The organism is Streptomyces sp. WMMC500 (assembly GCF_027497195.1).
Classification (GTDB): Bacteria; Actinomycetota; Actinomycetes; order Streptomycetales; family Streptomycetaceae; genus Streptomyces.
Map to the genome: position 1 here is coordinate 4,335,611 of NZ_CP114905.1, position 55,163 is coordinate 4,390,773.

Here is a 55,163-nt window from a genome sequence, read left to right on the forward strand (position 1 = left end):
ACGCCGAGCCCAGGTAGTCGCGCCCCACGGAGACCGTGGCGCCCCACGAGGCCGTGTCGACCGGCACGCCGAGGCCGAGGAAGCTCAGCGACGCCTCCGCCACCATCACCAGGCCGACCTGCACCGTCGCCGCGACCAGCAGCGGCTGCCACAGCGACGGCAGCACGTGGCGGACCATGATGCGCACGTGTCCCGCGCCCAGCACCCGCGCCGAGTCGACGAAGCCGAGCCGGCGCGTGGCCATGGCCGAGGCACGCGCGACGCGGGCGAAGATGACCCACCGCGTGATCGCCAGCGTGATGACGATGTTGGTGACGCTCGGGCCGAGCACGCCGGCCAGCAGGATCGCCAGGAGGATGGAGGGGAAGGCGAGCTGGATGTCGCCGATGCGGGAGGCGATCGTGTCCGGCCAGCCGCCGAAGTAGCCGGAGACCAGCCCGACGACGAGGCCGACGGCCCCGCCGACCAGGATGGTCGCGCCGGCGACCAGCAGCGAGATCCGCGACCCGGCCAGCAGGTTGGCGAGCAGGTCGCGCCCCATCTGGTCGGTGCCCAGCCAGGCGATGCCGCCGGCGTCGGTGCGCTCCCCCGGTGCCAGCAGCCGGTTCGGCAGGTCGGTGGCGACCGGGTCGTACGGGCGCAGCAGCGGCCCGACGAGGGCGGCGAGGACGAAGAGCGCCAGCACGCCGGCGCCGATCCACACGCGCACCGGCACCCGCCGCGCGGCGTCGCCGCGGGACGTGGCGGTACGGGCCGGGGCGGCCGGGGTCTCGGCGGGGGCGGCCGCGGTCGTGCTGCTCATGCGTCCTCCGGGGTGAGGCGGGGGTCGATGACGAAGTAGACGACGTCCACGAGCAGGTTCAGGACGATGTACGCCAGCGTGATGGTGAGGATCGCGGCCTCGACGACCGCGTAGTCGCGGTTGGTGATCGCGTCGACCATCAGCGAGCCGATGCCGGGCCAGGAGAAGACGACCTCGATGATGACCGCGTTGGCGATGAAGTTGCCCATCAGCAGGCCGAGTACGGTCACGACCGGGATAGCGATGTTGCGGCCCACGTGCACGTACTGGATCGTCCCCTCGCCCACGCCCTTCGCGCGGGCCGTACGGGCGTAGTCCTTGCCGCCCTCCTCCAGCGCGCTGCTGCGCACCAGCCGCGCCAGCCAGCCGACGAACGGCAGGGAGAGCGTGACGGCCGGCAGCAGCACGGCGGCGGTCGAGCCGTCGGCGGTCGCGGGCAGCCAGTCCAGTCGGCGGGCGAAGAGGAGGATCAGGACGATGCCGAGCCAGAACGAGGGGATGGCCTGACCGGCGAGCGAGCCGGTGGAGACGATCAGGTCGAGCAGCTTCCCGGGGCGGCGGGCGCAGAGCATGCCCAGCGGGATCCCGACGGCGACGGTCAGCAGGAGCGCCGCGAGCGACAGCGTCAGGGTGGCCGGGAAGCGGTCGAGGGTGTTGCCGAGGGCGGAGCCGCCGAGGCGCCAGGAGTCGCCGAGATCGCCGCGTACGACGCCGGCGAGGTGGTCGGCGTACTGCCGCCACAGCGGGTCGTCGAGGCCGAAGTCGGCCCGTACGCTCTCCAGTTGGGCGGCGGAGGCGTCGGGGCCCACGATCAGCTTGGCGGGGTCGCCCGGCACGACGCGCACGATGAGGAACACCAGCGTCAGCGCGCCGAAGGCGACGACGACGGCCTGCGCGAGGCGTTTGGCGAGGAACGCGCCCATCAATGCTCACCTCTTCTTCGCAGTGGTCCGGCCGAGGCGCGTACGACGAGTTCGGGGGCCAGGAGCGTACGGATCGGATCGGCGCTCCCCGCGACGGAATCCGGGCCGTCCCCCGGCTCCGTGCCGGCGCGGACCCGCTCCAGCAGCCGGTCGACGCCCGCGCGGCCCACCTCGGGCGCGGGCAGCCGGACCGTGGTCAGCGCCGGGTCGAGGTACGCGGAGAACGGGTGGTCGCCGTGCCCGACGACGCCGATGTCCGTGCCGACCCGCAGCCCCCGCTCGCCGAACGCCCGGTACAGGCCCAGCGCGTGGTAGTCGTTGCCCGCCAGGACCACGGCGCCGGGCCCCGCCCTGCGGGCCAGGCCGGCGCCGACCGCGTACGCCACGCCGGGGTCGAAGGGACCCGAGACCGGCGCCCCCTCCGGGGCCCCCTCCGTCGCCGCCGGGTCCACGCGGACCACCGCGTCGTCCGGGGCCGCGATCCCGCGGGCCGCGAGCGTCTCGCGGAAGCCGCGGATACGTTCCGCGACCGGCGAGATGTCCAGGTCCTCCTCGACGAGGTACAGCTCGGTCGCCCCGCCGTCCAGCACGTGTTCCGTCGCCAGCCGGGCACCGGCGTAGTAGTCGACGCCGACGACGTCCGCGTCCAGCTCCGGCAGGTGCCGGTTGAGCAGCACCACGGGCGTACCGGACTTGCGCAGCCGGTGCCAGTGCTCCGCGCCGTGCTGGACGGGGATGGCCAGCACCCCGTCGACGCCCCAGCGCATCAGCTCCTCCGCCGCGCGGCGCTCGTTGTCGGCGGAGTCCTCGGTGACCATGAGCATCAGCGAGTAGCCGCGTTCGCGCCCGCGTTCCTCGATCGCGGAGATGAGGCGGGCGTAGAAGGGGTTGGCCGGGTTGGTGATGACGAGCCCGAGGGTCATGGCGTTCCGCAGCACGAGGGAGCGGGCCATGGTGTTGGGCACGTAACCGAGGCGTTCCGCCTCCTCCTTGACGCGCTCGCGGGTCTCGCGGCTGACCGCGTCCTTGTCGGCGAGCGCGCGGGAGACGGTGTTGACCGACAGGTCGAGCGACAGGGCGATGTCGCGCAGCGTGGGTCGGCGGCGTGGGCTCATGGGATCCTCCGGCGCGGTGTCATCGGCGCCCCACCACGGCGAGGTCGGGCTGGTTGTTCGCGGCAGGCGTGAAGCCCGTCAGCTCCTTCGCGCGCCCGTACCCGGTGACGAGGGTGACGGGGAAGAGACCGACGGCGTCCGACCATATGGTCCCGCAGGCGTCGCCGTAGAGTGCGTCCCGCCCCGGGCCTTCGGGCGCACCGGCGGCCCGGGTGAGGAGGGCGTCGAGTTCCTTGTTCGCGTAGCCGAGGCGTTTCGCCTCCGAGGTGTAGAGGCGGCCGATGGTGAACGCGGCGTCGCCGGTGGTCACGGTGTTCGTCTGGAGGTTCATGTCCCAGTCGAGGGTGTTCAGCCGCTCCAGCCACATCGCCTTCTCGATGCTCTGCGGCGCCACCGTGACGCCGACGTCGGCCCACGCCGAGATCAGCGCCTGCGCCAGCTCCCGCGCCAGCGGCCCGGTCGCGTCGAACCACATCATCGACGTGCTGAACCCCCGCCCGAGCCCGGCCCGCGCCAGCAGCCGGCGCGCGGCGTCCGGGTCGTACCGCCAGGGCTCCTGCGGCGCGAACCCGGCCACGGTCTCGGGTATCGGCGCGCGCATCTGCCTGCCGCCGCGCCCGAAGAGGGACTCCACGATCTGCGGCACGTTCACGGCCTGGCACAGCGCGCGGCGGACGTCGGGGTCGTCGAACGGCCTGCGGGAGCAGTTGAACCAGTTGAAGTAGTACGTCCAGGAGGGCACGGACTCGACCGTCACCCCGGACGCGCCGGTGACCTCGGGCAGTTGGTCCGGCGGGACCGGCCAGAGCAGGTCGACGTCGCCGCCCAGGAGGGCGGTGATCGCCGTCGAGGTCTCCGCGATGTACGGCATGGAGACCGCCGGCAGCTCCGCCGGGCCGCCCCAGTAGTCGTCGAACCGCGCCAGCTCGACGGAGGTCGACGGGGTGAAGCCGGTGACCCGGAACGGTCCCGAGCCCACGGGGCTCCGCTTCTGCTCCGGGTCGGCGACCAGCCGGGCCGGGGTGACGAACAGGAGGGTGAGGTTGACCGGGAGCGAGCCGAGGGGCCCGTCGGTGGTGAAGACCACCGTGTGGTCGTCGGGCGCCTCGACGCCGGTGACCGTCGCCCACAGCGGGGTCTGGGCGGAGGGGACCTGCTGCGTGTGCTTCAGACACGCGACGACGTCGCGGGCGGTGACCTCGCTGCCGTCGTGGTAGGCGACGCCGCGGCGCAGCGTGAAGACCCACCGGGTGTCGCCCTCGCGCCGCCAGCCGGTCGCGAGCCCGGGCACCAGCTCCTCGCCCTCGCGCCGTACGAGGGTGTCGAAGACGAGCCGCTTGACGATCAGCGACGCCTCGTCCACGGCGGTCGCGGCGTTGTACGGGTCCAGGTCGGTGACCGGCTGCCCGAACGCCGCGCGCAGGGCGCCGCGGGGCGCGGCGCTGCCGACGCCGCACCCGGACAGCAGCACCGCCGTGGCGCCCAGGCCGGCCATCGCGAGGAAGTCCCGCCGCCCCGGGCGGCCGTGGCCGCCCTCCGTTCTTCGCACCCCGGTCATGTCAGCACCTCCGGATCACGACTTGAGTGCCAGGTAGATCAGGACCTTGACGGACGCGGGCGCGTCGCCGGGGTCCGCGGTGTCTCCGGCGTCGGTTGCCGCCTCGGCTGCCGGGCCGCCGACCACGGTGCCGCGCAGCCGCAGCCAGCCGCCGAAGCCTTCCGCGGGCCAACTGTGCAGCGCCCCCTCGCGGGGGTCGACGGACTGCTCCGTACCGCCGTCGAGGTCGCACCAGTGCAGGCCGTCCGGCGATATCTGGGTGCGGACGCGCATCCGCGAGGCGTGCCCCGCGGCGTCGAGGACGCGGACGAACCAGCGGGCTTCGCGGGCCCAGGCGGCCTCGTACGGCTCGGTGGTGAACTCTCCCGTCAGCGTCGCGTTGCGCTCGATGACGGCGGTGAAGGACTGTCGCATGGTCATGCCGCCATCACCGGTTACTTCCGAGGAAGTCCCGGCCTTCAGGCGAGGAGGGAATCGGGCTTCTGCGGAGCAGGGCAGGACTAGCCGATTTACCCTCTGGGTGAACTCGGTGCACCATGTGCTCGACTTCATGCCAAAACACGACACGAACTCCTTTCTGTCTTGCGATCATTGGGGGTATGACGGTGATCGAGCACGCCCGGTACACGTACCGGCTGCGTGTGTCGTCTCGTGCTCGCGCCGGGCTGCTGGACGAGTGGGCGCGGTGCCGGTGGATCTGGAACGAGTGCTGTGCCCGGTCGAAGAGGGCCCACGCCGAACGCGAGAAGTGCGGCCCGGCGCGCTTGGACAAGATGCTGACCGGGGCCCGTGCCGCGAACGCGTGGCTGCGCGCGGGCGGTTCGGTACCGCAGCAGCAGACCATCCGCGACTTCGCCACGTCCCGCGCCAAGGCGCTCAAGGACATCAAGGCACGGCTGCCGATGCGGCAGCGCGCCGGGATGCCCCGCTACAAAAGGAAACGTGAGGCGCGGCCGTCTCTGAACTACACCAGGCACGGCTTCCGTCTCACAAATGGGCGTCTGCACCTGGCGGGCGGGATCACCGTGCGGCCGGTGTGGTCCCGCGAACTGCCCCCTGCCCCGTCCAGCGTGCGTGTATACCGGGACAGCCTGGGGCACTGGTACGCGAGCTTCGTCGTCGCCACGACGACCGAGGCCCTGCCGGAAACCGGGCGTGTGATCGGCATTGACTGGGGTGTGCAGCAGACCGCGACCACCACCAGCGACAGCCACGATCTCCCGCACGCCGGGCACGGCAAGCGTGCGGCGCAGCGCCTGGCCCGCTACCAGCGGCAGATGGCCCGGCGTCGCCAGCCCAGGGGCAGAGCCCAGACCAGGGGGTACCGCAAGGCGCAGGCGCAGGCGGCGAAGGTGCACAAGAAGATCGCCCGGCAGCGTCAGGACACCGCCCGCAAATGGGCCAAGGGTGTTGTGACCGACCACGATCATATTGCCGTGGAAGATTTCCGGCCGAAGTTCCTCGCGAAAACCACCATGGCCCGCAAAGCCGCGGACGCGGCGATCGCCGCTACGAAGACAGCGCTGCTGGATATGGCGCGCAAGCACGGCCGGACCGTGCACTTGGTCAACCCCGCGCACACCACCATGGACTGCGCGCAATGCGGAGCGAGAACCAAGCACGCATTACCCCTTTCCGAACGAACGTATGCCTGCACCGTGTGCGGAGCCGTATCTCCCAGGGACAAGAACTCCGCGCGCGTCATGCTGGTCCGGGCTGGTCTCAACCCGGCTGGTGCCGAGGGCGTAAGACCTGCGGGGGCGCTGCTCCCGCAGGCAGCCTGAGCCAGAAATCCCTGCCCTGGAGTGAGGGCGGGGAGGATGTCAACAGTCCACCGAGATCAGCACGGAGTCGAGGTACAGGAAGTTCCGCACGTCGGTGTGGGTGCGGACGGAGACGTAGAAGTTGAGCAGGTTCTGCAGCGACCCGTACTCCTCGTCGTACGGCGGGACGGGCACGTCCCGCATGTCGTGGACGACGTCGTTGACCTGGAGTTCGACGTTGCTGCGGGTGGCGGTGTCGATGACCCAGCGCAGGTAGTGCCAGTTGACCTTGGTGGGGACCTCGTTGAAGCAGAGGTCCTGCCGCTCGCCGAACTGCCGCCAGTCGGCGGGGTCGGGTGCGGTGAAGTCCGCGGTGCGCGGGAGCCTGACCTTGCCCTCGAAGTGTTCGCGGGGGGTCGGCTCGGGGACCGTGGGATACATCCAGCGGTGCCGCACGGTGTGGTCCAGATCGGTGTTCTGGTACCGGATGACGTTGTGGTAGCGCACGCCGTCGCAGATGTCGGTCGCGACGGTGAGCGCGCCGAACTGCTGCTCCGACGGGTGGTTGTTGGCGTCCCACGTGCCGCCGCCGGCGGCGGTGGCGGCGCCGTTCTCCGCCGACGCGGCCTCCGCCTTGTACGCGAAGTACGTCTCGAACTGCACCCGGCCGCGGCCGGACATCGTCAGCCGCCGGATGGCCACGCCGGTGTGCCCGGTGACCGGCCGGGTGGCGACCTTCAGGGCGTACGTGCCGGACATGGCCCCGTGCGTGCCGACGTCGAAGAAGGTGCACGAGCTGAGCTGCGGCGGCCGGAAGTCGGACATGTGCACGTCGACGGTGTCGAGGTCACCGTGCTGGTCGTGGTTGCCGATCAGCTCGATCCACCCGTGCGTCCCGGTGTTGAAGTCGTCGTGGACGAGGATGCGGCGCAGCGGGTCGAACTTCGCCAGCTTCGGGTCGAGCAGGCGCGGATCGGGGTGTGGTGCGGTCGTCACCGGTTTCCTTTCATGAGGCGGACGGTGGCGTAGGAGAGGTTGTGGTCGGAGCGCAGCAGCTCGGCCTGCGGCCCTTCGGTCGCGGTCGTCTGCGGGATCTGCACCCACTCGCGGACCTGCGTCCCCTTGCGTACGAAGAGGTGGTCGATCTTCTCGCCGAGGGGCAGCGGGATCTTGCCGCCGTTGTACGAGGCGTACGCGTCGCCGGTGACGCGGTCGGCGACCGCGTGGGCGTCGGCGAAGCCGAGGTCGGCGAAGGCGTCGACGGCGCTGGCGCCCTCGGCCGAGCCGCTGGAGTTCATGTCGCCGGCGAAGACGACCGGCAGCTTGCGGGTGTGCTTGTTGCGGAGGGTCAGCTCCTCGGCGGTGCGCCGGGCGTCGGCGTAGCGGACCTCGTCCCAGTTCTTGGTCCAGCCGTTGGGGTCGGTGGCGCCGTTCTTGCGGTACTCCAGGTGCATGTCGACGACGACGAAGCGGGCGCCCGACCGCCGTTCGCGCAGGACGTTCCAGGTCATGGTCTTGCCGTAGATCTCGGTCGAGTCCGGCAGCCAGAGCAGGTCGTGGGGGAGCTCGCGCCCGCGCCGGTCGAGGTGGGAGTAGCGGGAGGCGTCGTAGTACGTGTAGCGGCCGGCGCCGGACTTGAGCGGGTAGCCCTTCTCGGGGTGGCGGGCGCCGGCGTAGTCGGCGGGCGCCTCGGCGTACCCGTGTTCCTTGAGCGCGGCGGTCAGGGGCGCGCGGAAGGACTCGACGTCGACGGCGGGCTGGGTGGGCGTCGCGTTGTTGCCGATCTCCTGGGTGGCGACGACCCCGAGCCCGGCGGCGTCGATGTCCGCGGCGACGTCCGCGGCCCGCCCTTCTGCCCACGGGCGCAGCTTGGTGGCGCAGTCGCGCCCGATGACCCGCTCGCACTCGGCCTTGGTCGGCAGGCACCCGTGTCCGCAGACGTTGTACGTCCCCACCCGGACCTCCACGGCCCGTGCGGAGGCTGCGTGTTGGCCGCCATGGGCCCGACCGCCGTGCCCCTGGCCGGCGGCCACGGCACCGGACCCGCCGAGCAGCGCGAGGGCCAGCGCGACACCCGGGACCACCGCGGGGGATATTGCACGCAATCTTGGACGCATCTCGGCTCCAGCCTCGACATGAACGTTAACGTGAGCGTTGCGACAGGCACGTTACGCATGCCGTGGCCGGAAGTAAACGGTCCGGACGCGACGACTTCGCGGAGTGATCGGGGCACGAGGGCGCCCCCGGCCCCGGGTTGCGGGGCGCGGGGGCGCGGGGGCGCGGGGGCGCGGGGGCGGGGCGGTCCGCCCGCGTCGCCGACTACCGGAGTTCGGCGAGGAGTTCGGGGGAGAAGTTGCTGCCGGTCACCACGGTGGCCAGGGTGCCGGGCGGGAAGCGGTGGTGGAGTGCGGCGGCGACGCCGAGGGCGGCGGAGGGTTCCAGGATCAGGCCCACGGTGTCCCGGAGCGCCCGCAGCGCCTCGCGGATCTGGTCGTCGTCCACGAGCACGACGTCGTCTACCAGGCCGCGCATCCTGTCTACCGCCGCCGACACGGGCACCCGGACCGCGACGCCGTCGGCGATGGTGCGGGCCTCCGGGGTGGTGAACGGCGCGTTCCGGCGCCAGCTTTCGGCCATCGACGGGGCGCCCGCCGCGCAGACCCCCACGACCCGGGTGCGCGGAGCCCGGGCCTTGGTCCAGCAGGCCGTGCCGCCGATCAGGGCGCCGTTGCCGAGAGGGACGAGGAGGGTGGCGGGCTTCAGCGGAGCGAGTTCCACGGCGATGGTGCCGGCGCCCTCGGAGATGCGCGCCTCGCGGCCGTCCTCCACGAAGAGGCGGCCGGGACCGCCGTCCGCGTACGCCCGGGCGGCGTCCTTCGCGGCGTCGAAGTCGTCGCCGGCCAGGACCACTTCGGCGTCGAGTCCGCGCATCCGGGCGACCTTGACGGGGTTCGCGCTCCGGGCGCAGAACACCGTGACCGCGATGCCGCGCGCGCGGCCGGCGTAGGCGATGGCCTGGCCGAAGTTGCCGGCCGAGGCGCAGACGACCCGCTGCCCCGCGGCCACCTCGCGCATGAAGTAGTCGGCGCCGCGGCCCTTGAAGGAGCGGATCGGGTTGAACGTCTCCAGTTTCAGCCCCAGGTCCCGGCCCACCCGGCGGGCCAGGGCGGTGTCCTCGACGTACGGCGTGTTCCGGAAGACGGGATCGATGAGGCCGGCGGCTTCCTCGATGTTCTGCACCTGCAAGGGCTGGATCATCTGCGTATCGTATACGATAGGCGAATGGCCGTACGATCGACGCTCCAACTCGGCGACCCCGCACTGCGCGTGCCCGCCGCCGACGTCCCGGACCCCGGCTCCCCGCAGACCGCCGGGACCGCCGCCGACCTCGCGGACACGCTCGCCGACTGGGTGGCGCGCACCGGGTACGGCCGCGGCATCGCCGCGCCGCAGATCGGCGTCCCCCGCCGCGTCGTCCACCTGCACCTGGACCGGCCGTGGACGCTCGTCAACCCGAGGATCGTCGCCCGGTCGGAGGAGACCTGGGAGCCGTGGGACGCCTGCCTGAGCTTCTCCGTGCAGTTCTTCTGCCGGGTCACCAGGTCGGCCTGGGTGGACGTGGTCTACCGGTCCCCGGACGGCGAGCGGCACGAGCTGCGCGCGGACGGCGAGCTCGGCGAACTGCTCCAGCACGAGATCGACCACCTGGACGGCATCATGGCCGTCGACCGGATGACCTCGGCGGCCACCCTGTGCATGCGCGCCGAGTTCGAGCGCCGCCACCGCGACGAAAGCCCCTACCGCCGATGACCCCGCACGCCGCCGGAGCCCAGGAGCCCCTCGCCCGGGCAGAACCGCTCCGCGAAGCCGTCTACCTCCGCGTCGTCGACCTCATCTGCTCGGGTGCGTACGCCCCCGGCGCCCCCCTCACCGAGGCGGGGCTCAGCCGCGCGCTCCAGGTCTCCCGCACCCCCGTGCGCGAAGCGCTCCTGCGCCTCCAGGCCGAGGGCGTCCTGCAGTCCGCCCTCGCCCGCGGCTTCACCGTCCGCCCCCTCGTCCGCCGCGACGCCGCCGAGCTGTACCCCGTCCTGGCGGCCCTCGAAGGACTCGCCGCCCGCTCGATCACGTCGCTCGACGCCGCCACGACGAAGCGGCTCCACACGACACTCGCCGCACTCGCCGCGTGCACCGATCCGGTACGCCGCTGGCGGCTCGACACCGAGTGGCACACGACGATCGCCGCCGCCGCGGGCAACGGCCACCTCCTCGGGCTGATCACCCAAATGCGGACCAACCTGTCCCGCTACGAACTCGCCTACATGCGCGAGGTGAAGCACCGCGCCGAGGTCGACCGGGAGCACCGGGACATCCTGGCGGCCCTCGGCCGGGGCGACGCCGCCCGCGCGGGCGACCTGCTGGAGAGCCACTGGCACGCGGGCATGCGCACCATCCTCGACTGGCTGGGCGAGCCGGAATAAATCACCGGGTCATTGACGCCGCCCGGCGCGCGTTCGCATGGTGCGGGAGAGCACACCTCCTGCTCCTGTCACCTGCCCCGCGTGGAAAGGAACGGACGCCGTGACCTGCCCGACCGCGCCCAACATCGTGTTCGTGATGGCCGACCAGTTCCGCGCCGACTTCACCGCGGGTGAGGGGTTCGCGCTGGACACCATGCCCTTCCTCGACTCCCTCGCCGCCGGCGGCATGCGCTTCCGCCGCGCGTACACCACCGCGCCCGCCTGCGTCCCCGCGCGCACCAGCATCCTCACCGGGCGCTGGCCCAGCGCCCACCGCGTACGGCAGAACTCCACGCCGCAGGCGGTGGTGCGGGGCGGGGACCTGCTCGACGTGCTCGGCGGGGCCGGATACCAGCTCTTCTACGCCGGGAAGACGCACATGTACCGGGGCCGGCCGGAGTTCTTCGACGCGTTCTCCGGCCCGTACGGGCACGAGAGCGGACCCGACGAGACGGCGGAGCAGCAGGACTTCGCGCGCTGGATGCGGTCCATCGACCACGGGCCGACGACGGAGCCGACGCCGTTTCCGCTGGAGTTGCAGTTCGCCCACCGGATCGTCTCCGACACCATCGGGCAGATCAGCGCCCGCGACCCCGCCCGGCCGTTCTTCTCCTGGGTGTCGATGCCCGAGCCGCACAACCCGTACCAGGCGCCGGAGCCGTACTTCTCGCTGTTCGGCGAGGACGAGGTGCCGGCACGGACCTGCGGGCCCGAGGCCGCGGAGCGCAAGGGCGGCACGTACAAGTGGCTGCGGGAGCTGGTGGAGGAGAAGCGGCCCGGGTACGACCGGCTCTGGCGCCGCTACCGCGCCACGTACTGCGGGATGCTCCGCCTCATCGACGACCAGCTCCGCCGCCTCGTCGACCACCTGAAGGCCGAGGACGTCTGGCGCGACACCCTGCTGGTGTTCCTCGCCGACCACGGCGACTACGTCGGCGACTACGGCCTGCAGCGCAAGGGCGCCGGGATGCCGGAGGTGCTGGCGCGGATCCCCCTGGTCGTGCACGGCTGCGGGGTCAAGGCCCGCGACAACCGGCGGGACTTCGTCTCCCTCGCCGACCTCCTCCCCACCGTCTGCGAGGCGGTCGGGCGGCCCATCCCCCTCGGCGTGCAGGGCCGCAGCATGTGGCAGATGCTCACCGGCGCCGACTACCCGGCCGGCGAGTTCGCCGACATCGTCACCGAGCGCGGCTACGGCGGGCTGCCGTACCCCGACGACGCGCGGCCGGAGCTGCACTTCCCGTACGAGGGGACCAGGTACGACGAGCTGAACACCGTGACGCAGAGCGGGTCGTCGCGGATGCTGCGGCACGACCGCTACAAGATCTACCAGCACGTGGACGGAACGGCCGAGCTGTACGACGTCGTCGCCGACCCCATGGAACTGGACGACCGCTGGAACGACCCCCCGCTGCGCCACGTACGGGCGGACCTGACGCAGCGCCTGCACCGCTGGTCGCTCCGGCTCACCGACGACCTGCCCGACGGCACCTACGACCCCCTGCTCCCCCCGCACAACTGGCACCGCCCGGACGGCGGTTAGCCGCGGGGGCGGTGCGGTTGCTGCGTCAGCCGAAGTCGCCGGGGACGATGCGGAGTTTCTCCGCGATGCGGACGAGGGCCTTCTGGTCGGTCGTGTTGAGCGCATCGAGGACGACGCGGCGTACGGAGCGCAGGTGCGTGGGCGCCGCCCGGTGCACGACGTCGAAGCCGGCGTCGGTGAGCCGGGCGAGCGTGTAGCGGCCGTCGGCCGGGTCGGGGGTGCGTTCGACCCAGCCGCGCTGTTCGCAGCGCTTGACGACGTTGGACAGGCGGGAGAGCGAGCCGCTGGCGAGGAAGGCGAGCTCTCCCATCCGCAGCCTGCGCTCCGGGGCCTCGGAGAGGTGGCTGAGCACGAGGTACTCGAACAGGGTGAGGCCGTGCTCCTGCCGCAGCGGTGACTCCAGCTTGCCGGGCAGCAGCAGGACCAGGGAGATCAGCCCCGTCCACGCCGCCTTCTCCTGCTCGTCGAGCCAGCGCGGCTCCTCGTCGTCCCCGTGTCCGCCCGTGTCGCTCATCAGCCCTCCGGCCATCACTTTGCGCTTGAAGTCATCGCTTGCTAGAATCACTTTATGCGTGAACTCATCCCAGAGGAAGCGCACCCCCTGAACAGGAGCGAGGAAGCACCATGAGCACCGTCACCTTCGGCAACACCCCGGGCTACGGCGAGAAGCTGAACGAGGCCCTCGGCTACAGCCAGGCCGTCCGCGTCGGCGACCGGGTCGAGATCTCCGGCCAGGGCGGGGTGGACGACGACCTGGTCATCCCCGACTCGCTGGAGGACGAGATCATCCTCGCCTTCGACAACGTGGAGCGCACGCTCGCCACGGTCGGCGCGACCTGGAAGGACGTCATCCACGTCAACTCGTACCACAAGGTCGCGCCGGGAGAGGACGTCATCGGCGAGGACCACAACGCGGTCATGGCCGAGCAGTTCCGCCGCCGCCTCGACGGCCGCGAGCCGATCTGGACCGAGACCGGCGTCACGGTCCTCGGCCTCGCCGACATGCGCGTGGAGATCCGCGTGACCGCCATCGTCGGCTCCGGCAACTGACCCCCGGGGTCCCGGCCCGGCACGAGCGGCGGGGGCCGGGCCCGTATGCCTCGTGCGCTGGGCGTTTTGGCCGTCCGATGCTCCGCATGTAACGTGTGCGCCTCCTCCGGCCCGGGTGTCAGACCAACTCGCCGGAGAGGCCCAGCAGTCGAGAGCGATCGAAGGTCGAGATGAAGCACGTCATACGGGGGCGCCGGGCCGCCGTCGCGGCGGCCGGGGCGGCGGCGCTGCTCGCGCTGACCGCCTGCGGCGGCGACGACGAGGGCGACGGCGGCGAGGCGAGCGGGGGGCCCGCGCAGGCGGACGCCGTGAAGGCGATGCGTACGGTCACGTCCGTACACGCCGCCGGCGAGATGATCCTCGTCGCGGACCCCGTCACGATCGACGTGCAGGTGGACGACAAGGGCAACTGCGTCGGCAGCGCCAGCGGCGACGAGGGTGCCGTCGAGTTCGTCATGCAGGGCGACACCGCGTGGGTGAAGCCGGACGCCGCCTACCTGGAGTCCGAGTACATGTACGACGACGCGGTGATCGCCGAGGTCGAGGGCTCGTACCTGGAGGAGGCCAAGGCCGACGCCCAGTCCGCCCTCGTGGACCTCTGCAAGCTGGACACGTACGTCGAACAGACGAACAGCGTCGTGTCGTTCAGCCCCGGCATGACGCAGAAGGAGCAGACGAAGCACGAGGGCGTGGCGGTCGTGCCCTACGTGAACGAGGACCCCTCGACCAGCGACGGCGCCAGCATGAAGATCGCCGCCGACGGCAAGCCGTACCCCGTGACGATCACGGACCCGGAGGGCGCCGAGGTCGACCTGGCGTTCTCGGCGTTCGGGAAGCCGGTCAAGGCGGAGGCGCCGGCCGCGGACTCGGTGCTCACCGAGGAGCAGCTTTCGGACATCCGGCTGGAGGCCATGTAGCGGGTGGTGACGCCCGTTTTCGGGACGGCGGCGGTACGGGTCGGGGGGCTCGTACGGCCGCCGTCGGCCGTTTGCGGCGGAGGGCGGGGGCCTGCGGGCGCGGTACGGACCGGGGCACGCCGGCTCGTACGGAGGTCTCCGCCCGCCACCGGGGGTCGGAATGCGGCCCACCGCCCGGCGGACGGGCGGGGATCACTGCCTACGATGGAGGCATGGCTGGGGCGAGCGGCCTGCTGATCGCGGGCCGGTACCGGTTGGGCAAGCCGGTGGGGCAGGGCGGCATGGGCCGGGTCTGGAGCGCGCGCGACGAGCTGCTGGAGAGACAGGTCGCGGTCAAGGAGATCCTCTTCGACGCCGACGTCGAGGACAGGCAGCGCGAGAAGCAGCTACGGCGCATGATCGTCGAGGCCCGCGCGGCGGCCCGCCTCAACCACCCGGGCATCACGACGGTGCACGACGTCGTCGTCCACGACGGCGCCCCGGTGATCGTGATGGAGTTCGTCGCCGGCCGCTCCCTGGCCGCCGTACTGCGGGAGCAGACGCGGCTGCCGGTGCCGCGGGTGGCGGCGCTCGGGGTCCAGGTCCTCGACGCGCTGGCCGAGGCGCACGCCGCGGGCGTCGTGCACCGCGACCTGAAGCCGGACAACATCCTGATCACCGACCGGCGCCCGGTCATCACCGACTTCGGCATCGCCGCCATCGCCGACGCCGCCGCCGGCCCCGAGGGGTCGGCGGGCCTGACGACCACCGGCGGCATGCTGGGCACGCCCGCGTACGCCTCCCCCGAGCAGTTGAGCGGCGAGCGTGCGACGGCCGCGACCGACATCTGGTCCTTCGGCGCCACCCTGTACGCGGCCGTCGAGGGCCGCCTGCCCTTCCACGGCGCGAACCTGTGGACCCTGCGTGAGGCCATCTGCGAATCCGCCCCCGCGCCCTTCCACCACGCCGGCGCCCTGGCCCCGATCCTCACCGCGCTCCTGGCCAAGATCCCCGCCGACCGCCCGACCCTCGCCGCGGCAGCGGCCGAACTGAGCCGCCACACGGGCCGTACGCCCCCGGACACCCCCGGCGCCCCGGCCCCGCCCGCCCGCCGGCCCCGCCGCCTCGGCTGGAAACTCCTCCCCGGCCGCCGCACCCCCTCAGCCCCGGCCTACGCCCCGCCCTCCCTCCCGGCCCCGCACGCCCCGCCGCCGCTGCCGACCCGGGTGATGCGGACGGACCCCGTGGAGGAGCTGGAACGCGGCGCGCGGGAACGGCTGCACAGCCAGGTCCAGATGCACCTCGGCCTCCTGGACGTCATCGCCGCGGCCCCGCCCTCGGACGCGGACCTGCTGACGGGCCTGAAGAACCTCAAGGACACGCACACCCACAGGGTGGGCCGCATCCTGGAGGACGAGGCACAGAAGCTGCTCCTGTTACGCGACGGGCTGGACGAGGAGTCGTGGCGGGCGGTGGAGCCTTACGCCGCCCACCACGGCGAATGGCTCGACGGCCACCGCCGCGCGCTCGCGGCACTCGACGAGACCCTGGGGCTGTCGACGGCGCTTCTCACGGGCGACAGCCCGCGGCAGGCGCTGCTGGCCGCGGTGGACGCGTTCCGCAGCCACATGCTGGAACTGCGGTCGGACTGAGCGCGCGTGGGCGTTCCGCGCCTTCAGGAGTTCGGCGACGCCGCGGCGCCGCGAGTTCGCCCCACTGCCGTGGAGAGGAACTCCCGAACTCCGCGCAGTCGCCATCGCCGGTGATCAGCGACGTTCGCACGATGAGAGCGGCGGGAGCCACGAGGCGCACCGCGGACTCGCCCGCGGCTTTCGCGGCGCCGTACGGCGTGGCCGGATCCGGTGTCGCCGTTTCGTCGTAGGTGGTCCGTACGCCGGAGAAGACCGCGTCGCCTGTCAGATCGTGGTCGGCAGTGCGTTTTCCAGGAGGATCTCCGCCGCTGTCCGCGCGTGCCGGCCGTAGTTCGACTCGCCCAGCACCATGGCGCGGCTGGCGGCGCCGTCCGCGAGGGTCACGAGTTGCTCGGCGAGGACGGCGGGCTCGCGGCAGCCCAGTTCCGCTACCAGGTCGGTCACCAGCCGCACCATCAGCAGTTTCTGTTCGCGGGCGTAGGAGTGGACCGCGTTCTGCGGGTCGGGGAACTCCACGGCGGCGTCGATGAACGGGCATCCGCGCACGGGATCCGTCCCGGCCGGGGGCGGGTCGAACAGTGCGAGGATTCGCTCCTTGGCGGGGATGTCCTCGCGGGTCAGCGCGCCCTCCAGGGTGCGCCCCGTCGAGGAGAGGTCCTTGAGGTGGGCGAGGACCAGCTCGTCTTTGGTCCTGAAGTGCGCGTAGAGGGTGCGCTTGGACACCGGCGCCCGCTGCGCGATCTGCTCCATGCCGGTCGCGTTGATCCCCTGGGCCGCGAACAGTCCGGCCGCGGCGGCCAGGATGCGCTCCCGCCCTCCGCGCCCCTGCCGTCGGGACGCCGTCGTCGTCGTGGTCATGACGTAAGTATACGTTCTCGTTTACTTCGGCGGGGGTGGCTGGCTATAGTGCGACTTCAGGTAAACGCTTCTGTTTACTTCAGGGATCCTGAGGAGAGTTCCATGAGCGGACCGGTCTTCACCCGGACACGCACGAGCGAGGCGCCCACCGGCGCGACACAGACGGGCGGGACACGAACGTCGGAGTACACCGAGCATCTGATCCGCGGGCGCCGCGCGATCCGCGCATTCCGTCCCGACCCGGTACCCGAGGACACTCTGCGCGGGGTCTTCTCCCTGGCCGGCGCCGCGCCGTCCAATTCCAACGCGCAGCCGTGGCGGATCGAGGTGGTCGGTGGCGCACGGCGAGACCGTCTGGCCGACGCCCTGCGAACGGCCCACGCCGAGCAACGCGTCACGGCCGACTACCCGTACTCCGAGGACATGTACGCCCCCGTCCACCAGGAACGGCGGGCCGCCTTCGGCGCCGGTGTGTACGGAGCGCTGGGCATCGACCCCGACGACCACCCGGCACGCGCGGCCTACGACGTGGAGAGCCTGGGCTTCTACGGGGCGCCCCATGCCGCGTTCCTGTTCGTCACCGGCGACGGCGGGCCGCGACTGGCCGCCGACGCCGGCGCCTACCTGCAGACGCTGTTGCTGGCCATGACCGGCTACGGCGTGGCCAGTTGCCCGCAGGGCCTGCTCAGCTTCTACGCCGACACCGTCCGCGACCAACTTGGAGTGGACGAGGGGAAGCTGCTCGTGGGTGTCTCCTTCGGCTACGCCGTCGAGAACGCGCCGGTGAACCGGGTCGCGACCGGCCGGGCGGCCCTGGAGGCAACCACCACATTCCACACCTAGAGTCGGTCCCGAAAACGCCGGTCACAGCTACTCGTTGAGGGCTGCGACCGATCGCCGAGGGGCCGGTGGGCGGGGGTCGGTGCGTCGAGGCGTGACTGCCCGGTCGGGGATGCCGTCGGGGCGGGGCTTGGTGCCGCGGGCTCCGGTTCGTCGAGGGGTGTGCGTCTCGATGGGCAAAAGTCGAGGCGCGTGGGCGTTTTGGGATGATTCAGCGGGTGGGTTACCGGGAGTTTGTCTCGGTGGCGTCCACTGGGCCGTCTCGGGTTGTTGCATGTGGGGGCGAGGGCTGGGTTTGGCGCACAACGATGCTGGCGACGTCGATTCCCGGAGCCGGCCCGCGTCCCCGGAGCCGGCCCCCCGGATCGCCGATCCGGGCGGTTCCGCCCACCCACCGGGGTTCGATCGAGGTCAGCCCTGGCTGAGCGAGTTGTTCACAGGTAGAGCTGCCGGTCGCAATCCCGGCAGTAGGTCTTGCCGTCGCGCTTTTCGGTACGCGGGTGTGTGCAGCCCTCTGTCCGGCTGCCCGGGTCGCGGCGGCGGGGTAACGCCTCGGCCGGGTCGCCCACTGCCGCAAGGTGGCGCCCGGTGGGCAGGGCGCGCGGCGGTGGCGCGTGGGGTGGCAGCGTGAGGGTGGCGTAGCGGGCGGCGCGGTGGCCGCGGCGGTCGTGGGCGTGGGCCTGGCGGCGGACCATGTGGTCCAGCTCGGCGATACAGGATCCGCAGGCGTACATCTCGCCGCCCGCCCCCGGCGTGATCACCGACCCGACCCACACCACGGCCACCCCCTCCCGCCGGCAGAACAGCCAACACACCCCCCGCACCCACGCGTTGCCGTCCCCGGCCCGCGCCACCGCCGGCCAGGCGTCACGCCACGGACGCTCCGCGGCGGGCAGGAACTCCTCGCCCGGCCCCGGCGGCTCGGGGCTCACCGGGCGGTTCCCCGCGGGCGGAGGGCGGCGGCGAGCGCGCGGGCGGTGGTGATGTTGCAGCGCCCGAGGTCGATCAGCCCGAGGGGGGCGGACCCCGTGCAGGAAACGGGATCGAGCCCCAGCGACGGCAGCACCACCCCCGCCGCCTTGAGCGCCTCCCGCAGTTCGTCACACGCCTGCCCGGCCTGTGTGACCCTGTCCGGCGTCTGGGACCTGCCCCTCGTCGCCATTTTCCGTCACTCCTGACTTTGCTTTCCTGCCGTCCCTCTTCCGGGGCGGGAAATTACGGTCTGTGCCCCAAGCATCGTCCTCCCGACGTACTCTCAACAGGCCAAACGGCTTTCCAAGGCACCTGGCAAGAAGGTGAATTGAACGAATGACCGAGCCATTATCCGAACTGAACGGTGAGCCCCGGAACGGTCTTGAGTGGTTCGGGCGCGAGGTGGCAGCGGCCCTGGCCCACAAGGGCGCCAACCAGCGCCAACTAGCGGATGCTACGGGCTACAAGGAGCCGTACGTGTCCAAGGTGAAGAACGGCAAGGCGCTGGCGTCGAGGCACTTCGCCGACGGCTGTGACCGGTACTTCGACACGTCCGGCTACTTCGTCCGTCTGCTGGTCCGGGTGAGCGAACGGGGGCATCCCGGCTGGTTCGTGCCGTACATCAACCTGGAAAAGCAGGCCGACCGGATCGAGAACTACTCCAACGCCCTGATCATGGGCATGTTGCAGACCGCGGACTACGCGGAGGCCACGTTTCGGGCCACGCACCCGCGGGAGACCGACGAGCAGATCAAGGCCCGGGTCGACGCCAGGCTGGCCCGTCGGGAGGTCATGGAGCGCGACAAGCCGCCGCTGCTCTGGGTGATCCTGCACGAATCGACGCTGCGGACCGAAGTGGGCGGCCGGGCCGTCATGGCCGACCAGCTCCGCCACCTTGCCTCGACCGCGGGAAATCCCCACGTCACGCTTCAAGTTCTGCGCTTCAAAGCGGGTGCCCCCGCGTCGTCCCTGCCGTTTATCCTGGTAACGCCAGGCGACGGGGCAACAGTCCTGTACTCGGAGAGCAGGGGACAGGGGCACGTGACGGACTCCGCCACGGCGGTGGACAGTGCACGCACGACGTACGAGCGGCTGCGGGCCTCCGCCCGTGACCCCGACGAGTCCCTGGCTCTGATTCGAGAAATCGCGGAGGAGTACGCCAGATGAGCAGCATGCACGGCACGCGGCCCCTGCAGTGGGTCAAGAGCACGTACAGCGGCGGCGAAGGCGGCGAGTGCATCGAGTGGGCGCCGGAGCACGCAGCCGCCACCGGTGAGTTCCTAGTCCGGGACAGCAAAGACCCCCACGGCCCCCACCTCACCCTGACCCGCGACGGGTTCGCCGCGCTCGTGGAGTTCGCCAAGCGGCACGGCTGAACCGCCCACCCCCGACCGACCGGTCCTCGCCCTGGGGCGGGGGCCGTCGTCACCCCCCGGCGCACTCCACGTGGCCCCAGCCCGCGTCGTTCTTCGCGATCGTCGTACCCGCGGCGTACGGCTTGCCGCAGCGGCAGCGGCCCGGGTACTTGGCCTTCAGGGTGCCGCCGCCCGGCTTGCCTCCCGCGCGGCGCTTCGGGGCCGGCGCCCGGGTCGGGGTGTCTTCCGCCGTCGGGAGCGGGGAGCCGTGGGCCGTGCCCGCGGGGTTCTGGGTGCGGGCCGCTTCGGCGGCTGCGGCGTCGGCGGCGGCGTTGTAGGGGTCGCCGCCGACCTGGTGCGCGCGGACGTGGACCAGCCGTACCTCGCGGCCCGCGAGGCGGTCGTCGATGCTGCGTACCAGCTCCTGGTTGGCCACCGGCTTGCCCGCGGCGTTCTTCCAGCCGCGCCGCCGCCAACCGGGCAGCCAGTCGGTGACGGCGCGCATCGCGTACGTGGAGTCCATCCGCACCTCCAGCGGTACGTCCGGGTCCGTGGCCTCCAGCAGCCGCAGCAGGGCGGTCAGCTCGGCGATGTTGTTGGTCGCCTTGCCGAGCGGGCCGGCCTCCCAGCGCGCGACCGCGCCGTCCGGGCCCGCCACCACCCACGCCCAGGCGGCAGGTCCCGGGTTCGGACTCGCGGCGCCGTCGCACGCGGCGATGATCACGTCAGCCATGCGGGCGATTCTTCCATCCCGGCGACCGGCGCCCGGCGGCTGCCCGGGTTCCGCGCGGTCCCGGCGGTCGGCGGTGCGGAGTTCAGGAGGGGCCCGCGGACTCCAGGTGCGTCAGCCGTTTCCGCCAGCGGGCCGCGTTCTCCTCCTGCCCGTACGTGGACTCGCAGGCGGCCTGGGCCCGGCAGGCGTACGCCGCCAGCTCGGGGAGGTGTACGCGGGCCACCTCGACGAGCGAGTCGACGGCGTCGTCCCACGCCGGGTTGACGATCTTGTCGACCAGCGCGGTCCCCATCTCCATGGCCAGCTCCGCCGGGCGGGCCGAACCGCTGACCAGGGCGTGCAGGAACGGTCCGCTGGTGTGCCCCTCGTCGGCCAGATCCGCCAGCCGGCGGGCGGTATCGGTGTTCCCGGCGCGGGCGTGCACGAAGGCCAGGTCCATCGCGAACTCGGCCATCCACATGCCCGCCAGGTCGCCGCCGAGACTTCCCCCCGATACCTCGTCGGCCCGGTCGTGGTCCCCTTCGTAGAGGGCGAGCGCGAAGGTGGCCACCTGGGCGGAGCCGTTGTCGTAGATCCTGCGCAGCTCCGCCGCCGCCCGTGACAGGTCGCCCGCCTGCGCCAGGCGGTGTCCGTACTCGGCCGGGCTCTCGATGCCCGCCCGTCGGCGTGCTTCGGCGATGACGGACGCTCCGCCGAGGAAGACCTCGCCTATGGAGAAGTCGCCGCGGAACACCGCCTCCGCATAGGCCGCCCGCGCTTCCTCCTCGTGCCCTTCCTCGTGCAGTCGTAGGGCCAGTTCGAGGAGCTCGGCCGCACCTCGGTCCTGTGCGGCGTACTTGTCCTGGCCGGCCAGGAGGGCGTCGAGCTCCAGGCGGGCCTTCACTTTGGCGTACGGGTCGCCGTGGGGGAGTGCGACGGCGTGCCGGAACGCGGCGGCGGCGCCGTCGGTGTCGTCGTCCCAGAGCTCCCATCCGAGACGTACCGCTGCTTCCGCTTCGGAAACCGGACCCCAGGCGCCGGTGCCCCAGCACTGGCCTGTTCTGAGGGTCTGCGTCCAGCGCGGGTCGGTGGGCCAGACGTCGTACTCGGCCTGGGCGAGGCGCTCCTCCACGGGGCCGTGCTCGCCGGGGCGGTAGCCGCCGTTGAACGTCCCCGCGTAGAAGAGGTGGTCGAGGGTGTCGTAGGCGTTGCGGTAGTACGCCGCCAGCGCGCCGTCGACGGGTTGATGGCGCACGGCCACCCGTTCGACGCGCTCGACGAAGCGGTGGGCGTGGGCGCGGAGGAACGCGGCGTCCAGGGTCTGCGCCTGGCCGACCTCGTCGGCCAACGGCCCGCGGGGGCGGCCCATCTCACCGTCCGCCGCTTCCCGCAGCACCTGGAGGAAGAACCCGGGGTCGGCCGGAAGCAGCGCGGCCTGGTCCCACCACGGCTCGTGGTGCACGAGCAGCACCCGCAGCCGTACCGGCCCTCCCGCGGAGTCCGCGTGCACGACGTGAATCCGGTAGATGTCGTCCATGCCGTCACCCTGGCAGGCGCCTAGGACATTCGGTGAGCCGTTTCCGCGTGGAGTCGCCCCCTGTGGTCCCTCCCCGGCAGGGCACGCGAAGGGGGCCTTCCGGCACCTGTACCACGCGCCGGAAGGCCCCCTTCAGCTTCGGGAGGGCGGTCAGCTCTTGCCGTTGCCCTCGCCCTTGACGTGCCGCTGGATGAAGTCGTGGGCCAGGTCGCCGAACTGCTCGCCGAAGGCCATGGACCGCTCGACCGTCTTCTTGAAGTGCACGCCGCCGTCGACCCGGCTGTAGGCGCACCTCTCGTTGAAGTCCGTCCACGTCGGGAACGACACCCGCACGTTCTGGGAGGGAGTGATCCCCGGCTCCACGATCGACTTGCCGACCTCGAAGTCGAACTCCCAGCCCAGCTCGTCCGTGCCGAAGAACCGCCGCGCCGTCTGCGACGCCGCCGAGCCCACCGTGGTCGAACCCGACGGGTACTCCGGGTGGTCACCGGTCGGCAGGTAGCTGGACCACTCGTCCGCCCGGATGTCGTTGACCGTGCCCATGCCGATGCCACCCCAGGCGGTCAGCTTTCGCCGCCCGTACACGTACGGAACGGCGGTGATCGGGCGCACCGCCTCGTACATGCGCTTGAAGCGCCAGGCGGCGATGAGGGCGTCGAAGGTCGCCAGGATGTGCTGGAGCAACCAGTGGGCCCAGCCGTGCACGCCCAGTTCGTTGTTCTCGTCGTGCTTCAGGGCGATCTCGATGGACGAGTGGCCGATGCCCCAGAGCTTGTTCTCCATGATCTCGGCGAGCGCCTTGTGCTCGTCGTCGAGCGCCGCGGACGCCTCGATGACCTCGTCGACCGAACGCTTGTAGGCGCGGCGGTCGGTGTGGTCGGTGAAGTCGGGCCGGGCGAGGCGGAACCGGGCCGGGTCCTTGTAGATGTGCGGCAGGGTCACCGCGATCTGCGGGGTCACCATGTGCTGGGTGACGTAGATGCCCAGGTCGCCCGGGCCGCCGCCGGCGCGCCGGCCGTTGTGCCGCTGGAGCTGCGGCTGCCACCGGGAGGGGTTGTTCAGGTCGAAGGCGGTGTTCACCGGCACGTATCCGGTGTAGTCCGCCCACGGCGTGGGGTTGTACTTACGGCCCCCCTCATAACCGAGGGCGTTCATGCCGTCGCTCTTCATCACGTTCCAGACGGCCTTGGCCGCGACGTTGCCGATGCCCACCGGGGTGGTCACGTCCTCCGACTCGTCGTCGGGGTCCAGACCGAGGGCGACCATCATCTCTCGCAGGGATTCCACGATGGGCGGCAGCAGCCGGCTCCAGATCGCGTTCTGGGCGTGGAGGCAGGCGATGTTCATGTTGCGGTTGGTGGCCGACTCACTGGAGGGGCGCTTCGGGATGTTGCTGTAAATCCCGACCGCGGTCTCGTGGTACGGGGCCAGCGCGTCGAACAGCGCCAGCATCGCCGCGCGGTTCATGAACAGGATGAGGGTGACGTCCATCGTGCCGATGAACGCGTCGCTGGCCGACTGACCTGTCCGCGGGCCGGTGGGCTGGGCCCACTTGATGTAGTTGTCCTTGTCCAGGTCGGGAAGCTCGGGCGGCTCGTCGCTGCCGGCGGCCAGGGCCGGGCGGGAGAGAGCCAGCGTGGAAAGGGCTGCCGTCGACCCGGCGCCGACCAGCAGCGACCTGCGGCCTATCGGCGAGCCTATGAGAGGGGTGCGTCCGGAACTCGTCATGATCCTCTTTCTTTTCATCGGCGGGGAGGGCCCAGAGACGAACGTGACATGCGGCCCTTCGAGGAAACGGGATCTCGATGGTGGTGCCGTGTGGTGCTCTCCGGGTTTTCGTGAGAGAGCGATGTGGGGGAGCGTGGGGCGGCGGGCGGGAAACCGCCGCCCGGGGGGGGGAGAAACGCTGCAGGATCCGGGACCACGCTCGTCGGCCGCGGCGCGAAAGCGATTTCCGGAGAATCCCCTTCGTGTCCCGTACGAGCATGGTGCAGATTCGTTACGCCTTTCCCGCCTACGCCACCGTCTCCTCGCTCGGTTCGCTCTTCCCGGTTTCGTGCGGCGGGGCCGGCACGTTCTTCGGGTGGAGGTTTCCAGCGGTGGCAGCGGGTCGGGAAGTACAGGTTATGGTGTTGTGTGGCGTGGCCGGTAGGTCGGCCGTGTGGTGTCACGTGAGAAAAGGCGCATCGACCAGTCGGGTCGATTCTCCGAGGGCCGGGCAAAGCCCTTCCGCACCTATACCTTCGGACACCCAGAACTCCAAGCAGTCGATGCCGATGACGTCCCCGTGGAACCTGCGGAGGGGACACTACCGACCGTCACTCAAGAGTCACTCGAAAGGGACTATGGCAGAGATCTTTCTTGACATGCCGAATCAGCCGTGACAAATTCACAGTGTGATGAAAATGGAGCGCCATCGTCACGTGTAAAGCACATGTCAGGGAATACCCGGATTGATCCGGAGCACACGACGGCATCGGCAGGGCAGGTCCTTACGCCGCCGGGCCTTTCCGGAATGCGGCCCGCCGCAGGGCGCGGTAGCCGGCGGTGAGCCTGGCCGCGGCCAGGGCGCAGCCGGTGAGGGCCGTGAGGGTGCGGAGCCGGGATCCGGCGGCGGATCTCCGAGAGAGTTGTCCACAGGCTGTGGGAACGGTTGCCGCTCGACGGCCGTCGGCGCGCGGTCACCTTGCCGCGGTCGCCGAGGAGTTGCTGCGGGGGCGCCTGGACGGCGTCTTCCCCGGGGAGTGCCGCCGGTACCGGCGGTGAGCACCCCCGGCGGGACGAGCCGGTGGCCGGGCGCGGGACACCCGGCCACCGGTCGCGCCTACCGCCGGTCCGTCACTCGAAGACGAACGGGCCCGGGTTCTGCGGGGTGGTGGCGTCACAGTTGGCCGTGATGCCGAGGACCTGGACCGTCAGGGACGTGGCCTCCAGCGAGTCGCCGGAGGCGACCGTGCCGGACAGCGGACCCGTGTCGGCCGGGCTGCCGGCCGGAATGGCCGGGTTGGAACTGCCGGAGAACTCGGCCGTGTCGGTGCCGTTCTTCGTGAGGGTGAGGGTGGAGGACGCGGAGTTCGCCGCGATGTCGATCGGCGCGGTGATGGCGTCGGTGGTGATGGTGATGGTCGCCGCGGTGCCGTCCTGCGTGGCTTCGAGCGTCGCCTCGCCGGAGCCCCAAGTGCCGCAGTCGAAGCCGATGGTGGCGGTCTGCGGCTCCACCGCGAGCGCGCTCGGCGCGGCCAGTAACAGCGCGCCGGCGACCGCGGCACCGACGCCCAGGGCGGTGCGTGCCTTCTTCATGGAGTGCCTCTTCCTTGTGGGGGGTCGGGGTGGATCACCCCGCATACGTAGGCATTGAGGCAGCTCGGCACCGGGAGGGCAAGACCGGTGAACCGACTTTGTTGTCATGGGCATCACTATTGCGCCAAGTTTGTTACCGGTGGGTCAACGGGCGAGTAGGGCCGCCCCCGACGACCGCGACGCCCCCGTCCCCCGGCGCCGCCCGCCCCGCCTCCCGCCGGGCGGCGAACCCCCCAGAGGGGTGATCCGCAGTGCCCTGGGCTTTCGCGCCGTCGTTACCAGCCAAACGGGCGCCTACGCACTCTGCCCCCGGGAAGGCGGCTTGTCCTCATGCAGCGCACCGACGCCGGCCCGGCGTGCTTTCCGCTCGCCGAGCTGCGTCACGCCGTGGACGCCGGCATCGCCGCCTGGCTGGACCGCGGCGGTCCCGGCGCCGGTGCTGCCGATGGCGATGGCGATGCCGACTACCTCGCCACCGCGCAGCGGTGGGCGCTCAGCCCGCCCGGCAAGCTCCTGCGGCCGATCACCCTCCTCGCCGCCGCCGGCGCCGTCGGCGGCTCGTACGACGCGGTGATGCCCGCCGCCGTGGGCATCGAACTCGCCCACGTCGCGACCCTCGTGCACGACGACATCATCGACGGCGACGAGCTGCGCCGCGGCAAGGCCGCGGCGCACCGCGAGTTCGGGCTCGCCCACGGGGTGCTGGCGGCCGACTCGTTGTTCTTCGCCCTCTTCCAGCAGCTCGGCGGCTGCCGGCGCACCGGCGTGCCGGAGAGCTGCGTCCTCGACGCCGTCGAGGCCCTCGGCGCCGCCGGGCAGCAGACCGCGCGGGGCGTCGCGCAGGAGGTCGCGCTCAGCGGCAGCCTGTGCGAGGTGACCGCCCCGGCGGACGGGGGCATCGCCGCGTACGTGGAGATGGTCCGGCTGAAAAGCGCGTCGCTGTTCCGCGCCGCGTGCCACGTGGGTGCGCTGCTCGGCGGCGGGAACCCGGAGCAGGCGGGGGTGCTGGCGGTGTACGGGGAGGCGATGGGGATCGCGTTCCAGATCCGGGACGACCTGCTGCCCTACACGTCCGTCGTCGGCGGCGGCGACAGCGCCGACAGCGGCGGCGAGTACGACCATGACGACGGCGACCGCGTCGACCTGCGCGCCGGCAAGCCCGTCTGCAGCGACCTCCGCAACCGCCGCCCCGCGCTGCCCGTACTCCTCGCCCACCGCCTCGGCGGCCACGCCGAGCGGGCGGCGCTCGCCGCACTCGTCGACGGCACGAGCGACGAACACGGCCGCCACCGGCAACTCTCACGTCTCGCCCGCGAGACCGGCGCGCTGCGCGCGGCGCAGAGCATGGCCCGCGCGTACGTCGACCGCTGCCACCGCGCGCTGGCGCCCGTGCCGCCGGGCGCGGACCGCGACCGGCTGGCGTGGCTCGCCGACGAGGTGGCGGGCCCGGCGTACGGCCAGGAGCACGGCGGCGTTCAGGAGCGCGGCTGCTCCCCCGCACACGGCAGCTCCCCCGCACACGGCCGCGCCACCGGCGGTGACCTGCCGTGAACACCCCGCCCCCCGACCCCGCCGCCCCCCTCGTCATGCCCCGCGGCGGCCCCGCCGCCGCCCGCTGGGACCGGCTCTACGAGACCGACAGAGAGGAGTACATCGACCGCCCCGACACCCCCGCCGCCGCCCGCCGCGTCCTGCGCGGCCTCGACCGGCTCCAGCGCCTCACCCTCGGCTACCGCACCTGCGGCCGGCTCACCGCGGCGGCCCTCGGCCCCGCGCCCCGCCCGCGGGTGCTGGAACTCGGCGCCGGCTGCGGGCGCCTGTCGTCCGACGTCCTCCGCCGCCACCCCACCGCCCGCGTCACCGCCAGCGACGTCAACCCGCGTGTCGTCGCGGAGCTGCGCGCCGGGCCGCTGGGCCGCCATCCGCGGGCCGAGTGCGCGGTGGTCGACGCCACCGCGATCGACGCCCCGGCGGGCGCGTACGACGTGGCGGTGATGACCACGTCCCTGCACCACCTGACGCCGGACGGGGTGGTGGCGCTGCTGGGGGAGGGCACCCGGGTGGCGCGGACCCTGCTGCTCGTGGACGGCTGGCGGAATCCGCTGTTCCTCGCCGCGGTACCGCTGATGTTCCTGACCGGGGGTGCGGCGCACGTGCACGACGGTGTCGTCAGCCTGCGCAAGATGTACAGCGGCGCCGCCGTCCGGGCCCTTGCGGGGATGTGCGGAGCGCCACTGCGGGTGCACACTCGGTTCGCACTGCCGGGGTATCTCGTCGTCACCGCCAGTCGGTCGGCGTACGCCCCGGCAACTGCCGTTCAGAACCGTCTCCGTACCCGAAAGTGAGCCGCAACGGTATGCCCACGAGGACCCAGCTCCTTCGCGCAGCCCACGACGACATCTTCGCCACCCCCGGCACCGACACCGCCCGGTCGGCCATCGCCCGCTTCCGCAGCCCGCTGACCCGCATGCTGCTCGGCAGCGACGGCCTGACGACCACGCTCCTGGAGTCGTGGGCGGGCTCCCCGCTGGAGGTCGGCGACGTGACGCTCCGCTTCGTCCGCGCCGAACGGGCCCCGCGCGGCGCCGCCGCCCTGCTCGGCACCGAAGGCGACGTGCTCGTGCGGCACTCGACGCTCACCGACGCCCGCGGCCGGATGTGGTCGTGGAACCAGGTCGTCGCGGGCCCGGCCGGCGAGCCCGCGCTGCGGCGCTGCCTCACCGACGCCTCGGCGCCGGTGGGCCCCGCGCTGCGGGCGGCGGGCGCCCGGCTGGGGCGGACGGTCGTACGCGCCGGGGTGACCCCGTGGCCGCCGGACCCGCGGGAGCAGGCGGCGTTCAGGACGTACCGGCTGTGGTGCGGGGACGACGTCCTGGCCGCCATCCACGAGGTGTTCAACCCCGCGCACGTACCGGCGGATCTGCGGGAGGCGGCATGACACGGGCACAGCGGCGGGTGCGTACGCAGGTCGCCGTCGTGGGCGCGGGACCGGCCGGCCTGGTCCTGGCGAACGTCCTTTTACGCGCCGGCGTCGGCGTCGCCGTCGTGGAGCGCCGCTCGCGCGCCGAGGTCGAACGGCGCGCGCGGGCGGGCCTGGTGGAGCACCGGATCGTCGAGTACCTGCGCGCGCACGGCCTGGCCGACCGGCTGCTGGCCGAGGGCACCCGGCACGGCTGGTGCGACTTCCTGTGCTCGGGCCGGCTGCTGCGCTTCGACTACGGCGCGCAGTCCGGGGGCGTACGGCACTGGGTGTACCCGCAGCAGCTCCTCGTGCGCGACCTCATCGCCGACCTCCACGAGGCGGGCCACACCCCGGAGTTCTCGCTCCCGGCGACCCGCGTGCACGTCGACGGCGCCGGGCCGGCGCGGGTGGAGTGCGCCGGGCTCGACATCGACTGCGACTACGTCGTCGGCTGCGACGGCCCGCACGGCGTCACCCCGCAGGCGCTCCCCCCGGAGGCCGCGCCGCACGACGGCCTCCCCGGGACCGGGCCTGCGCCGCCGGGCGGGCTGGACGAGCGGTACCCGTACGACTGGCTCACGCTCCTCGCCGAGGTCGACCGCGGCGTACCGGGTGTCGTCTACGCCGTGCACGAGGACGGCTTCGCCGGCGTCATGCCGCGTACGTCCCGCATCGCCCGGCTCTACCTGGAGATCCCCGCGGGCGACGCCACCGCCCGCTGGACCGCCCCCCGCGTGCACGAGCGGCTGCGCACCCGGCTGGTGGGCGCGGGCGCGGCGGTGCCGCGGCTGGGGCGCATCCTGGAGACGGGGGTGCTGCGGATGCGCAGCAGCGTGCGGCGGCGGTTCCAGCACGGGCGGCTCTTCCTTGCCGGGGACGCGGCGCACGTGCTGACGCCCTCGGGCGCGAAGGGCATGAACCTCGCCGTCGCGGACGCCGCCGACCTGGCCGACGCGCTGATCCGCCGCTACCGCTACGGCGACGAGGCACACCTGGACGGCTACACGTCCCGCAGACTCCCCGAGGTGCTGCGGACCCGCGACCTCGCGGCCGGGTTCCTGGACCTGCTCCATCCGCAGGGCCGGCACCCCGCGGACCGCCGGGCGGAACTGGCCCTGCGGCTGGAGCGGATGCGGGAGCTGGCGGAACCGGGCGCCGCGGGCGCCGCGTTCGCGCACTGGTACGTCGGCGCAGGCCCGGAACTTCCCGTCCCCCACACCTCGGCACCCAGGGAGCCCACTCCATGAGTCTTGCGGTCCAGGCGCGGGCGTTGTACGGCTTCTCGCGCGGCAACCAGGCGCTGCTGAGCATCGCGCAGCCCCTGGTCGGCGCGCTGCTGGCCACCGACCACCCCGCGCCGGGCCGCCTGACCGCCGCCGTACTCGCCACCGCCGCCGCCTTCTTCGCGGTCTTCGCGGCGAACGACCTGTTCGACGCCCGGCTCGACCGGCGCAGCGCGGCGATGGCCCACACCCGCGCGGCCCCCGACATCGACAGCGCGGGCGGCCGGCATCCGCTGGCGGAGGGCAGGCTGCGCTTCACGGCGGGGCTGGCGTGGGTGCTGGTGCTGGGCGCGTTCGCGCTGGCGGTGGCGGCGGCGCTGAGCTGGGTGTGCGCGGTGCTGTTCGTGTGCGCGGCGCTGCTGGAGGCCGTGTACTGCAAGCTGGCCACGGTCACGGCGTACAAGTTCCTGGTCAGCGGGGTGATGGTCGCGATCGGCGCGTGCGCGGGCTGGTTCGCCTTCTCCGGCACCGTCGACCCGCTGCGGCTCGGGCTGCTCGCGGTGTGGATGGCGGCGTGGGAGATCGGCGGCCGGAACATCCCCAACGACCTCGCCGACGTCGAGGAGGACACCCCGCTCGGCATCAAGACCGTGCCGATCGTCTACGGCCCCCGCGCCGCCGCGCGCCTCGCGGCGGCGCTGCTCGTGCTCTCCGCGGCGGCGGCCTGCGCGCTGGCCGTGGCGGCGTGGCCGTCGTACGGCGCCGTGGGCCTGACGCTCACCGCCCTCACCGCGCTCCCCACCCTCGTCCTCCCCGCCGCCCGCCTCCTCCGCCGCCCGGACGGCCCGACGGCCCTCGCGGTCTTCAACCGCGCGTCGTTCCACCCGGTGGGGGTCGTGGCGGCCTTCGTGGCGGGGGCGTGGGTGACGGGCTGACGCCCGCGACGCGCGGCCGTCCCGCCGTCGCCGGCCGGGTCACATCTTGTGGAGCGTACGGACCCGCTGCTGGACTCTGCTCACGGCCGCGAAGAGCCGGGTGCGGGCCTGCTCCTGCTTCATCGCGGCCACCATCAGCGCCGTCCTGGAGCCGGACAGGGGTGACCTGAGCGCCGTGCCGAGGTAGTCGTCGCAGCGGACCACGATGTCGTGCAACTCGGCGCGCAGCGCACCGGGCTGAGCGGCGTAGCCCTCTATCGCGTGGCGCAGGGTGAGCAGCGGTGCGAAGTCGGCGGCCGTGCTGGGCTTCTGGGCGAACCCGCACAGCAGTTCGTAGACCTCCTTGAGGTAGGCGTCGACGTCGTCCAGGTCTTTGGCGGCGTCGTCGGTGCTGCGGGTCCTCCTGGCCCAGGCGAAGACCCGGCGGTGGTGGCGCAGGGTGACGATGCCGACGGCGACGAGGCCGCCGGTACCGCAGATCGTCAGGGCGGTGCTGAGGTTCATCGAACGCATCCGTTCGTCGGTGCGCGCGGACCCGGCTCCCGGGGGACCGGGGCCGCGCGAGGGGAGAGGGTGACGGGTGGCCGGGCCGCAGGAACCGGAGGAGCCCGGAGGAGCCCGGAGGAGCCTGGCGGCGCTTGGAGGCACTTGGAGGCGCCCGGAGGAGCTACGTGATGAGGGCGAGGCGCTCAAGGGCGCGCAGGTCGGTCACCACCAGCTCCCGGTACCCGCTGTCGACGGCCCCGTGGCCGGTCCGCAGGTGGCGCAGGGCGTTCTCGACCGTGGACGTGCCGAGTAACAGGGCGCGGGAGATGTCGCGCTGCCGCAGCCCCTTGAGCGCGATCCGGTCGGGATCGGCGGAGTCCCTGGCGCCGGCGGTGTGGGCCAGATGCACCAGGAGGGTGGTCACCCGGGCGAGGGAGGAGCGGCGGGTCATGGCGTAGACCCGCTCGTCGCTGCGGTTGCGGTCCTCCAGGCTGCGCAGGAGCGCGAGTTGCATGGGCGGGTGCTGCCTGAGCAGGACGTTCACCCGCTGCACCGGACAGGGCATCACCCACGTCCTGCCGACGCAGACCGTCTCCACCCGGGACCGGGGCTCGATGAGCTTGGCCTCGCCCAGGAACTCCCCGACGCCGCGGAACCGGGCTATCACGTCCCGCCCCTGGCCCATCGGGTAGCGCTCCTGGATGACGCAGCCGCCCAGAACGAGGTAGCACGTGCGGTCGTCGGCGGCGAGCGGAAGCCGGCGGCCGGACTCGAACGTACGCGCGTCCGGGCCCCATGCTCTGACGAGCAACGGCCAGATGCGGTCCGGCAGGTGGTGCAGAAAACTGCCCTGGGGCATGGGCTGACGCCCTGCCAGTATTTCGGTGGGGTTGAAGCCGTCGACCTTCGACGGAAGCGAGCCCATCTCTACCCCTTGCCTCCCGGTCGAGCGGGAATGCCGGTGCGGTCACCGGCCGCCGCGTGCGTCGCGGCAGGAGGGTGGTCCGGGGGGCGGGGCGGCAGCGCAGCACGACGGCGCGCCCGCGGGACGCGGGTGGCCTGTGCTGCGACGCCGTCCGAAACGGCGCTGTTCAACGGTCCGGGCCTCCTTCTGTTCCAGGGTGTGAAGTTGGTGGGTCCAGTACCTCTCCCGCGCCTGTCCGGTTGGTGAGCCCGGAGTACGGCGCGGAGCCAAGCGAGGGACCTACAGTACCCCGCGAAGGGGTAGCAGATCCTAGCTACGCGGGACCGTTTCTGTGGCCCCTGTCATGTGGCCTCACCGACAATCCCCCACCGATGGGGATTGAAAATTCCTACAAAGGATTGCACCGGGCGCCATCGGTCACGGGAGGCCGGCGAATTCCCCTTAAGCTACAAGGTTTCGAAATTTCCAGCAGGTAAACGCCGCCGGAGAATAGGCGCACAGTGGCCTTCTACGCACCGGAGGCCCCAGGGAACCACCCTGGAGCCTCCGGGAAGAGGTCTGGACCCACCAAGGCTCAGACCGGCTCCTATTTAACACCACCACGCGGAAGTGCAGCACCTCCGGCGTCGCGTCCATCTCACACTTCCCCCACCAACAGGGCTTTCGGCACGCGGATGTTGGTACGGCGAAGCACACCGAGCGTAACGGGGGGTACACGCCGACAACTGTCCGCTTTGACCTGTTTCGCCGTGCCTCACCCCCGGGAAGGCCCGCGTGAGCGAGCCCGCTCGACGCCGGAGCGTACGAGCGCGCGCACGCAGCAGATTCGGTGCACAGTTGCAAACGGTGACCGACCCCGTACCCGCAGGCTCACAGCGCACGAGCACAGGCACCGTTTCCCACGCCTCGCCCGGCAGTCGCCACGGCGAAAGCCCCGCGGCCGAGAATGCCCCGGGAAGGGACGTCAATTTCCTTCCGAAAACTGACAGTCAATGCCAGAAGAGTTTTGTCGACCTAGGCGTCAAGCAATGGCCCACACGCGCCCACACACCCCCTGCCTGACGGCCCCTCAGCACGCACCCGGGGGCCCCCGGGCACTGCATGCCCGACCCATGAACGACCCCGTCCCCCGCCTCAACGCGTCGCCGCACCGCCGCCCGGAGGGGCGCCGGAACGGGCGCGCGGGCACGCCGTGCGCCCCCCGTCCACCGCGCACGCCGGGCGGCCCCTGCCCGGCGCCGGGCGGCGGGCGGCCCGACGCGGGTCCCCTTAGTCCACGCTTCCCTGAATCCAGGATTCGCTGTATCGTCCGGAGGGTGCTGACCACCGCCACGGACATCGACGTGCTGGCCCGCTTCGGCCGCGCCCTCGCCGACCCCATCCGCTGCCGCGTCCTGCTCGCCCTGCGCGACGCCCCCGGCTACCCCGCCGAGTTGGCCGACGCGCTCGGGATCTCCCGGACCCGGCTCTCCAACCACCTGACGTGCCTGCGCGACTGCGGGCTCGTCGTCTCCGCGCCCGACGGGCGGCGGATGCGGTACGAACTCGCCGACGCCCGGCTCGGGCACGCGCTGGACGACCTGCGGACCGCCGTCATCGCCGTGGAGACCGACCGGACCTGCCCGGACGCCGACACCGAAGGGTGCTGCTGACGATGGCGGTGCACGTCGGCACCGGCACCGGCATCGGCATCGGCATCGGCCCCGGTCCGGTCCGGGCGGCCCTGCTCGCCCGCCGGATACGGCTGCTGGTCGCGGCGACGATCGCGTACAACGTCGTGGAGGCCGCCGTCGCGCTGACCGCCGGGGTCCTCGCCTCCTCCGGCGCGCTGATCGGCTTCGGGCTGGACTCCGTCGTCGAGGTCTCCTCCGCCGCCGCCCTCGCCTGGCAGTTCTCCGCCTCCGACCCCGCCGTCCGGCAGGCCCGGGAGGGGCGGACGCTGCGGATCGTCGCGGTGTCGTTCTTCGCCCTCGCCGCGTACGTCGCCGTCGACGCCGTACGCGCCCTGGCCGGCGGCACCGAGGCGGAGCCGTCCGTACCCGGCATCGTGCTGGCCGCGCTGTCGCTGGCGATCATGCCGTTCCTGTCCGCCGCGCAGCGCCGCGCGGGCCGCGAACTCGGCTCCGCCAGCGCCGTGGCCGACTCCAAGCAGACCCTGCTGTGCACCTACCTGTCGGCCGTGCTGCTGCTCGGTCTCGTCCTCAACGCGACCGCCGGCTGGGCCTTCGCCGACCCGGTCGCCGCCCTCGTCATCGCCGCCGTCGCCGTGCGGGAGGGCCGCAACGCCTGGCGGGGCGAAGCCTGCTGCCCCGTCCCGGCCGCCGCGGCCGGGAAGCCGGCCGAGGCGTGCGGCTGCTGCGCCGCCGCCGAGGGAGGCCGGGCCTGAGGAGTGGGCGTGAGGCGGTGCGCGTGAGGCGCCTCGCTCACTCCCCGCCCCGGCGGCCGGCGTAGCGCAGCGCCCTGCGCAGGGCGCTGCGCTACGTCGTCGGTCATGGGACCGGTGTCCGGGACCGTTGCCGCCTCGGCCATGACCGCACCCGCACCCGCCGCCGCCCCGGCCGTTTACCGTCGAGGGTGTACGCCCCACCCCACCCCACCCCGCAAGGAGCGCCCGTGGCGGAGCCGGCCGGCCTCGTCGCCGCCATGGAGCAGCACCAGGTCGCCGTCTACCTCGGCGCCCTCGCCGCCGGCGGGCTCGTCGGGTGGTTCGCGCCCGGGGCCGGGCCCGGGCTCGAGCACGCCATCAACCCCGTGCTCGCCGCCCTGCTGTACGTGACGTTCCTCCAGGTGCCCGCCGCCCAACTGCTGCGTTCCCTGCGCGCCGGGCGGTTCCTCGCCGCCGCGCTCGTCGTCAACTTCGTCGTCGTGCCGCTGGTCGTCGCGGCGATGTTCGCCTTCCTCCCCGGCGAGCGGGCCGTCCGCATGGGCGTCCTGCTCGTCCTGCTCGCCCCCTGCGTCGACTACGTGATCGTCTTCACCGGCCTCGCCGGCGGCAGCAGCCGGCGGCTCCTGGCCGCCACCCCCCTGCTGCTCCTCGCGCAGATGGTCCTGCTGCCCGGCTACCTCTACCTCTTCCTGGGCTCCGGCCTCGCCGACGTCGTCGAGGCCGGGCCGTTCGTCGAGGCGTTCGCCGTCCTCATCGCCCTCCCCCTCGCCCTGGCCTGGCTCACCCAGGCGTGGGCCGCCCGCCGCCCGGCCGGGCGGCGGACCGCCGGCGCAGCGGGCACCGCGATGGTGCCGCTGATGGCCGCGACCCTCGCGATCGTCGTCGCGTCCCAGGTGCCCAAGCTGGACGACGGCGTCGGCGACGTGGCCCGCGTGGTGCCGTTCTACGTCCTCTTCCTCGCCGCGATGGCCGTCGCCGGCCTCGGCGTCGCCCGGCTGTTCCGCCTCGACGTCCCCGCCGGCCGCGCGATCGTCTTCACCGGCGCCACCCGCAACTCCCTCGTCGTCCTCCCGCTGGCCCTCGCGCTGCCCGACCCGCTGGCCGCCGCCGCGGTGGTCGTGGTCGCCCAGACCCTGGTCGAGGTCGCCGGCATGGTGATCTACGTACGCCTCGTCCCCCGGCTGCTGCCGGACGCCGCACGCGCCGGGGCGTGAGCGGTGCCGCGGTGCAGCGGTGCCGCTCACGCCCCGGTGTCGTTTCGGCTACGGACCCGTAGCCGCCTGCGACTCGTCTGTTCTGTCCGGCAGGCCGGGAAGGTACGTTGGAGGGCAGTCCCCCGAGGGAGGCTGACGCGATGTCGTGGTTCGTCTGGCTGCTCGCCGCCGCGGCGCTCGGCGCCGCCGAGTTCTTCACGATGACGCTCGTCTTCGGACTGCTGGCCGGCGCCGCGATGGTGGCCGCCGTGGTGGCCGGGGTGGGCGTGGGGGCGCTCGGTCAGTTCGTGGCCCTCGGGGCGGCGGCGGCAGCGGGGCTGGTCGTCGTCCGTCCCGTCGCGCTCAAGCACATGGGGCAGACGCCGCTGACCCGGGACGGCAGCGACGCGCTGCTCGGCAAGCGGGCCGAGGTCGTCCAGGAGGTCACCGCGACCCGCGGGCTGATCAAGCTCTCCGGGGAGGAGTGGTCCGCCCGCGCCTTCGACGAGACCGCGGTGATCCCGGTGGGAGCGCTGGTCGAGGTCATGGAGATCGAGGGCGCCACCGCCGTCGTCTACCCCCGCGAACTGCTCCCCTGAACTGCGAAGCCGCCCCTTGAACTCCCCCTGAACCGCCGAACGCACAGCCAACGGAGGAAGCGTGGACCCGGTTGTCATCCCGATGCTCCTGGCGGCGCTGGTCGTCGTCTTTCTCGTGGCCTCCAGCGTGCGGGTCGTGCCACAGGCGCGCCGTTACAACATCGAGCGCTTCGGCCGGTACCGCCGGACGCTGCAGCCCGGCCTGAACTTCGTCCTGCCGGTCGCGGACCGCGTCAACACCAAGCTGGACGTGCGCGAGCAGGTCTACTCGTCCGACCCCAAGCCGGTGATCACCGAGGACAACCTCGTCGTCAACATCGACACCGTGCTCTACTACCAGATCACCGACCCGCGGGCGGCGGCGTACGAGGTCTCCGACTACCTCCAGGCCATCGACCAGCTCACCGTCACCACGCTGCGGAACGTCATCGGCGGCATGGACCTGGAGGAGACGCTCACCTCGCGCGAGGAGATCAACGCCCGGCTTCGTACCGTCCTCGACGACGCCACCGGCAAGTGGGGCATCCGCGTCAACCGCGTCGAGATCAAGGCCATCGACCCGCCGCACAGCATCAAAGAGGCGATGGAGAAGCAGATGCGCGCCGAGCGCGACAAGCGCGCCGCCATCCTGCACGCCGAGGGCGAGCGGCAGGCCAAGATCCTCACCGCGGAGGGCACGAAGCAGAGCGACATCCTGGAGGCGCAGGGCACGCAGCAGGCCATGATCCTGCGGGCGGACGGCGAGGCGCAGGCCGTGGAGCGCGTCTTCCAGGCCGTCCACCGCAACAACGCCGACCCGAAGATCCTCGCCTACAAGTACCTGGAGACGCTGCCGCACCTGGCGAACAGCGACAACAACACCTTCTGGGTGATACCCGGCGAGCTGACCGAGGCGGTACGCACCGTCACCACGGCCTTCGGCGACAGGTCGGCGCCCGGCCTGCCCCAGGCCGCGCAGGCCGAGGGGGCGACGGCCGCGGCGACGGAGAAGGGCGCGGAGACGGGCACGGACTCGGCCAAGGACGCGGAGAAGGGCTCCGACCAGGGCGGGACCGGGACTCCGGAGCTGACCGCGGCCCCGCCGCCCGCGCTCGACGCGGTGACGGCGGCCGTCGAGGCCGCGAAGGAGGCCGACGCGGCGGTGAGCGAGGCCAAGGCCGAGGCGGAGGCGGCGAGTTCGCCGCAGCCGCCGAAGGTGAACCGGAAGAAGCCGGACGACGAGTAGGCGAACCCCTGCCGTGCGGTCAGGCCGGGTAGGCGTGGGTCTGGGTCGCCTTGACGGCCGCCCAGACCGTGGCGCCCGGGTGGAGGCCGAGTTCGGCGGCGGCGGTGGTCGTCAGGTCGGCGGCCAGGGGGAGTTCGCCGGTGAGGTCGGCGCGGATCCGGTCGGCGTGGGTTTCCATGCCGGCGACCGCGCAGCGCCATATGTTGCGGGCGCTGGAGCCGGTGGGGCGGTCCCGGTGCAGGGTCACGGCGCTGGGCGGGAAGGCGACGAAGACCGGTCCCGTGAGGTCGTCCGCGGTGGTGATGGCCGCGCCGCCGTCGAGGTCGACGGCGTGCCCGCGGGCCGATCCCCGGTAGAGGTTGAGGCCCACGAGGTGGGCGATGTAGTCGGTACGCGGGTGGCGGGCGATGTCGGTGGGGGCGCCCTGCTGCACGACGTGGCCGTCCTCGATGACCACGAGGTGGTCGGCCAGCACCATCGCGTCCAGGGGATCGTGGGTGACGAGCACGGCGACGGCCTCGAAGTCGGCGAGGTGGCGGCGCAGCTCGGCGCGGACGTCGAGGCGCGTACGGGCGTCGAGGGCGGCCAGCGGTTCGTCGAGGAGCAGCAGCCGGGGGTGGGTGGCCAGGGCGCGGGCGAGGGCGACGCGCTGGGCCTGGCCGCCGGAGAGCCGCCGGGGCTTGGCGGCGGCGTGCTCGGCGAGGTCCATCCGGGCCAGCCAGGCGGCGGCCTCGGCGCGGGCCGCGGCCTTGGTCGCGCCCTGGCAGCGCGGCCCGAACGCGACGTTGTCCAGGGCGCTGAGGTGGGGGAAGAGCAGGTAGTCCTGGAAGACGACCCCGACCGGACGGTCCTCCGGCGGCGTACGGTCCAACGCGGCGGCGTCGAGGCGCAGATGCCCGTCGGTCAGCGGGACGAGGCCGGCGAGCGCGCGCAGGGCGGTGGTCTTGCCGGCGCCGTTGGGGCCGAGGAGCGCGAGGACGTCGCCGGGGCGGGCGGTGAGCGCCACGTCGAGCCGGAAGGCGCCGCGCTCGACCACGAGCCGGGCGTCGAGCCCGTACGCCCCGTTCTCCCCGCTTGCGTTCTCCCCGCCGACGTTCTTCCCGCCTGCGCTCTCGTCGCTCATGCCGACGTCATCCAGCGGTCCCGCAGCCCCGCCAGCACCGCCACCGACACCGCCAGCAGCACCAGGCTCAGCGCGATGGCCGCCTCCGGGTCGCTCTGCAGCGCGAGATAGACGGACAGCGGCATCGTCTGCGTACGCCCCGGGAAGTTGCCCGCGAACGTGATGGTGGCGCCGAACTCCCCCAGCGCCCGCGCCCACGCCAGCACCGCCCCGGCTGCGATGCCCGGCGCGACGAGCGGCAGGGTGACGCGGCGGAACGCGGTGAAGCGGGAGGCGCCGAGAGTGGTGGCGGCCTCCTCGTAGCGGGGGTCCGCGGCCCGTAGCGTGCCCTCGACCGCGATGACGAGGAACGGCATCGCCACGAACGCCTCGGCGACCACCACCCCCGCGGTCGTGAACGGCAGCGTGACCCCGAACCAGTCGTCCAGCCACCGCCCGACGACCCCGTTGCGCCCCAGCGCCATCAGCAGCGCCACGCCGCCGACCACCGGCGGCAGCACCAACGGCAGCGTCACGAGCGCCCGCACGAGCCCGCGCCCCGGGAACTCCACCCGCGCCAGCAGCCACGCCAGCGGCACCCCGACGACCAGGCTCAGCGCGGTCGCCGCCGTCGCGCACACCAGCGACAGCCGCAGCGCCTGCCACACCTCGGTGCTGGTCAGCAGCTCCGGCATGCTGCTCCACGGGGCGCGCAGCAGCAGCGCGAAGAGCGGCAGGACCAGGAACGCGAGGCCGAGCAGCGCCGGTACGAGCAGCGGCAGCGGCGCGCCCCCGCGGCCGGGGGAGCGGGGCCGGGAGCGCGACCCGTAGCGCTTGCGGGGGCGGCGCCCGGGGCGCGGGGCGGGGCCGCCGGCCAGGGTGTCCGCCGCCGGGCCCCCGCCCGCGGCGGAGGGGGACGTCATGGCTTGAGGAACCCGGCCGCGCTCAGCACCTTCTGCCCCTCCGCGGACCGCACCAGGTCGACGAAAGCCTCGGCCGCGGCGGCGTTCGGTGCGTCCTGGAGGAGCGTGATCGGGTAGTCGTTGACCGCGTCGGCCGACTCGGGGAAGTCCACGCCCGCGACCTTGCCGCCGGCGGCCCGGACGTCCGTCCGGTAGACGACCGCGGCGTCCGCCTCCTTCAGCACCACCTTGTTGAGGGCGGACTTGACGTCCTCCTCGTACGACACGGGGGTGAGCTTCAGCCCGCCCGCGTCCAGGGCCTGCTGCGCGGCGGCCCCGCAGGGCACCGCCTCGTCGCAGAGCACCACCTTCAGGCCGGAGTCGGTGAGGTCCTTGAGCGACGCGATCCCGTCGGGGTTGCCGGGCGGGGTGGCGATCTCCAGTTGGTTGCGGACGAAGGTGTCGGGGGTGCCGGCGGCGGCACCGGCGTCCGTGACGATGTCCATCGTCGCGGGGCTGGCGGAGGCGAAGACGTCGGCGGGGGCGCCGCCGGTGATGCTCGCGGCCAGGGCGTCGCTGCCGCCGAAGCTGAACGTCACCTTCGTACCGGGGTGTTTCTCCTCGAACCGCGCGCCGAGCTTCTCGAAGCTCTCGGTGAGCGAGGCGGCGGCGAAGACGGTGACCTCGCCGGACACCTCACCGGAGGCCCCCGGGCCGTCGTCGGTGCCGGAGCCCGGGTCGTCGCCGGAGTCGGAGCAGGCGCCGAGGGCCAGCAGGGCGGCGGCGCCGGCCGCCCCCAGGGTGCGGCGGTTGCCGCTACGCGTCATCACAGGTCCACTCCCCGACGTCTACGGTCGTTCGACGACCACGTTGGTCGACTTGATCACCGCCACCGCCGGAACGCCCGGCGCCAGCTCCAGTTCCTCGGCCGACTCCCGGCTGACCATCGACACCACCCGGAACGGCCCCGCCTGGATCTCCACCTGCGCCGAGACGTCCCCCATGTGCACGTCGGTGACGATCCCGGCGAAGCGGTTGCGGGCGGAGGACCCGGTGGACTCGCGCGCCCCGCGGTGCGTCTCCCGCGCGTACGCCGCGAGGGCCTCCCCGGGAATGATCCGCCGCCCCGCCTCGTCGCGACCGGCGGTCAGCTTGCCGGCGTCGACCAGGCGCCTGACGGTGTCGGCGCTGACGCCGAGCAGGGCGGCGGCGTCGCCGATCCGGTACGTGTGCATGGGTCGATGATAATGCCGCACCTGCGGGATGAGAACCGGCAGTCAGCTCGCAGACGCCAGCCCGTCCCCGGAAAGACCTCGCATGTGCGTGTGCCGGTCAGACCGGGCGGCACTTCTCCGTGTTCTCCGTCTCGGAGCACAGGCCGTGGCGCTTGTCGGCCAGGATGTCGCGGCCGGTCTTCTGGGTGAGGAAGTTCAGGAACTCCGCGGCGATCGAGCCGGCCGGGGGGTCGCCGTAGGTGTACGCGTACTCGGTCTGCCAGTACGGGTAGCCGGCGTCCTCGACGCCCTTGACCGTCGGGTCCCTGCCGTCCATCTTCACCTTCACGAGGCTGCCGGACCCCGGGTGGTCGCCGACGCCGGCGGCCTCGCTGTAGCCGATGCCGCCGGGCCTGGCGGCGACCGTGTCCAGCATCGTGTCCGTACCGCTGACCTCGCAGCGGTCGTACTCCCGCGCGTCCATGGCGGCGCAGTCGGTCTCGGTGAACTGCGCCGGCTCGTCGCCGTCGAGCACCTTGGCGACGAGGGTGCCGCGGGTCCCGGAGCCGGGTTCGCGGTTGACCACGTGGATGGGCACCGGGTTGCCGCGCAGTTCCCTCCAGTTCTTGTAGTCGCCCCTGAAGATGCCCTTGATCTGGTCCCGCGTCAGGTTCTCCACGCCCGCGTCCTTGTTGACGACCAGGGTGAACACGGAGAAGGCGATCGGCCTGGGGATCAGCCGGGGGTGGCCGTCGGAGGCGAGGCCGTCGGTGAAGGCCAGGTGGTTGCGGAGCCCCTTGCCGACCGGGATCTTCGCGTCAGCGCCCGCCTCTTCCAGCTCCGTGACCCCGTCGGTGCTGCCGCGGAAGGTCTCCTCCTCCAGCGGAATCGACACGTCCGCCCCCTCGCACCGTTTGACGTAGTCGGCGGCGGCGGCCCGTACGGCGGGCTCGAAGGCGGTGGAGCCGTGCAGGTACAGGGTGCCGTCGACGCAGCCCAGCGGGGGCCTGCGGCCGTCGTCGCGGACGAAGAGCGTGAAGGACGCCTGCACGACGACGGCCGCGATCAGGATCCAGACGGCCCACCAGGCGGGCCGCGACGCGAAGACGTGGCTCTCGGTCCTGGTCGCCCGCAGCCGCAGGAACCGCACCACCGGGTCGTACCACCGGTCCAGCCCGTCGGTCCCCTGGACGATCGGGGCCGGGAAGCGGTCCCGCCCCTCGTCGTCGGGCCAGCGCTCCAGCACGACGAGCACCTTGTACTCGGACCCGCGGGGCAGCGTCACCTTCGGCAACTGGATGGTGCCCGTACGCTCCGTGTCGTCGTTGTGGCGGCGGAAGCCCGGTTTGGCGAGGACCTCGCGGACGCTGTCGCCTTCGGTCCGTACCTCGAAGAAGAAGTCGCGCAGGAACTCGTCGCTCGGGTCGGTGAGGACCACGGCCGTGACCCGGCGGTTCCGGAAGGTGACCTTGATGCCGTGGTGATCGGCCGGGTCGGCGAGGTAGTCGTCGGAGACGATCTTCGTCGACCCGGCGTTCTCGATGCGCAGCAGGACGAACGAGGGATCCTTGAGCTGATGCCCGTCGTGCTGCATGTCCCCCAGCACCCCGGCGTACGGCTTGTTGGCGGCGTCGGCGGCGAGCGTGTCCATCTGCACGCGGTAGCCGAGCCGCTTGCGGCCGAAGATGGCGAACTCCCACAGGAACGCCAGGACGGGGAACGCGAGGCTGAGAATCGCAATCCACTGCTCGGCTCTTTCGCTCACCGCGGCGTCACCCGAATCCCCTTGCACCGACGAGTAGTTGGGAGGAGACCCAGGGTGCTGGCGGGTACGGAGGGCTGCCAGGACTGCCGGAAGAGTCCGGCCACTGTTCATCCCGGAGCCATCTCCGACACTTTCTGTTCGCTCGCCCGTTCCGCGGCGGTGGGTTGCGCCCCCGGCGGCGGGGCGGGCGTCCCCACACCGCCCGGCGGGCCGTGTCAGTGCCGGGACGTAGCCTCGGCATCTCTGTACGTGCGTCCTTCGCCTGCGGTGTGGGGACGGTGTCCCGGCAAGGAGTCTCCCCATGGGTTCTGTTGTTCCGACCGACGGACGCGCTGACTTCGATTTCCTCTTCGGCCGCTGGCGGGTGCGCAACCGCAAGCTGGTCGACGTGACCGACGTGGCATGCGAGGACTGGATCGAGTTCGACGCGACGGCGGCGATCGAGCCGATCATGGGCGGGCTGGGGCACGTCGACCGGATACGGACCGACGAGTTCGAGGGTTTCACGCTGCGCCTGTTCGACCCGGACGCCAAGCTCTGGCGGATCTGGTGGGCCTCCAGCACCCGGCCCGGGCACCTCGATCCCGCCATGGAAGGGGCCTTCAGCGACGGCGTGGGCCGGTTCTACTGCGACGACGTCCTGGGCGGTCAAGCAGTAAAGGTCCGGTTCGAGTGGACCAACGCCTCCCGCGACGCGGCCCGGTGGGAGCAGGCGTTCTCGTACGACGGGGAGGTCACCTGGCGCACCAACTGGACCATGGACCTCAGCCGCGTCGAATAAGGGCGGCGGCGGGCCGGCCGCGCGGGACGGGCGCGCGAAAAACTGTTATCGCCGGCACCCCGGTGCCGTCTCCTGTGGTGTTCGTGCGCACGGCCATCACTCCCCCCACTCACAGGAGCCGTCCATGGGTCACCACAACGCACACCGCATGAGCCGCCGCAGCGTGCTGCAGATCGCCGGCGGGCTGGCCGCGACAGGGGCCGCCGGCAGCGTCGCCCTCGCGTGGGGCGGAGACTCCGCCGGGGCGGCGCCCGACACCGGGGCCGCATCCGACCCGCGGGCCGGGGCCGCGGCCTTCACCCACCCCGGCATGCTGCACGCCTACGGCGAGCTGAACCGGGCCAGGGTCCGGGTGGCCGCGGGCGACGAGCCGTGGCTTTCCGGCTGGCGGCGGCTGACCGCCAACCCGCACGCCCAGAGCGGGTGGGCCCCCCGCCCGCTGGAGACGGTCGTGCGCGGCGGCACGGGCCAGAACTACACCGTCCTGTACAACGACATCCACGCCGCGTACCAGAACGCCCTGCGCTGGCACATCGGCGGTACCCACGAGCACGGTGACACCGCCCGCGACATCCTCAACGCCTGGTCGGGCACGCTGAAGACGGTCACGGGCAACGCGGACCGGTTCCTGGCCGCCGGCATCTACGGCTGGCAGTTCGCTAACGCCGCCGAGCTGATGCGCGACTACCCCGGCTTCGAGCTCGCGCGGTTCCAGCAGATGATGACCGACGTCTTCCTCCCCCTCAACGACAGCTTCCTGGTCAACCACAACGACGCCTGCATCACCAACTACTGGGCCAACTGGGACCTGTGCACCGTCGCCTCCGTCATGGCGACCGGCATCCTCTGCGACGATCAGGCCGTGTTCGACCGCGCCGTCGAGTACATGAAGACGGGGGAGGGCAACGGCTCCCTCCCGCACGCCATTCCGTTCGTGTACGACGACGAGGGGCTCGCGCAGTGGCAGGAGTCCGGCCGCGACCAGGGCCACACCGTCATGGGCATGGGCCAGGCGGGGGCGATCTGCGAGATGGCCTGGAGCCAGGGCGTCGACCTCTACGGTCACGACGGCAACCGGTTCATGAAGGCCGCCCAGTACGTCGCCAAGTACAACCTCGGGCAGGACGTTCCCTTCACCACGTACACCTGGGGCACCGGGCAGAACTGCGCCCAGCGGTCGCACACCGTCATCTCCGCGGCGAGCCGCGGCCAGGCCCGCCCGGTGTGGGACATGCTGCACTACCACTACGCCCGCCGCCGCGGGCAGTCCGTGCCGTACCTCACGGCCATCGCCGAGCAGGTCCGTCCCGAGGGCGGCGGCGGGGACTACGGCCCCAACAGCGGCGGCTACGACCAACTCGGCTTCGGTACGCTCCTCTACGCCAAATGACCTTCGCCGGGACGGCTCGCATGCGAGGGGAGTGACGGTGGAGGCGCGGGAGTGGCACGCGGTCATCACGGCTGCGCAGTCCGGTGACCGGGCGGCGATGGACCGCCTGGTGGCCGGGTGGCTGCCGCTCGTCTACAACATCGTCGGCCGGGCGCTGGGTGGTCACGCCGACGTCGACGACGTCGTCCAGGAGACGATGCTCCGCGTCGTACACCGGCTGCCCTCGCTGCGCGAGCCGGACCGCTTCCGCTCCTGGCTGGTCGCGATCACGATGCGGCAGATACGGGAGCGGGCCCGGCGCCGCGGGCGGGCGGCGGAGGCCGCGCACGCCGCCGCGCCCGCCGCCGAACCCGCCGCCCTTCCGGCCGGGGCGGCGGACTTCGCCGATCTCACCGTGGCGCGGCTGCACCTGCAGGGGCAGCGGCGCGAGGTCGCGGAGGCGGCGCGCTGGCTGGACGACGAGGACCGCCAACTCCTGGCCCTGTGGTGGCTGGAGGTCGCCGGCGAGCTGAGCCGGCGCGACCTCGCCGCGGCGCTCGGTGTCAGCCGGGCACACGCCGCCGTGCGCGTCCAGCGGATGAAGGAGCGGCTGGAGACGGCGCGCGGCATCGTGCGGGTGCTGGCGGGGCCGCAGCAGGTGCACTGCGCCGACCTGCGTGCCCTGCTCGCGCCCTGGGACGGCAGGCCCGTCTCCGTCTGGCGCAAGCGACTGGCCCGCCACATCCGCGGCTGCCCCCGCTGCGGGGCGCCGCGCCGGGGGATCGTGCCGGCGGAGAGGCTGCTGGTGGGCCTGGCCCTGGTGCCGCTGCCCACGGGATTCGCCCTCTCCCTGGCGCTGGGCGGCAAGAGCGCCTCGGCGGCCCTCGTCACCACCGGCTGGTCGGCCAAGGTGCTCGCGGCGCTGGGCAAGCCGGCCGCGGCGGTCACGGCCGGGGCGACACTCGCGGCGGGTGGTGCGGCGCTGCTGGTCTACGAACGGCCCGCAGACCCGCCGCCGCGCAGCGCCGCACCCTCGACGTCCTCCCCGGCGCCGCCCGCCCGGCCCGACACCCCGCCCCCGACGAGCGCACCCCCCTCCCCCCGCCCGACCGCGACCACCGAGCCCCCGTCTCCACGCCCCGCCGCCCGCTACGGCAGCGTCGTCGACGCCGTCGACGAGGCCCCCGACCCCGGCCGCCCGCCGGGCCCGCTCCCCCGCCGCGCGGACCGCGGCCTGACCAGCACCGGCGGCCCCAGCGTCAACCTCACCCACCGGGGAGAGACCGCGACGTTGCGCGGCACCGGATACGTGCGGCTCCGCTGGCAGATCCTGCCCGTGCAACGCCCCGGCGGCCTGGTCATGGCCTCCTGGACCGGCCTGGAGGGGAGGCTCTTCCACGTCGCGTCCGGGGGCGGCCGGCGGATGGACGACCTGAAGCCGGGCAGCCCGGACGAGACCTGGATGGGCTCGCCGGCCATCGGCTACACGGTGCTGCCCGCGGGCACCCAGCAGATGTGGCAGAACGAGTACTTCTGGCTCGACGGCACGGTCACCCTCAACCAGAACGAGCGCGGCGCGGACTACAACCTCATCATCCAGCCCACCACCTACGAGGACGTCGAACTCGACCTGCGCACGGCGCCGGACCCGCAGGCGGGCATCGTCCGCTACGGGCTCGTCCGCGACACCGGCGACAACCGCACCCCCGTACCCCAGTACCTCACCCGCTCCCGCCCCGCCGACCCGGCGGAAGTCCCCCGGGACTCCGAGGTCGGCGAGTAGCCGAGGGCGCAGGACACTAGTCCCGGGGTTCCAGGTCGACGCTGTAGCGCACCGCGCCGTCCGCGTCGCGCAGGCGGACCGTCATCACGGCGGTGGAGCCGTCGATGTCCACCTCTCCGAAGAACTGGTTTCCGTACAGCGGGCTGCTCTTGGCGGCGCTCTCCGCGTGGGCGGCGAACCGCACCTCCGGGCCGAACGTGGCGTCCAGCGGGTTGGGCTCCGGGGCCACGCCGGCGTTGAGCGGGCCCGACACGAACTCCCAGAAGGGGGCGAAGTCCTGGAAAACCGCCTTCCCGGGGTCGTAGTAGTGGGCAGCGGTGAAGTGGACGTCGGCGGTCAGCCACACGGTGTTCGTGACCCGCCGGCGGCGGATGAACGACAGCACCCCGGCGATCTCCGCTTCCCGCCCCAGCGGCGCGCCGCCGTTGCCCTGGGCCACGCCCTCGTGGGCGGTTCCGTCCGGCACGACCAGGCCCAGGGGGATGTCCGCGGCGATCACCTTCCAGGTGGCCCGGGAAGCGGCCAGCTCACGCTTCAGCCACGCCGCCTGCTCCGCGCCCAGGATGCCGGTGTCGGGTGCCGGGGCGTCGTTGGGGCCGTTGGCGTCCCGGTAGGTGCGCATGTCCAGGACGAAGACGTCCAACTGCGGCCCGTACCGGACGACGCGGTGCACCCGCCCCTCGGTGCGCGGCCGGTGCTCCAGGGGCAGGTACTCGAAGAGCGCCTGCCGGGCCCGCTCCGCCAGGACGTCCACCCGCTTCTCGGCGTAGCGGGTGTCGGTGAGGATCTCGCCGGGATACCAGTTGTTGAGCACCTCGTGGTCGTCCCACTGGTTGATCATCGGCACCGTCGCCACGAAGGCGCGGAGGTTGTCGTCCATCAGGTTGTACTTGTGCTGGCCTCGGTATTCGGCGAGGGTCTCGGCGACCTTCGCCTTCTCCGGCGTGACGACGTTCCGCCAGACCTGGCCGTCGGGCAGGGTCACCGTCTCGGCGAGCGGCCCGTCCGCGTACCAGAAGTCGCCGCTGCACAGGAAGAAGTCCGGGTCGCGCTCCGCCATGGCCCGGAAGATGCGGTAGCCGCCGACGTCCGGGTTGATGCCCCAGCCCTGGCCGGCGAGGTCGGCGGACCACAGGAAGCGGACGTCGTCGCGGCGCTGCGGAGCGGTGCGCAGCCGCCCGGTGGCCGGCTCGCCGGTGACGGCGGCGTTGTACGGGTCAGCGAGCCGGACGCGGTAGTGCAGTTCGCGGCCGGCTGGCAGGCCCCGCAGCCGGACGCGGCCGGTGAGGTCGCTGTCGGGGGTCAGGAGGGGCCCCGGCACGGTCAGCGAGTGCCGGAAGTCGGGGCGGCGGCTCACCTCGACCAGCATCCGCGCGGGCCGGTCGGCGCGCGTCCACACGATGGCGCTGTTCGCCGTGACGTCGCCGGTCTGCACGCCGTGCGAGACCGCCGGCCGGTCGCGGCGTACGAACGCGGGTGCGCCAAGGGCGGTGGGGAGGGAAAGGGAGGAGGCCGCGGCGCCCGTGCCCGCGAACAGGCCGGACCGCAGGAGGGTGCGCCTGGGAATCGCCATGAGGGGGTGCTCCTGTCGTAGCTTGTGACGCCGACCTGTGTAGTCAGTCGCAGGAACGGCCACCGGGAGGCACGGTGACGCCTGCGGGACGGGCCAGTGAAAGCCGGTGGACCTGGTCGGGTGCGTGACGGGCGGTCGTCCATGCCCTGATGTCCTGCTCAAGGGCCTTCACGGAGGTGCGGACGCCGCGGCGGATGAGGCGTAGTTGTCACAGACCAGATGGGCGTCGAGGCCGGCGGGCACAGCCTTGTCGATCGTGACCAGGAACTTGTTGAACTCGATTGCCCGGTGGCGACGGTGCGGCTGCGCCCTCAGACCTCTCCTGCCTGGCCTGTGGATATGCGGTGATGGGCACCGGCATTCGATGACGCACGGCAAATCTAGCGCGCGCCTTGACCGCCGGGGAAGATCAGTCCGGACGCCTATGGATCCAGAACGCCGGGGGTCTTGAACGAGGCCCAGACGGCTCTGCCGGGCCCGTGCGGCCGGAGGTGCCCCACTTGTCGGCGAGGGCGTCGACGATGCGAAGGCCGCGGGCGTCATTTACCAGCGTGTTTCTGATATTCTGAATTCATGAGGATGATGAGCGCAAGCGAAGCTTCCCGGAGCTTCGCTTCGGTGCTGGACCAGGCGGAGCATGGGGAAACCATCGTGATCACCCGCAACGGCAGACGTCTGGCGATCCTCGGGCCAGCACCCAGCGGGAACGGCGCTGCGCTTGCCGAGGTGCTGGAAGCGCACGCCGCGGCTCTCGACGAGGACTTCGCGTCCGATGTGCTGGAGACCCGTGAGCTGCTGACTCTGGAGCACCCGTGGGAAGAGTAATCCTCGACACCGGTGTCCTTGCTGCGGTCGATCGCGGCCGGCTTGAGCTGGCCAGGCTGTTGCGCGCCCGGGATGACGACATCACCATCGCTGCCGTCACGGCGGCTGAACTGCTGCAGGGCGTGGAACTCGCGGCGGACGAGTTGACCACACGCCGCCGTCAGGGATTCGTCGACGCGGTGCTCGCCATAGTCCCGGTGGATGACTACACGCTGGATGTGGCGCGGGTGCATGCCCGGTTGCTGGCGTACACGCGGAGGCTGGGCAAGCCGCGCGGTGCGCACGACCTGATCATCGCGGCGACGGCGATTGCCACGAACCGGACGGTGATGACCACCGACGCCAAAGCGAAGTTCGATGAACTACCTGGCGTGGCCGCAGAGATGATCCCCGTCCCGTAACTCCGAGCTGCACCGAGGGGCTCAGACAACCAGCAAGGCCCAGGTCTGTGACCTGGGTCTTCATGGGAGAGCGGGCGACGGGAATCGAACCCGCGCTCCCAGCTCGGGAATCACCGGTGGATGGTCTCGGATCTTGCTCCTGACCTGCGGCAAGACCAAAGCCATCCGACCGTCCCTCTCGGTCCTGCTGGACTCGTGGTTCCCCACCCGATCGGGCACGCATCGGGCACGCAGACCTCCGGGGAGGTTTCACGTGCTGGTCGCTCGGGCCAGAGGGGCGGTGCCGGGGCCCGTGCGGGCGGAGGTGCCCCACTCGTCGGCGAGGGCGTCGACGGGCGGCTTCGGGCCAAGCTGAGCAAGCAGGGGCATCCGGAGTGGTTCATCCCGTACGTCGAGTTGGAGAGGACCGCGGCGAAGATCGAGGACTACTCGAACGCATTCGTCATGGGCGCGCTCCAGACTGCGGAGTACGCCGAAGCGGTCTACCGGGCAGCGAATCCACGCGAGGCGGATGCGCAGATCAAGCACGGTAATCCTTCACGAATCCGTCCTGCGGACGGTCGTCGGCAGCCGAGCCGTCATGGTGGAGCAGCTTGAGCACTTGCTCACGATGGCCGCGAGCCCTCATGTCTCCTTGCAGGTCCTCCGGTTCACGGCGGGTGCACCCATGTCGGGGCTGCAATTCACCCTGCTGACGCAGGCCGACGGGGCAGCAGTCCTGTACTCGGAGACGACCGGGCACGGGTACGTGAACGACTCCGCGACTGCTGTGCGTGAGTGGACGGACACGTACGATCGAATGCGCGCGTCGACCGAGTCGGAGGACCGGTCGCTGCGCCTCATCCACTCGATCACGGAGGAGCACGCGAATGAGCAGCACACCCGAACCGCGTGACATGCGCTGGATCAGCAGCACGTACAGCGATGGCCAGGGAGGTCAGTGCGTCCAGTGGGCGCCCGACCACGCGCGTGCGACGGGTGAGTTCCTGGTCCGTGACAGCAAAGACCCGCACGGCCCGCACCTCACGCTCACCCGCGAAGCATTCGCCGGTCTCGTGGAGTTCGCCAAGCGCCACGGCTGACCCGCGCCTCTCACCGACCCCCCAGTGACCGGCCCTCGCCACCCGGCGGGCGCCGTGCCCTACCCGGAGCACGCCCCGTGACGAGGCGGGCGGCGCTCGTGCCCCCGCCCCGGCGCGATCTATTCCGCCGAGGCAGCAAGCGGTTACAGTCGGGGCCCCGGACCGCGGCGACGGGAGGCTTCCCGGTATGGCGACCCCGATTCCCTTCCCTCGCAGGCGGTTTCTCCTCGCCGGCGGCGCTACCGCCACCGCCGCCGGGCTCGCCCTTGCCGCGCCCGGTATCGGCGTCGCCGCCTCCGCCGCGAGTCCCGAGGCGGTGCTCTATCACCGGCTGCTCCTGCGTCACACCCGCTGGGTCGAGACGCGGTGGGATGCCGCCGCGGGGCGGTATCCCCTTGCCGACTTCGGCTTCGTGAGTGTGCTGGGCAATGCCGTGCTGCTCACTCACGGTACGTACGACGCGGACCTCGCGGGTGTGGACCGGGAGACGCTCGCCGATCACACCGTCCGCACCATCCGGCACTTCGCCGCCACGAACTTCTGGGCCACCGACGCGAGCTGGGGTGGCGGCGGGTACGAGTGGGGCGGGCGGGTGTTCTGGGACGGGACGTTCGAGTCGTACTTCGTCGCCGCCGCCCGGCTGCTCTGGGCCGAACTCGACGCCGCCACCCGCGCGCACGTCGACGCCATCGCCGTCCGCGGCGCGCAGTACGTCGCGGGCCTGGGTGACGGGGAGGATCCGCGCAGCGGAGGGTGGTCGTCGAACGGGCTCGCGGGCGGTTACCGCGGGGACTCGAAGATCGAGGAGATGGGCGCGAAGTCGATGCCACTGGCGACCGGGCTCGCGTACCACCGGGGGCACCCGGACGCCGCCGGCTGGCGCGAGTGGCTGACGCGGTGGCTGTCGAACATGACCGGCCTGCCCTCCGCGGACCGCGACAACGACACACAGATCGACGGCCGTCCGGTGTTTGAATGGAACACCGCGCAGAACATGTACGAGGGTCACGTCGTGGAGAACCACGGCACCTACGCGCCCATGTACCAGCAGTCGACCGGCGCGTACCCCGGGCGCAACGCCCTGCACTTCCTCATCGCCGGCGCCCCGCTGCCCGACGTGCTCTCCCTCCAGCCGAACGCCGACGGCCTCTGGCGCACGATGACCCACCTCGGTACCGCCGCCGGGCTGTCCTCGCATCCCATGGTGGCCGACCGCTACCACCTCTACGGCCGCGACGTACTCCCCCTGACCTGGCGCCGGATGGGCCAGGCCGACCCGTACGTCGCCCGCTCCGAGCGGATGCTCGCCGCGCATCTGGAGCCGTATCTCGCGTACCCGCCGGAGAACCGGCTGACGAAGTTCAGCGGCGAGCCGAAGTACGAGCCGGAGGCGCGCGCGGAGCTGGCGACCGCCTATCTGCTGCACGTCTGGCGCGACCGGCTGCACGGCGACGTACGGCCGGTGAGCGAGACCCGCTACTGGGCGAGCGTGGCCGGGGCGACGGATTACGGCGCCGAAGTGGGCCTGGTCGGGCACCAGTCGGCGCGGGCGCTGGCGCTGGCGGTCAGCAAGGCGGGCCACGTGAAGTTCGCGTTCCTGCCCGAGCACGACGACTGGCTCTTCGACGTCTCGGGCGCGGCGCCCGCGTTCCTGCCGGGCACCGGGCTTGCCGTCACCGGCCGGCGGGTCGCCCGCTACACGCGCGCCGCCGACGGCTTCGACGGCTCGGCCACCGTGCTGCGCTTCGCCGCAGGCAGCGCCGGCTACGCGACGCTGCCCACCGGGGCGGTCGTGTACGCCACGTCGGGGCTGGCCGCCGACGAGGGGCGGCTGCGGCTGCACGCGCTGGCCATGCCGGGCGTACGCGGCCTCGACGGCGACCGTACGTTCCACGGCCCCGGCGGCAGCGTCACCCTGGCCCCGGACGGGGGCGACGGCGGCGTGGACGAGGTGCGCTTCCCGGCCGTCACGGCGCGGCACGTACGGATCCTCGGCGCCCGGCCCGCGACGCAGTACGGCTACTCCCTCTGGCACGTCGAGGCGTACGCCCCCGGAACCGGCCCCGATCCCGGCCCCGGCGCCGACCTGGCCCGCGGCCGTCCCGTCACCGCCTCGTCGGCCGACCCCGCGTACCCGCCGCGGCACGCCACGGACGGCGACCCCGCCACCCGCTGGGCGGTCGCCCGGGCGGAGCGCCCGCGGGCGGACAGTTGGCTGGCGGTGGACCTGGGCGCGGAACACCGGGTGGACCGCGTACGGCTGGGGTGGGAGGCGGCGTACGGCGCGGAGTACCGCGTGCAGGTGTCCGCGGACGGCGCCGCCTGGCGCGACGCGGCGGCGGTGCCCGCGGCGCACGACTTCGCGGGGAACTGGCTGAACGTCGACGACCGCGCCGGCTTCGTCGTACGCGGCGCGGGCCACCCGATCCGCGTGACGGCCACCTCCGCCACGCTCTCCGCCGGCCCGCCCGCGCCGCTGGTCGCCGAGGGCTACCCGGCCCAGCGCGCCACCCGCACCCGCGCCCTGGCCGCCACCCCGCCTCCGACCACCGACACCCCGGGCGTCACCGCCGCCCTCGCGGACGGCTACCTCGCGGTCTTCAACCTCACGAACACCGCGGTACGGACAACAGTCCGCACCTCCACCCGCACGGTCACCGTCGACCTCCCCGCCGCCTCCGCCACGATCCTGCCGCCGGAGCCCGGCACGTAGCGCGCGTACGCGGATCTCGGCCGCGGGCCGGGTACGTGACGCCCGCTACAGCGGGGCCTGCGGTGGTGGGCGAGACTCGTCCCGGGCCGGAGCCAGGGGGGCGCGGGCCGGGATGGGGAGGGGCGGAATGGGGATGCCCGGGGTGCGCAGGGGTGGGGTTGCCGTGGTCGCGGTGTGTCTGGGCGCGGTCGTCGCGGCGGGTTGCGGTGAGGAGAGCGGTTCGCGATCCGGTGCGGGTACGCCTTCCGGGGGCGGGTCGCCGTCCACCGCGGAGGAGTACGCCGACGCCGCGCGGGCCGAGCACGACCGGGCGTGGCCGGACGTCGCGGAGAAGTGCCGCGACGTACGGGCGGAGCCCTCGGCCGAGACGAGCGCGGGCGACCACCCGGAGCCCGAGAATCCCAAGTACGCCGAGAACAACGCGTACAAGCAGACCACCGACGTCGCGCCCGACGAGCTGTGCCGCGGCGAGGCGCACGCCGCGCGCATCGCCGCCGCACTCGACGACGCCGCACTCGCCGATCCCGGGGACGAGCGGGCCGTCCGGCTCGTGCTCAGGGACCTCGGCTACGCCGAGGACAGGGTCAGCACGCAGGTCGCAGCGTCCGCCGTCGGGTGGGACGTGATGGTCGCGGGCGCGGGGCCGTGCATCAGCGGCAGCACCGACTTCCCCGACGACATCGACGTACACGGCGTGTACATGGAAGGCGGCTGCACCGAGCCCGCGGGCGGCCACTGACACTTGGCCCCCGCACCCCCGGCGGCCGGAAGACGACGCCTGCCGGTGCGTGACTTGCGGCGGTAGGCCAGAATCGTCCCGGGCTGAGAAGAGGGGGCGGTTGTGGTGATACGGGTTGCCGGGGTGCGGCGGGGGGTTCTGGCCGCGGTGGCGGTCTGTCTGGGCCTGGTCGTCGTGGCGGGGTGCGGTGAGGAGGACGGCTCCGGTACGGGGGCGGGTCCAGCGGCCGGTACGGCGACCGACGCGGTGTCAGGCGACGGATCCGCCCCGGGGTCCGTTGAGCCCGTGCCCGACGGGAGCGCGTCCCCCTCCACCGCCGAGGAGTACGCCCGCGCCGCCCGCACGGAGCACGACCGCGCCTGGCCCGGCATCGCCGAGAAGTGCCGCGGCCTGCCGACCGAGGCCACGCCCGAACCGAGCAAGACCCCGGCCGACGACATCGGTCCACCCCCCGAGAACCCGAAGTGGGCCGAGAACCACGCCTTCAAGCAGACCTTCCCCGTCTCCCCCGACGAGCAGTGCCGCGGCGACGTCCACGCGGCGCGGATCGGGGCCGGCCTCAAGGCCGCCGCGCCCGCCGACCTCAAGGACGCGCGGCGCACCCGGCACGTACTGGAGGACCTCGGCTACGACGGATCCGTCTACGCGAAGCCGGCCGGTCCGGGCGCCGTCGCCTGGGACGTGACCGTGACCGGGACCGGCCCCTGCGTCAGCGGCAACACCGCCTACGGGGCCGGCGAGATCGAGGTGCACGGCCGGTACATGGAAGGCGGCTGCACCGAGCCCGTCGGCGGGCACTGACCCGTCGGGTCCCGGCAGTTGACGCGCGGGGCATCCGCGGGGTTGGGTGCCGGTGTGTCCGATCTACGCTTCACGCAGCCGGTCGACGACGACGCGCTCCGGGACTGGCGCGACGTCCACAACGTGACCATCCCCACGCATCAGTTGTCCCTCGACGACGTACGGGACCGTGCCGGGCGTCACCACCTGGAGGTCGCCTACCTCGACGGCGTCCTCGTCGGCTGCAGCACCGTGCGCCCGCCCGAGAAGGGCTCGCGCGTCTCCACCGTCATCGCCCGCGTCCTCGCCGACCACCGCCGCAAGGGCATCGGCGAGGAGTTGTACGTGCGCGGGCTGTACAAGGCGTGGGAGCTGGGCGCGGAGCAGATCGAAACCGTCGTTCTGTCGTCGAACGAGAGCGGGCTGCTCTTCGCGCAGAAGCACGGCTTCGTCGAGACCGAGCGCTACGTGCTGCCCGGCGAGACCGTCCCCTGGGTCGACATGAAGCTGGCCCGCTGAGCCCCGTGCAGGTCGGGCGGGCTACCCGTTCGTAGGGGCCGGTCCCTCCGCTCGCCGCCGGGAGGCCGGGGGTGTGCCGATGCCGGCCGCCGCGCACCACAGCACCGAGAGCGTCCACACCCCTGTGCCCGCGGCGGCGATGCCGCCCGCGCCGACCGTGAAGCCGTGGTCCCGGTCCAGTTCCTCCGCCGTGTCCGCACCCCAGGGGCCCCAGGCGGCCGAGGGGTCGTACACCACCGCGACGCGGTCGCCCGCCGCCAGGTCGCCGGTGTCGGTGGTCACCTCCGC

At 72.5% G+C, this 55,163-nt stretch carries 55 protein-coding genes and 2 pseudogenes (2 of these 57 running past the window's edge); 31 read left to right on the top strand and 26 right to left on the bottom strand.

The genetic code is table 11. The annotated features are described in order from the left end of the window. The 5 genes in view from O7599_RS18515 to O7599_RS18535 are tightly spaced (at most 19 nt apart) and all read right to left on the bottom strand, a layout consistent with a single transcriptional unit that may run on beyond the window. Window positions 1–802, bottom strand: the 5' portion of a protein-coding gene (locus O7599_RS18515; RefSeq protein ID WP_281616706.1) for an ABC transporter permease. The gene continues 107 nt to the left of window position 1, outside the view; the window shows 802 of its 909 coding nt (coding positions 1–802); its start codon is at window positions 800–802; the stop codon falls past the left edge of the window. Next, window positions 799–1,725 (bottom strand): ABC transporter permease, encoded by a 927-nt coding sequence (locus tag O7599_RS18520; protein WP_281616707.1) that lies wholly within the window; start codon window positions 1,723–1,725, stop codon window positions 799–801. The genes O7599_RS18515 and O7599_RS18520 overlap by 4 nt, the downstream gene beginning before the upstream one ends. Next, entirely contained in the window at window positions 1,725–2,840 is a 1,116-nt protein-coding gene (locus tag O7599_RS18525) for a LacI family DNA-binding transcriptional regulator (protein WP_281616708.1), read from the bottom strand. Before O7599_RS18525 ends, O7599_RS18520 begins: the two co-directional genes overlap by 1 nt. Before the next feature lie 19 nt (window positions 2,841–2,859). Continuing rightward, window positions 2,860–4,398: an ABC transporter substrate-binding protein gene (locus tag O7599_RS18530; RefSeq protein ID WP_281616709.1), complete on the bottom strand. Its 1,539-nt coding sequence runs from the start codon at window positions 4,396–4,398 to the stop codon at window positions 2,860–2,862. 15 nt (window positions 4,399–4,413) lie between these two features. Further along, window positions 4,414–4,818 carry a hypothetical protein gene (locus O7599_RS18535; protein WP_281616710.1) on the bottom strand — a complete coding sequence of 135 codons (405 nt, stop codon included), beginning with the start codon at window positions 4,816–4,818 and terminating at the stop codon, window positions 4,414–4,416. Between the two features lie 179 nt (window positions 4,819–4,997). Between O7599_RS18535 and O7599_RS18540 the strand changes: the two genes are divergently transcribed. Further along, window positions 4,998–6,182, top strand: a complete 1,185-nt coding sequence (locus O7599_RS18540; protein ID WP_281616711.1) for a transposase — start codon at window positions 4,998–5,000, stop codon at window positions 6,180–6,182. 39 nt (window positions 6,183–6,221) lie between these two features. Here the strand turns inward: O7599_RS18540 and O7599_RS18545 are convergent, their stop codons facing one another. From O7599_RS18545 to O7599_RS18555, 3 genes are all read right to left on the bottom strand, one after another. Continuing rightward, window positions 6,222–7,157, bottom strand: a complete 936-nt coding sequence (locus O7599_RS18545) for a DUF6772 family protein (protein ID WP_281616712.1) — start codon at window positions 7,155–7,157, stop codon at window positions 6,222–6,224. Further along, a complete protein-coding gene (locus O7599_RS18550) occupies window positions 7,154–8,116 on the bottom strand; it encodes a hypothetical protein (protein ID WP_281616713.1) in 963 nt (320 codons plus the stop codon). The genes O7599_RS18545 and O7599_RS18550 overlap by 4 nt, the downstream gene beginning before the upstream one ends. Window positions 8,117–8,480: 364 nt before the next feature. Beyond that, a complete protein-coding gene (locus O7599_RS18555; RefSeq protein WP_281616714.1) occupies window positions 8,481–9,419 on the bottom strand; it encodes a pyridoxal-phosphate dependent enzyme in 939 nt (312 codons plus the stop codon). A gap of 24 nt (window positions 9,420–9,443) precedes the next feature. On the opposite strand from O7599_RS18555, the gene O7599_RS18560 reads away from it, so the two are divergent. The 3 genes from O7599_RS18560 to O7599_RS18570 all read left to right on the top strand — a co-directional run bounded on the left by O7599_RS18560 (window position 9,444) and on the right by O7599_RS18570 (window position 12,221). Beyond that, entirely contained in the window at window positions 9,444–9,971 is a 528-nt protein-coding gene (locus O7599_RS18560; protein ID WP_281616715.1) for a peptide deformylase, read from the top strand. Next, window positions 9,968–10,639 (top strand): GntR family transcriptional regulator, encoded by a 672-nt coding sequence (locus tag O7599_RS18565; protein WP_281616716.1) that lies wholly within the window; start codon window positions 9,968–9,970, stop codon window positions 10,637–10,639. The genes O7599_RS18560 and O7599_RS18565 overlap by 4 nt, the downstream gene beginning before the upstream one ends. A 100-nt stretch (window positions 10,640–10,739) precedes the next feature. Then, on the top strand, window positions 10,740–12,221 hold the full coding sequence (locus O7599_RS18570) for a sulfatase-like hydrolase/transferase (protein ID WP_281616717.1): 1,482 nt from the start codon (window positions 10,740–10,742) through the stop codon (window positions 12,219–12,221). 25 nt (window positions 12,222–12,246) lie between these two features. On the opposite strand, the gene O7599_RS18575 is transcribed toward O7599_RS18570, so the two are convergent. Then, the gene (locus tag O7599_RS18575; protein WP_281616718.1) at window positions 12,247–12,735 is read right to left on the bottom strand and encodes a MarR family winged helix-turn-helix transcriptional regulator; all 489 of its coding nucleotides are present in this window, start codon (window positions 12,733–12,735) and stop codon (window positions 12,247–12,249) included. A 110-nt stretch (window positions 12,736–12,845) separates the two neighbouring features. Between O7599_RS18575 and O7599_RS18580 the strand changes: the two genes are divergently transcribed. The 3 genes from O7599_RS18580 (at window position 12,846) to O7599_RS18590 (ending at window position 15,819) form a co-directional block, all read left to right on the top strand. Continuing rightward, window positions 12,846–13,271, top strand: a complete 426-nt coding sequence (locus O7599_RS18580; protein ID WP_281616719.1) for a Rid family hydrolase — start codon at window positions 12,846–12,848, stop codon at window positions 13,269–13,271. Between the two features lie 170 nt (window positions 13,272–13,441). Beyond that, window positions 13,442–14,188 carry a hypothetical protein gene (locus O7599_RS18585; protein WP_281616720.1) on the top strand — a complete coding sequence of 249 codons (747 nt, stop codon included), beginning with the start codon at window positions 13,442–13,444 and terminating at the stop codon, window positions 14,186–14,188. Between the two features lie 212 nt (window positions 14,189–14,400). Further along, window positions 14,401–15,819 carry a serine/threonine-protein kinase gene (locus tag O7599_RS18590; RefSeq protein ID WP_281616721.1) on the top strand — a complete coding sequence of 473 codons (1,419 nt, stop codon included), beginning with the start codon at window positions 14,401–14,403 and terminating at the stop codon, window positions 15,817–15,819. Window positions 15,820–15,919: 100 nt separating this feature from the next. Here O7599_RS18590 and O7599_RS18595 read toward each other — a convergent pair. Both O7599_RS18595 and O7599_RS18600 read right to left on the bottom strand, forming a co-directional pair. Continuing rightward, window positions 15,920–16,087, bottom strand: a pseudogene (locus O7599_RS18595) (sugar nucleotide-binding protein); the annotation flags it as partial. Further along, window positions 16,084–16,677, bottom strand: coding sequence for a TetR/AcrR family transcriptional regulator (locus O7599_RS18600; RefSeq protein ID WP_281616722.1), 594 nt, complete (start codon window positions 16,675–16,677; stop codon window positions 16,084–16,086). The gene O7599_RS18600 and the pseudogene O7599_RS18595, both read right to left, overlap by 4 nt. Window positions 16,678–16,779: 102 nt before the next feature. Here O7599_RS18600 and O7599_RS18605 point away from each other — a divergent pair, with 102 nt between their 5' ends. After that, window positions 16,780–17,520, top strand: a complete 741-nt coding sequence (locus tag O7599_RS18605) for a nitroreductase (protein WP_281616723.1) — start codon at window positions 16,780–16,782, stop codon at window positions 17,518–17,520. Between the two features lie 431 nt (window positions 17,521–17,951). Here O7599_RS18605 and O7599_RS18610 read toward each other — a convergent pair whose 3' ends face one another. Together O7599_RS18610 and O7599_RS18615 are read right to left on the bottom strand one after the other, a co-directional pair. Continuing rightward, complete coding sequence (locus O7599_RS18610; protein ID WP_281616724.1) at window positions 17,952–18,449, bottom strand: hypothetical protein; 498 nt, start codon at window positions 18,447–18,449, stop codon at window positions 17,952–17,954. Then, window positions 18,446–18,679, bottom strand: coding sequence for a hypothetical protein (locus tag O7599_RS18615; RefSeq protein WP_281616725.1), 234 nt, complete (start codon window positions 18,677–18,679; stop codon window positions 18,446–18,448). Before O7599_RS18615 ends, O7599_RS18610 begins: the two co-directional genes overlap by 4 nt. Window positions 18,680–18,825: 146 nt before the next feature. Here O7599_RS18615 and O7599_RS18620 point away from each other — a divergent pair, with 146 nt between their 5' ends. After that, the gene (locus O7599_RS18620) at window positions 18,826–19,656 is read left to right on the top strand and encodes a helix-turn-helix transcriptional regulator (RefSeq protein WP_281616726.1); all 831 of its coding nucleotides are present in this window, start codon (window positions 18,826–18,828) and stop codon (window positions 19,654–19,656) included. Next, window positions 19,653–19,865, top strand: coding sequence for a DUF397 domain-containing protein (locus tag O7599_RS18625; protein ID WP_281616727.1), 213 nt, complete (start codon window positions 19,653–19,655; stop codon window positions 19,863–19,865). Before O7599_RS18620 ends, O7599_RS18625 begins: the two co-directional genes overlap by 4 nt. A gap of 49 nt (window positions 19,866–19,914) precedes the next feature. Here the strand turns inward: O7599_RS18625 and O7599_RS18630 are convergent, their stop codons facing one another. The 4 genes from O7599_RS18630 to O7599_RS18645 all read right to left on the bottom strand — a co-directional run bounded on the left by O7599_RS18630 (window position 19,915) and on the right by O7599_RS18645 (window position 25,393). Continuing rightward, the gene (locus O7599_RS18630) at window positions 19,915–20,577 is read right to left on the bottom strand and encodes a ribonuclease H (RefSeq protein ID WP_281616728.1); all 663 of its coding nucleotides are present in this window, start codon (window positions 20,575–20,577) and stop codon (window positions 19,915–19,917) included. An 82-nt stretch (window positions 20,578–20,659) separates the two neighbouring features. Further along, window positions 20,660–22,093, bottom strand: a complete 1,434-nt coding sequence (locus O7599_RS18635) for a hypothetical protein (protein WP_281616729.1) — start codon at window positions 22,091–22,093, stop codon at window positions 20,660–20,662. A 150-nt stretch (window positions 22,094–22,243) separates the two neighbouring features. Beyond that, window positions 22,244–23,821, bottom strand: a complete 1,578-nt coding sequence (locus O7599_RS18640; protein WP_281616730.1) for a DUF6851 domain-containing protein — start codon at window positions 23,819–23,821, stop codon at window positions 22,244–22,246. A gap of 1,110 nt (window positions 23,822–24,931) precedes the next feature. Beyond that, window positions 24,932–25,393: a hypothetical protein gene (locus O7599_RS18645; RefSeq protein WP_281616731.1), complete on the bottom strand. Its 462-nt coding sequence runs from the start codon at window positions 25,391–25,393 to the stop codon at window positions 24,932–24,934. Between the two features lie 330 nt (window positions 25,394–25,723). Between O7599_RS18645 and O7599_RS18650 the strand changes: the two genes are divergently transcribed. Genes O7599_RS18650 through O7599_RS18670 form a run of 5 tightly spaced genes read left to right on the top strand, consistent with a single transcriptional unit; the run spans window position 25,724 to window position 30,513 of the window. Then, window positions 25,724–26,944 (top strand): polyprenyl synthetase family protein, encoded by a 1,221-nt coding sequence (locus O7599_RS18650; protein WP_281616732.1) that lies wholly within the window; start codon window positions 25,724–25,726, stop codon window positions 26,942–26,944. After that, window positions 26,941–27,738 (top strand): class I SAM-dependent methyltransferase, encoded by a 798-nt coding sequence (locus tag O7599_RS18655; RefSeq protein WP_281616733.1) that lies wholly within the window; start codon window positions 26,941–26,943, stop codon window positions 27,736–27,738. Before O7599_RS18650 ends, O7599_RS18655 begins: the two co-directional genes overlap by 4 nt. 11 nt (window positions 27,739–27,749) lie before the next feature. After that, a complete protein-coding gene (locus O7599_RS18660; protein WP_281616734.1) occupies window positions 27,750–28,331 on the top strand; it encodes a hypothetical protein in 582 nt (193 codons plus the stop codon). Beyond that, window positions 28,328–29,602, top strand: a complete 1,275-nt coding sequence (locus O7599_RS18665) for an FAD-dependent monooxygenase (protein ID WP_281616735.1) — start codon at window positions 28,328–28,330, stop codon at window positions 29,600–29,602. Before O7599_RS18660 ends, O7599_RS18665 begins: the two co-directional genes overlap by 4 nt. Continuing rightward, window positions 29,599–30,513, top strand: coding sequence for a UbiA family prenyltransferase (locus O7599_RS18670; RefSeq protein ID WP_281616736.1), 915 nt, complete (start codon window positions 29,599–29,601; stop codon window positions 30,511–30,513). The genes O7599_RS18665 and O7599_RS18670 overlap by 4 nt, the downstream gene beginning before the upstream one ends. A gap of 39 nt (window positions 30,514–30,552) precedes the next feature. Here the strand turns inward: O7599_RS18670 and O7599_RS18675 are convergent, their stop codons facing one another. Together O7599_RS18675 and O7599_RS18680 are read right to left on the bottom strand one after the other, a co-directional pair. Continuing rightward, entirely contained in the window at window positions 30,553–31,017 is a 465-nt protein-coding gene (locus tag O7599_RS18675) for a hypothetical protein (RefSeq protein ID WP_281616737.1), read from the bottom strand. 163 nt (window positions 31,018–31,180) lie between these two features. After that, on the bottom strand, window positions 31,181–31,924 hold the full coding sequence (locus tag O7599_RS18680) for a Crp/Fnr family transcriptional regulator (RefSeq protein WP_281616738.1): 744 nt from the start codon (window positions 31,922–31,924) through the stop codon (window positions 31,181–31,183). A 1,316-nt stretch (window positions 31,925–33,240) separates the two neighbouring features. On the opposite strand from O7599_RS18680, the gene O7599_RS18685 reads away from it, so the two are divergent. From O7599_RS18685 to O7599_RS18705, 5 genes are all read left to right on the top strand, one after another. After that, complete coding sequence (locus tag O7599_RS18685; protein WP_281616739.1) at window positions 33,241–33,576, top strand: metalloregulator ArsR/SmtB family transcription factor; 336 nt, start codon at window positions 33,241–33,243, stop codon at window positions 33,574–33,576. A 2-nt stretch (window positions 33,577–33,578) separates the two neighbouring features. Then, complete coding sequence (locus O7599_RS18690; protein WP_281616740.1) at window positions 33,579–34,310, top strand: cation transporter; 732 nt, start codon at window positions 33,579–33,581, stop codon at window positions 34,308–34,310. Between the two features lie 257 nt (window positions 34,311–34,567). Further along, window positions 34,568–35,524, top strand: coding sequence for a bile acid:sodium symporter (locus tag O7599_RS18695; RefSeq protein WP_281623432.1), 957 nt, complete (start codon window positions 34,568–34,570; stop codon window positions 35,522–35,524). 140 nt (window positions 35,525–35,664) lie between these two features. Then, the gene (locus O7599_RS18700; protein ID WP_281616741.1) at window positions 35,665–36,102 is read left to right on the top strand and encodes an NfeD family protein; all 438 of its coding nucleotides are present in this window, start codon (window positions 35,665–35,667) and stop codon (window positions 36,100–36,102) included. A gap of 61 nt (window positions 36,103–36,163) precedes the next feature. Then, window positions 36,164–37,327 (top strand): SPFH domain-containing protein, encoded by a 1,164-nt coding sequence (locus tag O7599_RS18705; protein WP_281616742.1) that lies wholly within the window; start codon window positions 36,164–36,166, stop codon window positions 37,325–37,327. A gap of 19 nt (window positions 37,328–37,346) precedes the next feature. Here the strand turns inward: O7599_RS18705 and O7599_RS18710 are convergent, their stop codons facing one another. From O7599_RS18710 to O7599_RS18730, 5 genes are all read right to left on the bottom strand, one after another. Beyond that, window positions 37,347–38,450, bottom strand: a complete 1,104-nt coding sequence (locus O7599_RS18710) for an ABC transporter ATP-binding protein (protein ID WP_281616743.1) — start codon at window positions 38,448–38,450, stop codon at window positions 37,347–37,349. Continuing rightward, window positions 38,447–39,352, bottom strand: coding sequence for an ABC transporter permease (locus O7599_RS18715; RefSeq protein ID WP_281616744.1), 906 nt, complete (start codon window positions 39,350–39,352; stop codon window positions 38,447–38,449). The genes O7599_RS18710 and O7599_RS18715 overlap by 4 nt, the downstream gene beginning before the upstream one ends. After that, window positions 39,349–40,158 (bottom strand): molybdate ABC transporter substrate-binding protein, encoded by an 810-nt coding sequence (modA, locus tag O7599_RS18720; protein WP_281616745.1) that lies wholly within the window; start codon window positions 40,156–40,158, stop codon window positions 39,349–39,351. The genes O7599_RS18715 and modA overlap by 4 nt, the downstream gene beginning before the upstream one ends. Before the next feature lie 21 nt (window positions 40,159–40,179). Continuing rightward, window positions 40,180–40,566, bottom strand: coding sequence for a helix-turn-helix transcriptional regulator (locus tag O7599_RS18725; protein ID WP_281616746.1), 387 nt, complete (start codon window positions 40,564–40,566; stop codon window positions 40,180–40,182). 97 nt (window positions 40,567–40,663) lie between these two features. After that, window positions 40,664–42,310, bottom strand: coding sequence for a substrate-binding domain-containing protein (locus tag O7599_RS18730; RefSeq protein ID WP_281616747.1), 1,647 nt, complete (start codon window positions 42,308–42,310; stop codon window positions 40,664–40,666). Between the two features lie 301 nt (window positions 42,311–42,611). On the opposite strand from O7599_RS18730, the gene O7599_RS18735 reads away from it, so the two are divergent. The 3 genes from O7599_RS18735 (at window position 42,612) to O7599_RS18745 (ending at window position 46,243) form a co-directional block, all read left to right on the top strand. Next, complete coding sequence (locus O7599_RS18735) at window positions 42,612–43,091, top strand: hypothetical protein (RefSeq protein WP_281616748.1); 480 nt, start codon at window positions 42,612–42,614, stop codon at window positions 43,089–43,091. A gap of 124 nt (window positions 43,092–43,215) precedes the next feature. Continuing rightward, entirely contained in the window at window positions 43,216–44,481 is a 1,266-nt protein-coding gene (locus O7599_RS18740) for an alginate lyase family protein (protein ID WP_281616749.1), read from the top strand. A 37-nt stretch (window positions 44,482–44,518) separates the two neighbouring features. Continuing rightward, the gene (locus O7599_RS18745) at window positions 44,519–46,243 is read left to right on the top strand and encodes a sigma-70 family RNA polymerase sigma factor (protein ID WP_281616750.1); all 1,725 of its coding nucleotides are present in this window, start codon (window positions 44,519–44,521) and stop codon (window positions 46,241–46,243) included. Between the two features lie 16 nt (window positions 46,244–46,259). On the opposite strand, the gene O7599_RS18750 is transcribed toward O7599_RS18745, so the two are convergent. After that, window positions 46,260–47,816 (bottom strand): alkaline phosphatase D family protein, encoded by a 1,557-nt coding sequence (locus O7599_RS18750; protein ID WP_281616751.1) that lies wholly within the window; start codon window positions 47,814–47,816, stop codon window positions 46,260–46,262. A gap of 573 nt (window positions 47,817–48,389) precedes the next feature. Here O7599_RS18750 and O7599_RS18755 point away from each other — a divergent pair. The 8 genes and pseudogenes from O7599_RS18755 to O7599_RS18790 all read left to right on the top strand — a co-directional run bounded on the left by O7599_RS18755 (window position 48,390) and on the right by O7599_RS18790 (window position 54,875). Continuing rightward, window positions 48,390–48,641 (top strand): type II toxin-antitoxin system prevent-host-death family antitoxin, encoded by a 252-nt coding sequence (locus O7599_RS18755; protein WP_281616752.1) that lies wholly within the window; start codon window positions 48,390–48,392, stop codon window positions 48,639–48,641. Next, window positions 48,629–49,042, top strand: coding sequence for a PIN domain-containing protein (locus O7599_RS18760; RefSeq protein WP_281616753.1), 414 nt, complete (start codon window positions 48,629–48,631; stop codon window positions 49,040–49,042). The genes O7599_RS18755 and O7599_RS18760 overlap by 13 nt, the downstream gene beginning before the upstream one ends. Window positions 49,043–49,486: 444 nt before the next feature. Then, a pseudogene (locus tag O7599_RS18765) lies at window positions 49,487–49,937 on the top strand (DUF5753 domain-containing protein). After that, window positions 49,912–50,124 carry a DUF397 domain-containing protein gene (locus O7599_RS18770; protein ID WP_281616754.1) on the top strand — a complete coding sequence of 71 codons (213 nt, stop codon included), beginning with the start codon at window positions 49,912–49,914 and terminating at the stop codon, window positions 50,122–50,124. Before O7599_RS18765 ends, O7599_RS18770 begins: the two are co-directional and overlap by 26 nt. Before the next feature lie 187 nt (window positions 50,125–50,311). Then, entirely contained in the window at window positions 50,312–52,837 is a 2,526-nt protein-coding gene (locus tag O7599_RS18775) for a discoidin domain-containing protein (protein WP_281616755.1), read from the top strand. Between the two features lie 127 nt (window positions 52,838–52,964). Beyond that, complete coding sequence (locus O7599_RS18780; protein WP_281616756.1) at window positions 52,965–53,576, top strand: hypothetical protein; 612 nt, start codon at window positions 52,965–52,967, stop codon at window positions 53,574–53,576. A 285-nt stretch (window positions 53,577–53,861) separates the two neighbouring features. Next, complete coding sequence (locus tag O7599_RS18785; RefSeq protein WP_281616757.1) at window positions 53,862–54,377, top strand: hypothetical protein; 516 nt, start codon at window positions 53,862–53,864, stop codon at window positions 54,375–54,377. A 54-nt stretch (window positions 54,378–54,431) separates the two neighbouring features. Then, window positions 54,432–54,875 (top strand): GNAT family N-acetyltransferase, encoded by a 444-nt coding sequence (locus tag O7599_RS18790; protein ID WP_281616758.1) that lies wholly within the window; start codon window positions 54,432–54,434, stop codon window positions 54,873–54,875. Between the two features lie 21 nt (window positions 54,876–54,896). Here O7599_RS18790 and O7599_RS18795 read toward each other — a convergent pair whose 3' ends face one another. Then, window positions 54,897–55,163, bottom strand: the final stretch of a protein-coding gene (locus tag O7599_RS18795; RefSeq protein WP_281616759.1) for a hypothetical protein. 459 nt of this gene lie beyond the right edge of the window; only the last 267 of its 726 coding nucleotides appear in the window; its start codon lies off the right edge, out of view; the stop codon is at window positions 54,897–54,899.

Excerpts from the sequence above, each read along its gene's own strand:
- O7599_RS18520 (WP_281616707.1), bottom strand. The coding sequence starts at position 1,725 with ATGGGCGCGTTCCTCGCCAAACGCCTCGCGCAGGCCGTCGTCGTCGCC.
- O7599_RS18525 (WP_281616708.1), bottom strand. The coding sequence starts at position 2,840 with ATGAGCCCACGCCGCCGACCCACGCTGCGCGACATCGCCCTGTCGCTC.
- O7599_RS18530 (WP_281616709.1), bottom strand. The coding sequence starts at position 4,398 with ATGACCGGGGTGCGAAGAACGGAGGGCGGCCACGGCCGCCCGGGGCGG.
- O7599_RS18535 (WP_281616710.1), bottom strand. The coding sequence starts at position 4,818 with ATGACCATGCGACAGTCCTTCACCGCCGTCATCGAGCGCAACGCGACG.
- O7599_RS18540 (WP_281616711.1), top strand. The coding sequence starts at position 4,998 with ATGACGGTGATCGAGCACGCCCGGTACACGTACCGGCTGCGTGTGTCG.
- O7599_RS18555 (WP_281616714.1), bottom strand. The coding sequence starts at position 9,419 with ATGATCCAGCCCTTGCAGGTGCAGAACATCGAGGAAGCCGCCGGCCTC.
- O7599_RS18560 (WP_281616715.1), top strand. The coding sequence starts at position 9,444 with ATGGCCGTACGATCGACGCTCCAACTCGGCGACCCCGCACTGCGCGTG.
- O7599_RS18565 (WP_281616716.1), top strand. The coding sequence starts at position 9,968 with ATGACCCCGCACGCCGCCGGAGCCCAGGAGCCCCTCGCCCGGGCAGAA.
- O7599_RS18575 (WP_281616718.1), bottom strand. The coding sequence starts at position 12,735 with ATGAGCGACACGGGCGGACACGGGGACGACGAGGAGCCGCGCTGGCTC.
- O7599_RS18580 (WP_281616719.1), top strand. The coding sequence starts at position 12,846 with ATGAGCACCGTCACCTTCGGCAACACCCCGGGCTACGGCGAGAAGCTG.
- O7599_RS18585 (WP_281616720.1), top strand. The coding sequence starts at position 13,442 with ATGAAGCACGTCATACGGGGGCGCCGGGCCGCCGTCGCGGCGGCCGGG.
- O7599_RS18590 (WP_281616721.1), top strand. The coding sequence starts at position 14,401 with ATGGCTGGGGCGAGCGGCCTGCTGATCGCGGGCCGGTACCGGTTGGGC.
- O7599_RS18600 (WP_281616722.1), bottom strand. The coding sequence starts at position 16,677 with ATGACCACGACGACGACGGCGTCCCGACGGCAGGGGCGCGGAGGGCGG.
- O7599_RS18605 (WP_281616723.1), top strand. The coding sequence starts at position 16,780 with ATGAGCGGACCGGTCTTCACCCGGACACGCACGAGCGAGGCGCCCACC.
- O7599_RS18615 (WP_281616725.1), bottom strand. The coding sequence starts at position 18,679 with ATGGCGACGAGGGGCAGGTCCCAGACGCCGGACAGGGTCACACAGGCC.
- O7599_RS18620 (WP_281616726.1), top strand. The coding sequence starts at position 18,826 with ATGACCGAGCCATTATCCGAACTGAACGGTGAGCCCCGGAACGGTCTT.
- O7599_RS18625 (WP_281616727.1), top strand. The coding sequence starts at position 19,653 with ATGAGCAGCATGCACGGCACGCGGCCCCTGCAGTGGGTCAAGAGCACG.
- O7599_RS18630 (WP_281616728.1), bottom strand. The coding sequence starts at position 20,577 with ATGGCTGACGTGATCATCGCCGCGTGCGACGGCGCCGCGAGTCCGAAC.
- O7599_RS18635 (WP_281616729.1), bottom strand. The coding sequence starts at position 22,093 with ATGGACGACATCTACCGGATTCACGTCGTGCACGCGGACTCCGCGGGA.
- O7599_RS18640 (WP_281616730.1), bottom strand. The coding sequence starts at position 23,821 with ATGACGAGTTCCGGACGCACCCCTCTCATAGGCTCGCCGATAGGCCGC.
- O7599_RS18645 (WP_281616731.1), bottom strand. The coding sequence starts at position 25,393 with ATGAAGAAGGCACGCACCGCCCTGGGCGTCGGTGCCGCGGTCGCCGGC.
- O7599_RS18650 (WP_281616732.1), top strand. The coding sequence starts at position 25,724 with ATGCAGCGCACCGACGCCGGCCCGGCGTGCTTTCCGCTCGCCGAGCTG.
- O7599_RS18660 (WP_281616734.1), top strand. The coding sequence starts at position 27,750 with ATGCCCACGAGGACCCAGCTCCTTCGCGCAGCCCACGACGACATCTTC.
- O7599_RS18665 (WP_281616735.1), top strand. The coding sequence starts at position 28,328 with ATGACACGGGCACAGCGGCGGGTGCGTACGCAGGTCGCCGTCGTGGGC.
- O7599_RS18670 (WP_281616736.1), top strand. The coding sequence starts at position 29,599 with ATGAGTCTTGCGGTCCAGGCGCGGGCGTTGTACGGCTTCTCGCGCGGC.
- O7599_RS18675 (WP_281616737.1), bottom strand. The coding sequence starts at position 31,017 with ATGAACCTCAGCACCGCCCTGACGATCTGCGGTACCGGCGGCCTCGTC.
- O7599_RS18680 (WP_281616738.1), bottom strand. The coding sequence starts at position 31,924 with ATGGGCTCGCTTCCGTCGAAGGTCGACGGCTTCAACCCCACCGAAATA.
- O7599_RS18690 (WP_281616740.1), top strand. The coding sequence starts at position 33,579 with ATGGCGGTGCACGTCGGCACCGGCACCGGCATCGGCATCGGCATCGGC.
- O7599_RS18695 (WP_281623432.1), top strand. The coding sequence starts at position 34,568 with ATGGAGCAGCACCAGGTCGCCGTCTACCTCGGCGCCCTCGCCGCCGGC.
- O7599_RS18700 (WP_281616741.1), top strand. The coding sequence starts at position 35,665 with ATGTCGTGGTTCGTCTGGCTGCTCGCCGCCGCGGCGCTCGGCGCCGCC.
- O7599_RS18710 (WP_281616743.1), bottom strand. The coding sequence starts at position 38,450 with ATGAGCGACGAGAGCGCAGGCGGGAAGAACGTCGGCGGGGAGAACGCA.
- O7599_RS18715 (WP_281616744.1), bottom strand. The coding sequence starts at position 39,352 with ATGACGTCCCCCTCCGCCGCGGGCGGGGGCCCGGCGGCGGACACCCTG.
- modA (WP_281616745.1), bottom strand. The coding sequence starts at position 40,158 with ATGACGCGTAGCGGCAACCGCCGCACCCTGGGGGCGGCCGGCGCCGCC.
- O7599_RS18725 (WP_281616746.1), bottom strand. The coding sequence starts at position 40,566 with ATGCACACGTACCGGATCGGCGACGCCGCCGCCCTGCTCGGCGTCAGC.
- O7599_RS18735 (WP_281616748.1), top strand. The coding sequence starts at position 42,612 with ATGGGTTCTGTTGTTCCGACCGACGGACGCGCTGACTTCGATTTCCTC.
- O7599_RS18740 (WP_281616749.1), top strand. The coding sequence starts at position 43,216 with ATGGGTCACCACAACGCACACCGCATGAGCCGCCGCAGCGTGCTGCAG.
- O7599_RS18750 (WP_281616751.1), bottom strand. The coding sequence starts at position 47,816 with ATGGCGATTCCCAGGCGCACCCTCCTGCGGTCCGGCCTGTTCGCGGGC.
- O7599_RS18755 (WP_281616752.1), top strand. The coding sequence starts at position 48,390 with ATGAGGATGATGAGCGCAAGCGAAGCTTCCCGGAGCTTCGCTTCGGTG.
- O7599_RS18770 (WP_281616754.1), top strand. The coding sequence starts at position 49,912 with ATGAGCAGCACACCCGAACCGCGTGACATGCGCTGGATCAGCAGCACG.
- O7599_RS18775 (WP_281616755.1), top strand. The coding sequence starts at position 50,312 with ATGGCGACCCCGATTCCCTTCCCTCGCAGGCGGTTTCTCCTCGCCGGC.
- O7599_RS18780 (WP_281616756.1), top strand. The coding sequence starts at position 52,965 with ATGGGGATGCCCGGGGTGCGCAGGGGTGGGGTTGCCGTGGTCGCGGTG.